This window comes from Streptomyces sp. NPDC102360 (assembly GCF_044766085.1).
Classification (GTDB): domain Bacteria; phylum Actinomycetota; class Actinomycetes; order Streptomycetales; family Streptomycetaceae; genus Streptomyces.
In genome coordinates, this window is sequence record NZ_JBIWLG010000001.1 from 1,978,409 (window position 1) to 2,034,027 (window position 55,619).

Genomic DNA, 55,619 nt, shown 5'->3' on the forward strand with positions numbered 1-55,619 from the left:
GAGAACCTCGCAGCGGACGGCCTGCGCCTGGCCCCCGAGCACCGCGACCTCCTCGACCGACTGGTCACACCGGGCGCCCCTCCCGTGTCCTGACGGCTCATGGGGGAGAGCGCAGATGGCGGTGGGTCGTAGCGGGTTCAGAGTTCCTGGAGCGTCACTTCCCCGTCACCCTCCTGGACCGCCGCCACTCCGCTCGCGCTGTCCCGCACCACCCGGTACGTCGCGGCCACACCCCCGTGCAGATCGGGCACCGTCACCGTCACATCCTCCGCGTCGGGGGTGACGAGCAGGGTGAGACCGGTGAGCCAGTCGCCGTCCGGGCGTGAGGTGTCCGCGCCCATCGGGAGGACCGCGCCCGGGCGCACGTACAGCGGCAGGCTGTCGAAGCCGTGCCGTTCGCGGCGCCAGGCCGGGCCCTCGACCCGCTCTCCGGTGAGGAGGTGGGTCCACGTGCCCTCGGGGACGTAGAGCTCGACGTCGCCGTCCGCGGAGAACACCGGCGCCACCAGGAGGTCGGGGCCGAGCATGTACTGGCGGTCGAGGGCGCGCGCCGTGGGGTCGTCGGGGAAGTCGAGCAGCATCGGGCGCATCAGCGGCACGCCCGTCGTGTGCGCCTCGGCCGCGGCACCGTACAGATACGGCATCAGGCGGTGCTTGAGGCGGGTGAACTCCCTTGCCACGTCCACCGCTTCGTCGCCGAACTCCCACGGCACCCGGTACGAGGACGAGCCGTGCAGGCGGCTGTGGGAGGACAACAGCCCGAAGGCCAGCCAGCGCTTGAAGACCGCCGCGTCGGGGGTGCCCTCGAAGCCGCCGATGTCGTGCGACCAGAAGCCGAAGCCGGACAGGGAGAGGGAAAGGCCGCCGCGCAGCGACTCCGCCATCGCGCCGAACGAGGACCAGCAGTCGCCGCCCCAGTGCACAGGGAACTGCTGACCGCCCGCGGTCGCCGAGCGGGCGAAGAGGACGGACTCGCCGCGGCCCCGCTCCTTCTCCAGCAGGTCGAAGACGACCTGGTTGTACAGGTGCGTGTAGTAATTGTGCATGCGCTCCGGGTCGGAGCCGTCGTGCCAGACGACGTCCGTCGGGATGCGCTCGCCGAAGTCCGTCTTGAAGCAGTCGACACCCTGGTCGAGCAGCACCTTGAGCTTCGTGCGGAACCAGGCGCAGGCCTCCGGGTTCGTGAAGTCCACGAGCGCCATGCCCGCCTGCCACAGGTCCCACTGCCAGATGTCGCCGTTCGCCCGCTTCACCAGGTAGCCGCTCGCCGCGGCCTCCTCGAACAGGGCCGACTTCTGGGCGATGTACGGGTTGATCCACACCGAGATGCGAAGCCCGCGCTCCTTGAGGCGGGCCAGCATGCCCTCCGGGTCGGGGAAGACCGCGGGGTCCCACTCGAAGTCCGACCACTGGTACTCGCGCATCCAGAAGCAGTCGAAGTGGAAGACGCTCAGCGGGATGTCGCGCTCCGCCATCCCGTCGACGAACGACGTCACCGTCCCCTCGTCGTACTGCGTGGTGAACGACGTCGTCAGCCACAGGCCGAAGGACCACGCCGGCGGCAGCGCCGGACGGCCGGTGAGCGCGGTGTAGCGACGCAGCACGTCCTTCGGCGTCGGGCCCGCGACCACGTAGTACTCGATCGACTGGTCCTCGACGCTGAACTGCATCCGGCCGACCGACTCCGAGCCGATCTCGTAGCTCACCCGGCCGGGGTGTGCGACGAACACGCCGTAGGCGCCCGCGGGGGAGACGTGAAGGCTGAACGGGACGTTCTTGTACGCCTGTTCGCTGCTCGTGCCGCCGTCGGCCTGCCACATGTCGACGACCTGGCCGTTCCTGACGAACGGGGTGAAGCGCTCGCCGAGACCGTAGACCTGCTCGCCGACGCCGAGTGACAGCTGCGCGGCCATGTGGTGTTCCCCGTCGCCGGTCCGGAAGGCGGCGGTGCCCTTGCGGTCGGACGAGGTGACCTCACGGCCGTCCGCGTCGCGGAAGGACAGCTGCCAGGGAGCGGCCTCGTCGAGGCACACGGAGAGCGCGCCGCTGGACAGCTCGACGCGCGTGCCGTCACGGCGCACCGTACCCGTGCCGGCGTCCTCGCCGGGCAGCCCGAAGTCGGGCCCCGTGCGCCGCTTTCCCGCGTGGTGGGTGACGCGGACCCCGATGACGCCCTCGGCGGGGGTGAAGCAATCGACGGTCAGCAAGGGGGAGTTGAGGGTGTCGCCGCGCCGCTCGATCCGCTGGGTCGCCGCGAACGCGGTGAAACGGTCGGCGTCGACGCGCAGGTCACGGACCTCGGTGGCGTACGAGGCCTCGACCCCGTCGCGCATCAGCCAGAAGCCGTCGGTGAACTTCATCATCTTCCTCGGGGTGGGCAATGTGCGGGGCAAGGCGCCTCTACACGGCATTTGAGCTCACGCGCACCGAAAGATCAAGAGGTCGAGACCAGGAATCGTCGAAGCGCTTCGATTCGATCACAACGGGGCGTAGCAGGCTATGCACAGGCGATGAAGTCGGACTCAAGGTCTGGTGTCGAAGCGCTTGATGACGTATTAGTCATGGCGGAAAACAAAAACGCGCTCTGCGTGTGCGGCGCGGGCCGGAGCCGTACCGCGTGATGCGAACACCTTGCCGGGACATGGGAGTTCCGTCGGGGCCGGCCACACCTTCAAGGCTTGGGTATCCACCGTGACAGCAGCACTTCCACCGGACGTGACGCGCCGCAGGCGCGGACGCCGCGGCACCACCGCGGCACTCACCGCCTGTTCCGCGCTCGTCGCCTGCGCGGCGCTCACCGGTTGCGGCGCGGGGCGCGACCCCGGTGTGTTCACCGTCCTCAACTCCTCGACCGACGCCTCGTACCACGGCTGGGACGCCGCCACGCTGAAGCGCTGCAGCGCAAAGCTGGGCCTCACCATCGAGCAGCAGAGCGTGCCCGCCGCGCAGGTCATGCAGAAGTCACTGCGCATGGCGTCGTCGAAGTCGCTCCCGGACGTCATCCAGTTCGACGCCTCCGAGATGCCGACGTTCGCGGAGGCCGGCGGCCTCGTCGACCTGCGCTCGCTGGGCCTGTCCACGAAGGACATCCCGAAGGGCATCGTCGATTTCGGCTCGTACAAGGGGACGTACTACGGGGCCGCGCGCACGGTGAACACCCTCGCCCTCTTCTACAACAAGGACATCCTGAAGAAGGCCGGCCTCGAAGTACCCACCACCTGGGGCGAGATGCGGGAGACCGCGAAGAAGCTCACCAAGGGCAGCCAGTACGGCATCGCGCTGAGCGCGGGCGGCGCGGAGGACGGTGTCTTCCAGTTCGCGCCGTTCATGTGGTCCAACGGCGGCGACGAGACGAACCTCGCCGGGCCGAAGGTCGCGGACGCCCTCGACTACTGGAAGGGCCTCATCAAGGACCGCTCGCTGTCCAGGTCGACCGTCAACTGGACGCAGGCCGACGTCAACGACCAGTTCATGGCCGGCAACGCCGCGATGATGATCAACGGTCCGTGGCAGGTGGAGACGCTGAACACCAAGAAGAACCTGCACTGGGGCATCGCCCAGATCCCCGTCCCAAGGAGCGGCGACAAGTCCGTCGGACCGCTCGGCGGCGCCGTCCTCACCGTCCCCAAGACCGAGGACACCGGGCGCCAGAAGACCGCGGCGAAGATCATCCGCTGTATGTCCTCCGAGCGCGAGCAGATCACCTACGCCCGCAACAGCTGGATGGTCCCGGCCAACGAAAAGGCCGCCGCGACCTGGCGCAAGGAAGTGCCCGAACTCGACGCGCTCGCCGACCAGGTGGCCACCGCCCGCTCCCGCACCGCGAAGGTCGGAGCGCGCTGGGCGTCCGTGTCGCTCGCCCTGCAGAGCGCCTTCCAGTCGGCGCTGACCGGGCAGTCCAGCGAGGCCGCGCTGAAGAAGGCGCAGTCCCGCGCCACGAGCGGGAACTGAGGGGGACTCACACCATGTCGACCACCACGGCCACCGCACCCGCCGTCCAGCGCACGGCAGTTGAGAAGAGGACCGATCCGGCGCGCGCCCGTCGCCGCCGCCGGCTGAGCCAGTGGGGGTTCATCGCCCCCGCCGTCGTCTTCATGCTGCTGTTCTTCGGCTACCCGCTCGTCCGCAACGTCGTGATGAGCTTCCAGGACTTCTCGCCGTCGACGTTCTTCGACGGCAAGTCCCCCTTCAACGGCGCCGACAACTGGAGCAAGGTCTTCCAAGACGACCTCTTCGGCAAGGCGCTGTGGCACACCATCGTCTTCACGATCGGTTCGCTGATCGGCCAGTTCGGCATCGGCCTCGCCCTCGCCGTCTTCTTCACCAAGCGGTTCCCGCTGAACGGGTTCCTGCGCTCGCTGATCCTGCTGCCGTGGCTCGTCCCCATGGTCGTCTCGGGCATCGTGTGGCGCCGGATCCTCGACCAGGACACCGGTGTGCTCAACTCCTTCGCGGAGACCATCGGCCTCGGTGGCGCCACCCCGTGGCTGACCAGCCCCGGCATGGCCCTGTTCTCCGTGATCCTGGTGAACATCTGGATCGGCATCCCGTTCAACATGGTGATCCTCTACGGCGGACTCCAGGAGATCCCCAAGGAGCTGTACGAGGCCTCCTCCCTGGACGGCGCGTCCGCCTGGCGCACCTTCCGCTCGATCACGTTGCCGCTGCTCAAGCCCGTCATCACGGTCGTGCTCGTCCTGGGCTTCATGTCGACGGTCAAGATCCTCGACCTGATCCTCGCCCTCACCGACGGCGGCCCCGCCGACGCCACCCAGACGCTCGGCACCCTCACGTACCAGAACTCCTTCGTCCAGCTCGACTTCGGCGCGGGCGCCGTCGTCGGCAACGTCCTCATCCTGATCTCCGCCGTCTTCGCGGTGTTCTACCTGCGGGCCAACCGCTCCGAGGGGAAGTGACCGGCATGGCGAACGCCACCACCACGTCCGGGCGCCGCTGGGGCGCCACCGTCGCAGGGATCGTCATCCTCGGCGTGATGCTGTTCCCGCTGTACTGGATGATCAACACGGCGCTGCAGCCGGAGTCGGGTCTCCTCGAAGTCTCGCCGGTACCCGGCGAGTTGGACCTCTCCGGCTTCACCTCCGCCATCCGGGAGCAGGGCGGCCACCTGCTCACCTCGCTCGCCGTCGCGCTCGGCGCCGTCGTCATCTGCCTCGCGATCGCCGCGCCCGCCGCGTACGGGCTCGCCCAGTTCCGCCTCCGCGGCAGCCGCACCATCGTCTTCGGCACCCTCATCACGCAGATGGTGCCGGGCATCGTCATCGCCAACGCCCTCTACAGCGCGTACGTCGATCTGGGCCTGGTCAACTCCTACTTCGGCCTGATGCTCGCCGATGCCTCGCTCGGCATCCCCTTCGCCATCGTCCTGATGCGCTCCTTCATGGTGGCGATCCCGAAGGAGGTCATCGAGGCGGCGGAGGCCGACGGCGCGGGCAAGCTGCGCACGTTCCTCCAGGTCGTCCTGCCGATGAGCCGCAACTCCTTGATCACGGCGGGGCTCTTCTCCTTCCTGTACGCGTGGAGCGACTTCATGTTCGCGCTCACGCTGAACACGACGGACGACGTCAAGCCCGTCACGCTCGGCATCTACCAGTACATCGGAGCGCACGTCGGGGACTGGGGGTCCGTCATGGCCGCGTCCGTCCTGTCGGCGATCCCGGCCGCCGTGCTGCTCGTCCTCGCCCAGAAGTACATCGCGGCCGGAATCACCGGCGGATCCATCAAGTAAGGCTGCCCATGAACCACTTGCCCGTATTTCCCGACGGCTTCGTCTTCGGCGCGGCCACCGCCTCGTACCAGATCGAGGGCGCCGTGCAGGAGAACGGCCGCGGCCCCTCCATCTGGGACACCTACAGCCACACCCCCGGTTGCACCCACGAGGGCGACACCGGAGACGTGGCCTGCGACCACTACCACCGCTACCCCGAGGACGTGGCACTGCTGCGTGACCTCGGCGTCGACTCGTACCGCTTCTCCGTCGCCTGGCCGCGCATCCAGCCGACGGGCGAGGGGCCGGCGAACCAGAAGGGCCTCGATTTCTACTCGCGGCTCGTTGACGCACTGCTGGAGGCGGGCATCGAGCCGGCTGCCACGCTCTACCACTGGGACCTCCCGCAGGCACTGGAGGACCGCGGCGGCTGGCGGGTCCGCGAGACCGCCGAGCGGTTCGGCGAATACGCGGGGATCGTCGCCGAGCACCTCGCCGATCGCGTCCCGCGCTGGATCACCCTCAACGAGCCCTGGTGCAGCGCCTTCCTCGGCTATTCGGTGGGCCGCCACGCGCCGGGAGCGCAGGAGGGCACCGGCGCGCTTGCCGCCGCCCACCACCTGCTCGTCGGGCACGGCCTGGCGATGAAGGAGCTGCGGGCGGCGGGCGTGCGCGAGGCGGGCATCACTCTCAACCTCGACCGCAATGTTCCAGCTTCGGACACCGCCGCCGACCGCGCGGCCGTCGTGCGCGCCGACACCCAGCACAACCTCGTGTGGACGGAACCGCTTCTCGCGGGCCGCTACCCGACGACCGAGGCCGACACCTGGGGCGAACTGATCGCGGCGGAGGACTTCCGGCGCGACGGCGACCTCGAACTCATCGGGCAGCCCCTCGACTTCCTGGGCGTCAACTACTACCGCCCGATCGTCGTCGCCGACGCCGCGCACCGTGAGCCGGACCCGGAGCGCCGCGTCGCCACCGACAACCGGTACGAGGAGCGCCCCTACCCCGACGTGCGGCGCACGGCGATGGGCTGGCCCGTCGTTCCCGAGTCCTTCACCGACCTGCTGACCGCCCTGAAGGGCCGGTACGGCAACGCGCTCCCGCCGATCCACATCACCGAGAACGGCACCGCCGAACACGACGAACCGGCCGCCGACGGCGCCGTGCACGACACCGACCGCGTCGCCTACCTGCACAGCCACCTCACGGCGCTGCGCGCGGCGATGGACGCGGGCGTCGACGTGCGCGGCTACTACGTCTGGTCGCTGCTCGACAACTTCGAGTGGGCCCTCGGCTACGCGAAGCGGTTCGGCATCGTCCGCGTCGACTACGACACCCAGGAGCGCACGCCGAAGGACAGCTATCACTGGTACCGAAAGCTGATCGCGGCACACCGGGGCTGAGCACCCGTCAGGCGGTGATGTCCTCCAGGCTCCGGTCCCGCGTCGACGTGCCGAACACGGCGACCGCCACCACCGCGACCACGATCACGGCGCACAGCAGCAGGAACACGCCGACGAACGTGAGCGAGGTGTAGGCGGCGCCGAGGACGATCGGGGCCAGGGCCGCGCCCACCCGGCTGAACACGGCGGACGCGCCGACGCCCGTGCCGCGGATCCATGTCGGGTACACCTCCGGCGTGTACGTATAGAGGGGCGCGTAGGCGCCGTTGAGGAAGAACGCGAGCGCCACACTGCACACGATCACCACCGCGTCGCTGTGGGTCGTGGCGGCACCGAGCGCGGCCAGCGCGCCCGCCAGCAGGAAGATGACGATGCTCCACTTGCGGTCGAGGCGCTCGGACAGCACGGCCGCCGGGTAGTAGCCGACGACCTGGGCGACCTCGATCAGGATGGAGTAGCCGAAGCTCTCGCTGATCGAGAAGCCCCTGTCGACGAGGAGGGTCGGCAGGAAGACGAGGAAGCCGTAGTAGACGAAGCTGAAGCAGAACCAGAGCACCCAGACGAGCCCTGTCTGGCGCAGCAGCGGGGGACGCCACAACGCCAGGAACCTTTGCAGTCCGCGCGGTTGGTCCACGGCCGGAGCCGCTGCGGCCGATCCGGCGGGCACGGGCGCAGGCTCGGGCAACGGCGCCCCGGTGGCTTTGCGGACCTTGTCCTCCAGGCGCTCCACCTCGACCATCGCCTCGTCCACCCGTCCGCGTGAGACCAGATAGCGCGGTGACTCGGGCAGACTGCGGCGCCAGAACACGGCGAGGATGATCGGAAGACCGACGACGATCTGTGCGACGCGCCAGCCGCCGTCGAAGGCCTGGATGATGAAGAAGCCGATCAGCGCGGCCAGTACATAGCCGAACGCGAAGAAGCCGGCGAGCGAGCCGACGAAGTGACCGCGCCGGGACGGCGGCGAGAACTCCGCCAGATACGGCATCACGATGTTGGCGTTGATGCCGATGGCGACGCCGCCGACGATTCGGGTGGCGACGAGCACGAAGGCGTCGGGGGAGAACGCGCCGACGATCATCGCGGCGCTGTAGCAGGTCATCGACCAGACGAGGAGATTGCGCCGGCCGGTGCGGTCGCCGATGAAGCCGACGAGCAGCGCGCCGAGCACGGCGCCGATGAGGGACGAACTGCCGAGCAGCCCCTGTTCCAGGCCGGAGAGCGCGAACACTCCGGCCACGATGGGCAGCAGGAACGAGACGATCCCGTTGTCCATGCCGTCGAAGGTGGTGCTCAGTCCGCCCTTGAGGAGGATGCCGCGCTGGACGCGGGTGACCGGCAGCCGGTCGAGCCGGGCCGCCACCTCACGGGCGGCGCCGGTCAGTTGGCGGGATGGGGTGGAGGTCTGTGGGGTCACGGTGACCGCCCTTCGGGACCGTGCCGCACGAGTGCGGCACGGGATCGGGGAGGAGTGGGGGCTGTCTCCTTGCGGTGTTGCGGGTGGCGCCTGTGGTGCCTGTGGCGCCTGTGGTGAACGAGGGGGGGGATCAGGCCGGCTTGAGGACCTGGCGGTAGAAGCGGAGCCAATTGGCGCCCATGATCTTGGCGACCTCGTCCTCGTCGAACCCGGCCTGCTCGGAGAGGCACTGGGCCAGGGCCGGGAAGTCGGCGGTGGATTCCATCCAGGTGATCGCAGGCGCCTTGCCGGGCGTGCCGGACAGGGCGGCGCCGCGCTGCTCGGTGCGCGTCCAGCGGCCCTTGCGCATCCACTGGAGCTCCGGCTCGCCCGTCTTGCGGCTCAGGTCGGTGCCGATGCCGACATGGTCGATGCCGATCAGGTCGACGGTGCGGCGCACCATGTCGCACCACTCCTCGCGGCTGCCCGCCCACGGCCCGCTGATGTTGCGGTACGTGGCGAGGCCGAGCATGCCGCCGCCCGCCGCGAGCGCCTTGAGCAGTTCGTCGCCCTTGTTGCGCGGGTGCTCGTACAGGGAGCGCGGGTTGGCGTGGGTGACGGCGACGGGCCGCTCGGAGACCCGGATGGCGTCGAGCCCGGTGCGCTCGCCGACGTGGGAGAGGTCCACGATCATGCCGAGCCGGTTCATCTCGTGGACGACCTCGCGGCCGAACCGGGACAGACCGCTGTCCTCGGGCTCGTAGCAGGAACCGCCGATGGCGTTCTGGTTGTTGTACGTGAGCTGCATGACCCGCAGGCCCATGTCGTGGAAGAGTTCAAGGAATCGGATGCGGTCCTCGATCGGCGAGGAGTTCTGGGTGCCGAGGAGGACGGCGGTGCGGCCCTCGCGGTGGGCCTGCTCGATGTCGTCGGCGGTGCGGGCGATGCGGATCAGGTCGGCGTTCTCGCGCTCCAGGTCGCGCCAGCGGCCGATCTCGTCCATCGTCTCCGTGGCGTTCTCCCAGAACGCCAACGTAGGTGTGATGCAGGCGAGGTGGCCCGCGCGGAGCTCCTGGAACACCTCACGGTCGTAGAGGCTGCATTCGAGGCCGTCGATGTAGAGCACGCCGTCACCTTCCGTCGCTGAGTATGGGGGCCGCGACCTTGTCCGCCGACTCGTCCGCCGGCTTGTCGGCCCAGTCCTCGCCGACCTCGCCGACGATCCGGCCGCTCTCGTCGAACACCGAACGTCCGGTGTGCTGCCGCGACAGGTCCGAGTCCGGGGTCAGGGCCTCGTTGCCGAGGTGGAACAGGCTCCACCACAGGTCCGCGGAGACGTCGAGGCCGTGGCGCAGCACGTGGTCCAAGGGGGTCGCGGAGGCTGCTTCTTGAAGCGGAGCGCAGTCCAGGACCCGCTCGCCGGGTGCCGCACCGCCGCTGACAGTGAGTGCCACACCGAACTCGGCCGCCTGCACGGGCAGTACGTCGAGCAGCTCGGGCCGAGCGACATCCGCCACAGTGATGCGGGCCTTCACATGGCGGTGGGTCAGCGCCACCGCCAGGTCGAGGAGGTCGGGCGCGGCGACCAGCGCGTGACGGCCGCGGACGTCCACGACCGTGTCGGGGCCCGTCGTGCGGCGGTGGATCCGCAGCGCGGCCGTCGCACGGAGGGCGTCCGCGTCGTCGTACAGCCGACGCAGTGCGTCGAGGCCGAGGGCCTGCGCGACGACGGTGGTGTCGCGGGCGGCGGGGACCGCGCCGCGCGGCACACCGAGTGCGCGCAGCACGCGGCCGGTCACCAGACGGCACTCGCGCAGCGAGACATTGACGGGCGAAGTGTCCTTACTGGTCACGGGAGTTGAGGTCACGATCAGTCACGCTCCTCGGGGCGGCGGGGGTAGATCCAGTCGAAGGCGCGCCCCTCGGCCAGATCCGCGCGGGTCGGTGCGCCGTGGAAGAGGAGGCCGAGCACGCTGCGGCCGAACGCGTCCACGGTCTTGTCCAGGCCGTGGAACGCGGCGTTCATCAACCGCACGATGTGCACCGGGACGAAGTCCTTCGCCAGCATGTTCATGTGCGGTGAGTGGTGGTGGCGGCCCGCGAGACCCTGTGCCCGGGTCACCGTCCACCGCTCCTCGGGATGTTCGGCGAGGAATTCGCCGACGAGGGTGTCATCGGGCACCTCGTCGAGGGCGGCCGCGAGCCGCTGGATGTCACCGGGCAGGTCCAGGGCCCACTCGAAGCCGCCGGGCACCTCCTCGACCGGGCCGCGGCGCGGCTCCTCGGCGTCCCGTGACTTGTACCAGCGGAAGTGCCGTTGGTCCGGGTCGTCGAGGTCCTGGGCGAGGGCCCAGGCATACTCGCGGGTGAGCAGGCCCCGCAGTTCCGTGATGGTCTCCCGCGGACGCCTGCGCAGTGTCTCGTCGGCGGGCTGGTGGCTCAGCAGCGCGTCGGTGTGCTCCGGGCGCAGTTCCAGCAGGACGGCGTCGAACACCTCGACGGCTTCTCGGCACACCTGGTCGTCGGGCAGCCCGGTGACAAGATCCCCGAAGACGGCGTCAGGGGCGGCCGCTTCGAGGCGCTTCGTGAGTACGCGCAGCCCGTCGGCCACCATCGACGAGGCCGTGAAGTCGTGGTAGGTCAGCGGGTCCTGGTCGTGGAAGTCGACCGCGCGCGCCAGGAGTTCGGCGGCCCGGTCGGCCTCCGCCGAGCCCGGCACCACCGGGATGCGGCGGGCCTCGGCCACCGCCGTGCGGCGCAGGGTGAGCCAGCGGTCGAGCAGCACCGGATGGTTGTTCGCGAAGAACACGAGGCCCAGCGCGGAGCCGTTGCCGAGGCCGAGGAAGCGCCGCAGTTCCGGGGCGAGCCGCGCGGCGTGCGGGTCGCGGCAGCGGGCGAGGTGCTCGACCAGGTCCACGGAGAACTCGCGCATCAGATACGCGGCGAGCATCTGCGCGTGGTACGGCAGGCGCAGTGGATGGTCGTCCTCCAGCGCGCTGTAGGAGCGGGTGCCGAAGGTGCCGTTGCCGTCCAGGCCCGTGTTGCGCATCAGATAGCCGACCGGCCACAGCTCCGCGACACGCGGCTGCCGGCCGGCCGCCAGGTGCTCGATGACATGGTCGAACAGGCGCAGGCTGCGATTCGAGCGGCACCACACGAGACTGCCGGGCGTGGCACGGCCCGCGTACAGCTTCGGCATCTCCTCGCGGGTCGCCCGCAGGTCCTCGTCGTCCGTCTCGCCCTCGACGAGCGCGCCCATCATGTCCCAGTCGGTGCCGATGATGCGTCCGGTGCGCCCCTCGAGCTTCGGCTCGAAGGAGAACACCATGAAGTCGAAGACGGCCGTGGGTGTGCGCACGCGGTACACCGCCTCACCCCTGGCGCGCTCGTCGATGTCGAAGCGGACGAGGTCGACCGTCCACCGCTCCCGCGTCATCAGGTGCATGAGCGAGCGGCTGGCGCTGAGCCTGCTCGGGGCGAGGGTGGCGAGCCGTTCGGGGCGCATGAAGGCCGTGGCGGGTTCGGGGTGGTCCTCGGGGGGCCGGAGTTCGCTCCGGGTGGTCATGTGACTCCCTTCGGAGGGGTGTCTGCGAGGTACGCAGGGGATCGCCGCGTGGTGCCCGGCGGGTGGGTCAGGCCGTCCAGGACGTGTGGCCGTCGCCGAGGCCCGCGGTGAGCCGGGCCAGGTCGGCGGCGCCGTTCGCGAGTACGTCCTTCGCGGACAGTGGGTCGAAGCGGGTCGCGGGGCCGACCGCGCAGAGCGTCACGGTCGGGCGGCCGGTGCGGCCGAGGAGCGGGAAGGCGATGGCGGCGAGGCCCTCGTCGGCGTACTCGGGGATCAGCGCGTAGCCCGCCTCCCGGATCTCGACGAGTTCCTCGCCGTCCGGGAGCGGGACTCCGCGTTCGCGCAGGGCCTCCAGGGTGGCGTCGTCGGCGTGCGCGATCAGCACCCGCCCCGTCGCGCCGCCCCGCAGTGACATCCGGCGGCCCAGCGCGAGGGTCACGTGGGCGGCGGTGCCGGGCTCCGCGCGCTTGACCACGCGGGTCGCGTCGTCGTCGAGGACCGCGAGACACACCGACTGGCCGATGCGCTCGGCGAGGTCGGCGAGGACCCGGGAGACACGCTCACCGAACCCGGCGTGCTGCAGTGCCGCGTTCCCCAAGTGGGCCGCCTTCACCGTGAGTTGGTAGGCGCCGTCGGGGAGCTGCTCCATCCAGCCCGCAGCTACGAGTGTGACCAGCTGGCGGTGCACCTCGGAGCGTGTGGCACCGACGGCTCGGGCCAGCTCCGCCACCCGCACGGGGTCGGTGGTCTCACCCACCACGTCGAGGAGACGCAGCAGCTTGAGGGCGGAACTCATGGGCTTGGTCGTGTTGTTCGCTTCATTGGTCGTCATAAAATGTAGGACACCATCCCGTATTTCGTGACGCCAATTATGAAGACCACGGCCGGAGATGAGTCAAGAGGTGGGCAACGGCCAAATGTTGTGGGGTGGTTGATGCGTCGTCGCACGTCAACGCATGTGTGACACGAACGCCTTCATGAACGCGTCGGTCGACTGGCTCACACCGCTGCACGTCGCCGCCGCGGGACCGCCCGGCCCGTCGGGGCACGCGCGGTCGCGGGCCGCCGACCAGAAGGAGACCCAGCTCATTCCCCTGGACTTGGCGAACGCGCCGAGCTGGGCGGCGTCGGAGGGCGTGAAGACCTCTTCGTCGATGTCGTTGACGCCGATCATCGGGGTCACGGCGACGCGGTTCCACACCGAGCTGTCCGAGCCGCCGATGATGTCCTTGAGCTGGGCATGTGTGGACTCGGCGGTGTCGATGGCGTACTTGCCCATCCGGCCGCGGGGGTGGGGCGCGGGGGAGGAGCCGAAGTTCATCGCCATGGCGTTGACGGAGTCGATGTCGACGCCGTGCTTCTTGGCGTTGCGCAACAGGGAAAGGCCGTCCGCGGTGATGCCACGGGGTAGCGCCGGGAGCGTGAACGACACGTCCAGGCCAGGGTGTTGGCGCTGCAGCGCCGCGACGACCCGGTTGCGCCGGTCCACGCTCGCGCGGTCGGTCAGGGCGTCGCCCTCGATGTCGAAGTCGACCTTGGTGAGCTTGTAGTGGTCGATGACCTGCTCGTACGCGGAGGTGAGCCGTGACGCCGACGTGCAGGTGCGGGCGAGTTCGTTGCCGCTCTGCCCGCCGAAGGAGACACGTACGTCGCCGCCCGCGGAGCGCAGTGCGCCGATCTTGGCGGCGACCGGGTCACCGTCGAGCGCCGACCTGCCCCACTGCGGGGTGCAGTCACCCTTGGGTTTGACGAAGGCGAGGGTGTAGGTCTTCACGCCCGTGCTGCGGGCGGCCCGGGGCAGGTCGAAGGCGGGGGAGAGGGAGGTGTCGACGTACGGGGCGAACGAGACGCGCTTCGGCGGGGTGGTGGAGTGCGTCGGCCTGGGCTTCGGTGTGTGCTTCTTCGGCGGGGAGTGGGAGGGCTTCGGTGACGGGGAAGGGCTCTTGCCCGGGTTGGCGGTGCCCTGGTGGCGCGCGGAGGGCGACGCGGGATCGTCGCCGCCCGTGGCCAGCAGGGTGCCGCCCACCGTGGCCGCGACCAGCACCGCGCCGCCGGCCACGAAGGCGCCGGTGCGGCGGCCGGACCGGGCGTCCCGCGTGCGCTCCCTGCCGCCGGACGCGCGCGCGGCCAGCCACGCGGCGGGCGAGGTGCGCGGCTTGCGCCGCTTTCCGGCGGGGCCTCGGGACGGGGACGCCATGCGGGTCCTTCATAATCGGGTGCGGGGCACGGCGGCACATCGTAGGCGCTGTGTTCGACTTGTGCCCGCTCGGTGCCTGCCGCGCACAACTCGCCCCGTCGCACTGTGAGTTAATCAACTCGGCATGCGTGATGTGTCGGGTCACTTGGTGCGAATCGGAACGTGTCCGCGCGGCGCCGACATGTCGGGCGTCACGATGTGCCAGGCGGTGGGGTGCCGGTCCCGCATCAGACGGCGATACCCGTACAGACCCGTGGAGATCGGGAGGATGGCTGCACCGGTCAGCGTGTCGCCGATTCCGCCGTACTCCGCGAGCGAGGGATGTGTCACACCGATGACGACCACGCCGATGGCCGCCGCGTACGGGAGGTGGTGGACTTCCCCGTCATGGTCGCGGGCCGCATCGACCAGGCCCAGGAAGCGGACACCATCATCGCCATGGGCCAGGCCGATGCCTGCGCCATGACCCGCGTGCTGATCTGCGACCCCCGAATGCCCGGCAAGGCCGAGCGTGGCGACACCGAAGCGATCCGCGCCTGCATCGGCTGGAGCCAGGCCTGCATCGGGTACTTCCAGTCCGGCCACCCCTTCCCCTGCTTCCAACACCCAGAGGCAGGACGCGAGTTGCGCTTCGGGGCCCTGCCGCTGATCACCCGGCGCAAACGTGTCGTCGTCGGCGGTGGCCCGGCGGGCCTGAAGGCGGCGGCGGTCGCGGCGGGACGCGGACACGACGTGACCCTGTACGAGGCCGGACGGCGCCCCGGCGGCCAGGTCCTGCTGCCCCAGGAGCTGCCCGGCCGAGTGGAGTTCGGGGGATCTGCCACCAACCTGGAGGACGACGCGCGGCGCGCCGGGGCCCGCGTCGTCACCGGCACTCGCGTCGAACGCGCCTTCCTGGCCGAGACGGCACCGGAGGCGGTTATCCCCGCGCCGGGCGCGGCGCCCCGGCGCCCGGAACTCGAATTGCTCGACGACCCGGTCGTCCTCGACGCCTGGCAGGTCATCCAGGGCGCAGGCACGCCGGGCGGCCGGATCCTCATGGCGGACTGGCGCGGCGACTGGGTCGGCCTGCACCCGAACCATCGAACCCCCGGTCAATCGAACCGTCACCCGAACCCCCGAACAGCAAGGCCGACCGCCGCAGTCGCCGCGCCACCAGCACCAGCGCGTCAGGGTCTCCCCGGTCGGCGGGTGTCGCGGCCATCAGTGCCATCCGGTCGCGCCAACTGCGCCCCGGGAGCGGCACGGCCACCGCGTTCATGCCCCACACCGACTCGCCCCGGCTCACCGCGTATCCCAACTCCCGTACGGTGGCGAGCTCTTCGAGGAGAGCGGCGCGCGACGTGATCGTGTGCGGGGTGGCCTCGGGCAGGAGCTCGTCGGGATACAGCGACAGGACCTGGTCGTCGGTCAGGCGGGCGAGGAGGACCTTGCCGCCGGACGTGGCGTGCGCCGGGTGTGTGCGGCCGATCTCCAGCATCACCCGGACCGGGTGCCGGGACTCACGGCCGTCCGTGATGAGGATCTCGTCGCCCAGCAGCGCGACGCTGGTGATGGTCTCGCCGGTCCGGGCCGCCGCGTCGTCGAGGACGGGCCGCAGCGCGTCGCGTGCCTCGGGCCCGTAGCCCGCCGGCCGGCCCAGGCGGACGAGTTCGGGCCCCGCGCAGTAGCCGCGCCCCGAGGACTCGCGGGTCACGAACCCGCGGCCCTCCAGGGTGCTGAGCACCCGGTGCGCGGTCGAACGGGCCACCCCGAGGGCACGCGCCGCATCCGTCACGGACAGCGAGTCGTGCTCCAGGAAGAGGCGCAACAGCCGCAGACCGGTGTCCAGGGACTCGATGACGTAGCGCTGCGAGCGCTCGGTGTCGGCCATGGTCAGATCGCCGTGTATCCACCGTCGACGACGAGTTCGGTGCCGGTGACGAACCGGGACTCGTCGCCGGCCAGGAACACCACGGCGTTGGCGATGTCCGCGGGGGTGCCGCGGTGCCCCATCGGGGTGTTGTCGAGCATGCGCTGCGCGTAGGCCGCCGCCTCGGGCGAGGGATCAGCGGAGAGAGACTTGCTCAACTCCGTCTCGATGGAACCCGGGTGGACGGAGTTCACGCGAATTCCCGACTTCGCGTACGTCGCCGCGTCGGCCTTCGTCATCAGCCGCACCGCTCCCTTGGCCGCGTGGTAGAGGGGAATGCGCGCTCCGCCGACGAGGCCGTAGATGGACGACATGTTGACGATGGAGCCGCCACCGCTTTCCAGCATGTGTCGCACCGCGTGCTTCGTCGTGAGCCACACTCCCTTGACGTCCACGGAGAAGAGGAAGTCGAATTCCTTCTCCTCGACCTCGTGCGCCGGCTTGATCGGACCGGGCACGCCCGCGTTGTTGACCAGGACGTCGATCCGTCCGTAGGCCTCGGCGATCGAGTCGAACGCGGCGCGCACCGACGCCTCGTCCACCACGTCGACCTGCCGGTACGCGGCCTCGCCCTGGTAGGAATCGGCCGGGGCCAGATCCGCGACGACGACGGTGGCGCCCTGCGCCGCGAGCGCGTCGCCGATGGCGGCACCGATACCGCGCGCGCCTCCCGTGATCACGGCGACCTTGCCCTGTACGCGTCCTTCGCTCATCGTGAGCTCTCCCATTCCTCGAGTCGATTTCCGCGAGTCGATTTCCTTGAGTCGATCGACTCCGCCGAATTGTCCTTCTCTGCGGGACAGCTTTGGATCCGGTGTTCTCGGCTCGACTTTCAAGTGCTTTTCAACCGTACACCCGGGTTCATGAAAGCCGATTGAATCGGCCTTCTGTTGTCCCTCTGTGCGGGACGCTAGCGGAAGGGGAATTCCTCGGTAACCCGGTTTTCCATTGGACGGAATCCCTGTGGAGCAGACCTCCGGCCCCTCCGAGACTCGGACCGCCCCCTTCCCGACAAGCGACAAACGACAAGCGCCCAGCGACCATCCCTCGGAGGACCCATGCCCACGGCCGTGATCACCGGTGCCGCCTCAGGACTCGGCAGGGCCCTCGCGGCCCGCGCCGCCGCCGAGGGATGGAGCGTCGCGCTGCTGGACCGCGACACCGACGCCGTGTCCGCCGCCGCGCGAGAACTCGGCGCCCTCGCCGTCACCGCCGACGTGACCCGCCCCGACGAACTCGCCGACGCCTTCGCCACCGTGGCCGAGCGGCTCGGCCCCGTCCACGGCCTCGTCAACAGCGCCGGGCTCACCCGTCCAGGACCCTCGCGCACACTGCCCGCCGACGACTGGCGCACCGTCGTCGACGTCGACCTCGACGGCACCTTCTTCGCCTGCCAGGCCGCGTACGAGCACTTCGCCGACGCCCCGTCGATCGTCAACGTCGCCTCCATCGCCGCCGCCCGCGGACTTCCCGGTCGCACCGCCTACAGCGCCGCCAAGGCCGGAGTCGTCGGGCTCACCCGCTCCCTCGCCGCCGAGTGGGCGGGCGCGGGCGTCCGCGTCAACGCCGTCGGACCCGCATGGGTCGACACCCCGCTGATCCGCGACATGGTCGACCGAGGAACCCTCGACCTCGATGCGATGATCCGGCAGGTCCCGCTCGGCCGCCTGTGCACGGTCGACGACGTGGCGCAGGCCGTCCTGTTCCTGCTCGACGGCGAACGCTCCGGCTTCATCACCGGCCAGACGCTCTACGTGGACGGCGGGTACACCACTGCCGGATGATCAACCCTGCCCGCCCGCACACCACTTACCGGAGAGCGACGCCATGCCTGTCTACGCAGTCACGTACACCTACACAGACGACACCGCCGGCCGTGACACCCACCGCCCCGCCCACAAGGACTTCCTGAACGCCCTCGCCGACCAGGGCGTCAACCTGTGCTCGGGCCCCTTCGCCGCGGCTGAGGTGCCCGGCGCGCTGCTCCTGATACGCGCCGGGGACAAGGCGTCCGCGCTCGCCGCCACCGAGCGGGATCCCTTCCGTGTCCAGGGGCTCGTCTCGGGCGTCGAGGCCCGCGAGTGGACCCCCGTGCTCGGCCCGCTGGCCGCGCGGCTCGGCTGACCTTCGTCGGCATCCGGGTCTTGGCAGATGCCGCCCGGATGCCGAGGATGGCCCGCATGGCAAGATCGGAATCCGGCGAGTCGGTGCTGACCCGCGCGATGCGCATCCTGCGCCTGTTCACCGCCGCCGCCCCCGTGCTCACCGTCTCGGAGATCTCCCGGCGCGCGGACCTGCCGGTGGCGACCGCGCACCGGCTCGTCGGCGAACTCGTCGACCTGGGCGCCCTCGACCGCACCGACGGGAAAGGCGTCCGCATGGGCGTCCAGATGTGGGAGCTGGCCTCGCGCTCCTCGCGCACGTTCGACCTGCGCCAGGCCGCCATGCCGTTCATGGAGGACCTGCTCTCCGCCGTCCGGCACCACACGCAGATCGGTGTCCTCGAAGGCACCGACGTCCTCGTCCTGGAACGCCTCTCCGCGCGCGGCGCCGTCGCCAACATCGCCCGCATCGCGGGCCGCCTCCCCGCGCACGCCATCTCCACCGGCCTCGTCCTCCTCGCCTACAGCCCGCCCGAGATGTGGGAGAAGGTCCTGGCAGGCCCCCTGGAGCGGCACACGCCCGGCACCGTCACCGACCCGGCCGCACTGCGCCGACTCCTCGCCCAGATCCGGCAGGACGGGCACGTCGTCGCCCCCGAGATGATCACCGTCGGTTCCACCGGGATCGCCGCCCCCGTCCGCGACGACCGCGGCGACGTCACCGCGGCGCTCTCCGTCGTGGTCCCCAGCAGCGAACCCCACCCGCGCGCCTGCGTGCCCGCACTCCTCGCCGCCGCCCGAGGCATCTCCCGCACCCTCGGCGCCCCCGCCCCGGGCGAGCGGCCGGTCCGTACCCGCGGCGCGGTCCGTGCGCGCCCGGGGGCGGCCCCGATTCCCATTGAATGAAAGGGTCGTTGTTCGCAACTCCCGTATGTCCGCAGGGTGTTCACGGCGCCTCATGCGCCAGGGCCGCACCTCGGAGAGGGAACACCATGGGCAACACCACCTTCACGTACGACGTCTTGGTCATCGGCTCCGGAGCCGCCGGTATCTGCGCCGCGCTCAGGGCCGAACGGGAGGGACTCGACGTACTCGTCATCGACAAGGACCGCTATCTGGGCGGCACTTCGGCCATCTCCGGCGGCTGGGGCTGGCTGCCCGGCAACCGGCAGGGCGTCGCCGAGGGAGACACCCGCGAGGAGGCCGAGACGTACATCAAGGCGCTCGCCGGACCGTCCCACGTCCCGGAGGCCGTCGCCACCTTCCTCGACGAAGTGCCGCGAGCCATGGACTTCTTCGAGAACGAGGCCGGGATCGAGTTCCACTACCCGGAGATGGCCCCGGACTACCAGATGGACACTCCCGGCGCCCGTAAGTCGGGCCGCGCCGTCACCGTCGCCGCCACCAACGGCCGTGTCCTGGGCCGCAACCGCCTCCGGGTGCAGCCCTATCTGTACCCGTACACCGTCTTCGGCTACATGCCCGAGATCGGCCCGGACATCGCCACCTTCATCAAGGCCAACCGCTCGCTGAAGGCCTTCGCGTACGTCACCCGCAAACTGACCCGCACCTGGGCCGAACGCCTCGTCTTCCGCCGTGCGTTGGTGCGCACCAACGGCAACGCCCTGATGACCCGCCTCATCGCCGCAGCCACCGACGCCGGCATCCCGATGTGGACCCGCACCAAGGCGTCCCGCATCCTCAAGGACGACAACGGCGTCGTCACCGGCGCCGAGATCGAGGGCGCCCGCACCGGCACGGTCCAGGCCCGGCTCGGCGTCGTCATCGCGGCGGGCGGCTTCTCCGGCGACACCGAACTGCGCCGCCGACACTTCGGACACGACCCGCGCGGCGACAACCACACCACCCCCACGGTCGGCCACCAGGGCGACGGCTACCGCCTGGCGCACGCCGCCGGCGGTGTCATGAACGCCGACCCGCACCAGCCCGCGTCCTGGGGCCCGGTCACGGTCTGGAAGAACCTGCGCGGCCAGGACCGCATCTTCCCGCACCTGCGCGCCTTCGGGCTGCCCGGTCTCATCGCCGTCAACCGGCGCGGCGAACGCTTCGCCAACGAGTCGTACTCGTACCACGACTTCGGCGTCGAGATGATCAAGGAGAACGCGGGGGAGCGCGACACCTACGGCTGGATCATCGGCGACCGCAAGGCCATGCACACCTACGGCATCGGCTACGCCAAGCCCTGGCCGCTGCCCACCTGGTACTTCAGGAAGGTCGGCTATCTGACACAGGGCCGCACGGTCGCCCGCCTCGCCGCCCGCATCGGTGTCCCGGCCGACGCCCTCCGCCGAACCCTCGACGTCTTCAACGAAGGTGCGGCGCGCGGCGAGGACCCCGCCTTCCGGCGCGGCTCCAACTGGTTCCACCACTTCAAGGGCGACATGGAGCACAAGCCCAACCCGAACCTCGCCCCCATCGACAAGGGCCCCTTCTACGCCGTGAAGATCCAGATGGGCGATCTCGGCACCTACGCGGGCCTGTCGGTCAACACCCGCAGCGAGGTCCTCACGGAGCACGGCGAGGCCGTCCCCGGTCTGTACGCGGTGGGCACGTCCGCCGTCTCCGTGTTCGGCGGCGGCTACCCCGGATACGGCGCCAACATCGGCCCGGCGATGGTCTTCGGCCACCAGGTCGGCCGCGACATCGCACAGCACGCGCGTGAGCGGGAGGCCCGGCGGGCGTGACGCCCTACAGCCCCGCCTCCCGCTCCCCGGAGTCGCCCGCCCGGTACACGCTCGGCGGCACCCCGAAGCGCTCCCGGAAGGCCCGGCTGAAGTGGAAAGGGCTCGCGAACCCCGAGGCCCGTGCGACCGGCCCGATGTCCAGGTCGGTCGCGTCCAGGAGTTGCTGCGCGTGGCCGAGACGCGCGGCGCGCACCGCTTGCATCGGCGTACGGCCGGTCTGCTCGGCGTAGAGATGCGCGAACCGCGAGGGGGACAGGGCGACTTGGCGGGCGAGGGAGTGGACCGTGTGCGGGCCGCCGGGGTCCGCGGCGATGATCGCGTCGGCCTGTCCCACGCGCGGATCGTACGGTGCCGCGGCGGCCTGGCCCGCGGCGGCGGTGGACCCGGTGGCCAGGAGGAGCACCTCCTCGATGGCGCCGAGCGCCAGTTCCCTGCCGGGCCCGGCGGAGGCGATCGCGATGCCCGCCGGGTCCTGGCTCGGCGGCGCCTCCCCGCCGGCCCAGCGGGCGTCGGCGTGCAGTCGTAGGAAGGCCGAGCCGACCCGGGCGCGCACCGCTGCGGGCACGCCCGTCACGCAGTACACCCCACCCTCCCGGCTGTGGTCGCGCAGCCAGGCAGGCCAGGCCGCGCGCGGCTGGAAGTGCACCCACCAGCCGCCCCAGGAACGCGCGGAGGGGTCGGTGCGGTAGGCATGCCGGCGGCGGGCGGGGAGCACGGCGAGGTCACCGGGCCGCTGCGCGATCCACGGGCCGCTTCCCCGCACCTGGCCACGGCCCTCGGCGGTCCACAAGAGCAGCCAGTTGGCGGCGCCCGCGGCGCGCGCCACCCGGTAGTCGGCGGGCTGCGAGAACCGCGAGGCGACGAGTGACTGAGCCGGCGGAGAAGGAGTGTCCGCAGCAGTTTCAGGCATGTGCGCGCCGGTGCCCGTCATTCGGTATCCACCGCCCCCAGCCGTAGTTTCGGATCAGTCCGCTTCCGCGCGGACACGAGCCTGCAGCAGTCCAGCACACGGTCCGCGCGTGCTCAAAAGATGCCCGACGGCCGAGAGGAACACCCAGTGCAGACACACGAGTTCGCCGCCCCCGACTCGGTGGCCTTCCAGGAACAATTCCGCACCCGTGGCTACGCGATCGCCCCCGCCCTCTTCGCCCCCGCCGAAACCCGCGAACTCACCGACGAGTTCATGCGATTGCAGGCGGCAGGCCCCGTGCCCGGCCACTTCGAACCCAAGCCGCAGCCGGCCGGCGCCGCCCTCGACCCCCTCCTCTCCCACCCCCGCGTGATGCAGCCGCACCGCTTCAACGACCTGGCGCGGCGCCGCCTGCTCGACCCCCGCCTCGCGGGCATCCTCGCGGGCCTCTTCGGCGAGGAACCACTGGCCGCGCAGAGCATGTTCTACTTCAAGCCGCCCGGCGCCCGCGGCCAGGCCCTGCACCAGGACAACTTCTATCTGCGGGTCGAACCCGGCACCTGTATCGCCGCCTGGGTCGCCCTCGACCACATCGACCGGGACAACGGCGGCCTCGAAGTGGTCCCCGGCACCCATCTGATGGACCTGTTCTGCCCGGAGGAGGCGGACGCGAGCGTGTCCTTCGCGCGCGAGTACGTGCCGCCACCCCCCGGCCTCGTGCCCGAGCCCGTCGACATGGAGCCCGGCGACGTCCTCTTCTTCAACGGCACGCTGGTCCACGGCTCCGGACCCAACCGTACGGCGGACCGCTTCCGCCGCTCGTTCATCTGCCACTACGTCGGCCGGTCCACCGAGCGCATCGCCGGCTATTACGGCCTGCGGACGATGGACGGACAGGCGGTGGAGACGGAGGAGAGCACCGGCGGCGGCCCGTGCGGAACCGAGTTCGCCCCGGCCCCGCACTGACGACCTCACACCGTTTCGGGCCCCGACCTCCCATTGATCTTGTCGATGGCCTGCCGGGCCTGCTCGCCCGGCGCGCGGCCGTTCGCAGCGGACACCGGCAGCGCCGCGGCGCCGGGCTGGGGCGGCTTCGCGTGGGAGGCGGGCGGACGGGAGCGCAGCCGGTGGCTCACCGCCTCGTCCAGCGTCACGGCCCGCTGCGCCCGCTCGGCGAGCCTGCTCGCCTCCTGCCCGATCGCGGCGACGTCCTCCCACGTCAACCGCAACACCACGGCGAGTTCCGCCTCACCGTCCGGCAGTGCGTGCAGCGTTGGTCGGCCGGATTCCGACATCTCTACGGTCCTCCTCCACGCCTCACAGCGCGTAGCGAGCAGTGCGTCACACAGAGATACGCACGCCTCTGCGGGCGCGTTCAGCATCCGAGGACGCGGCTCGACCGCGTCGCGCAAGGGCTCGTCCCGTTCGCGCAGATCCGCCGCAGCGATGGCCGCGCGGTGGGCTGCACGGCGTACTGGGACCCCCGGTACTGGCCGGGACGCAAGGAAGTGCGCGCCATCGAGATCGGCTTCACGTGGCTCGGCGTGTCCGCACAAGGAGCTGGAATCAACGCCGAGGCCAAGCTGCTCCTGATGGGCCACGCCTTCGAACAGCTCGGCGTGGCGCGGGTCGATCTCAAGACGGACGCCCGCAACCAGCGCTCACGCCATGCCATCCAGGCGCTCGGGGCCGGCTTCGAGGGCGTACTGCGGAACTGGTCGATGTCCTGGGCACCCGGTGAGGAAGGCCAGTTGCGTGACTCGGCGATGTACTCCGTCGTCGACGCGGAGTGGAAGCGGGTCAAGGACCGGCTGGCCGCGCGGGTCGCCGGCTACCTGCCCCCGCGCTGAACACGCGAGAGCGGGGCGGCAGATGGCTCTGCCGCCCCGCTCTCCTGCTGCCGTCAGTCCTCAGGACTGGGGACGGCTGCCGTGGTTGGCGCCGTTCTTGCGGCGGGCCTTCTTCTTACGGCGTCGCTTCGAGGACATCGATACCTCCCAGGGTGTGGTGTTTCTTGTCGTTCTCCCTGGATCTGTCCAGGCAGCGTGCGGGCTCATACCCGTGATCATGCACGCTTAATGTGTGTTCTGGGTCACAGTGGTTGGGGGGTCGGGTGGCCGGAACGGATGCGCCTCGATGTGCTCTCGGACGAGCCGGGCGAAGGCGTCGGCCGCCGCGCTGCGGTAGCCGTCCGCGCGGCTGAGGAGGGCGGCCGTACGCGTGGGCAGGGGAGGGTCGACCGGCAGCGGGGTCAGGCGCGGATGGCCGTGGGTGACCGGGTCCGGGAGGACGGTGGCCAGGCCGGTGCGCTGCACGATGTCGATCAGGGTCTGCAGGGAGTTGGCCTCGACCGCGATCCGGGGCCGCACCTGGTGCTCGGCGAAGTACGCGTCGATCCGGCCGCGCGTGGCGAAGTCCTTGCTGAGCAGCGCCAGATGCAGCCGGTCCAGGTCCGGGGCCGTCCATGGCCCGTCCGCCGCACGGAAGGACCCGGGCCCGTCGCCCGCGACCAGGCTCAGGTTCTCCGTGAACAGCGGATCCACCGCGATCCCCGGCAACTGGCCGCCCTGGAACGCGATCCCCAGATCGCACGCGTCCGCGAGCAACTCCGCCTCCAGCAGGTCCTGCGTCAGCTCCCGCACCGCGACCGTGACGCCCGGGTGCCTCTCCCGCAGCGCGGCGATGAGCGGACCGACCAGATACGCGGTGAACGTCGGCGTCACCCCCAGGCGCAGATGCCCGCGCGACAGATCCCGTACGTCGTGGATCGCACGCTCCCCGGCGGCCAGGTCCCGCAGCGCGCGCCGCGCGTGATTCAGGTACGCGCGCCCCGCGTCGGTCGGCCGCACCGTGCGCCCGCTGCGATCGAGGAGCTGCACGCCCAGATTCCGCTCCAGCTGTCTGACCTGTTGGGACAGGGTCGGCTGGGAGATCCGAAGCACCTCGGCGGCGCGCGTGAACCCCGCGTGCTCGACCACAGCCATGAAGTAGCGCACCTGACGCAGCTCGACGGACATGCTCCCAGCGTAGAAGCAGGTATAGAGAACGCCAATACAACTGATGGTCATCAAGTCTTTGACGCTATAGACCCTGCTGAGGCACGGTGAATCCATCGGCCCGCTCATCCAGGAGTTTCCCGGGAGCGGCCGGTTCGGAACGGCACGACAAGGAGCTCTCCATGGACGTCAAGGACTTCGCCCAGCGCACCATCGACATCGCCCGCACCAACGTCGCCGACGGCGGTCGCCCCTTCGCCACCGTCATCGTCCAGGGCGGCGAGATCATCGCGGAGAGCCCCAACCAGGTCGCGCAGACCAACGACCCCACCGCCCACGCCGAGATCCTCGCCATCCGCGAGGCCTGCACCAAGCTGGGCACCGAGCACCTCACCGACGCCACGATCTACGTCCTCGCCCACCCGTGCCCGATGTGCCTGGCCGCTCTCTACTACTGCAGCCCCGCCGAGGTCGTCTTCGTCACGACCCGCGAGGAGTACGCCCCGCACTACGCCGACGACCGCAAGTACTTCGAACTCGACACGTTCTACGGCGAGTTCGCCAAGAACTGGGATGAGCGCAGGCTGCCGATGACCTACGAGCCGCACGCCGACGCCGTCGACGTCTACCGCGAGTGGCAGCGGCGCAACGGCGGCGAGCGGCGCGTCCCCGGTGCCCCCACCGGCGCCTGACCCCGTCACGCGGCGCGCGGCCCGCCCCTTCGGAACACCACGGACAACCACACAACATGACTCAGGACTGCGCCGCCGCCGCGGGCACCACCGCGCCGGCCCAGCCCGCCCCGCCCCGCCGCTGGTGGGGCCTGGCCGTGCTCGGTCTCGCCCAGCTGATGATCCTGCTCGACGCGACGATCGTGAACGTCGCGCTGCCCTCGATGCAGCGCGACCTCGGCATGAGCGACGCGGCCCGCCCCTGGGCCATCACCTCGTACACCCTCGCCTTCGGCGGACTGCTCCTGCTGGCGGGCCGGATCGCCGACCTCGTCGGCCGCAAGCGGGTCTTCCTGACCGGCCTGGCCGGCTTCGCCGTCGCCTCGGCGGCCGGTGGCACGGCTCCGGAGTCCGGAACACTGTTCGCGGCGCGCGCCCTGCAGGGGGTGTTCGCCGCGCTGCTGGCCGCGAGCGCCCTCGCCCTGATCACGACGACCTTCCCGGACCTGCGCGAACGCCGCCGCGCCATCGCGATCTTCGGCGCGCTCGGCGGCGCGGGCGGCGCCCTCGGAGTCACCCTCGGCGGCGTCCTGACCCAGACCGCGGGCTGGCGCTGGTGCCTCTACGTCAATGTCCTGTTCGCCGGGGCCGCACTCGCCGCCAGCGTGCTCATGCCGCCCGACACGGCGCCCCGCACCCGCGGCCGCCTCGACATTCCCGGGGCGGTGCTCGCCTGCGGCGGACTGACCCTGCTCGTCTACGGGTTCAGCGCGGCCGAGAACAGCGGCTGGACGGGCCGCCCGGTGGTGGCGGCGCTGTCGGTGGGCCTGGTGCTGCTCCTCCTCTTCGCAGGCTGGCTGCGCAAGGCCCGCACGCCGCTGCTGCCGCCGCGCCTGCTGCGCGACCCGGCCCGGGTGGCGGCGCTCGTGGCGGGCGCCTGCCTGATGGCGGCGCAACTGTCCCTCTCGCTCTTCCTCACCTTCCACCTGCAGACCGTCCTCGGCTGGTCGGCCGCCCGCACCGGCCTCGGCTTCCTGCCGCTGAGCCTGATCACCACGCTGACCGCGACACAGCTCGGCACCCGCCTGCTGCCCCTGCTCGGCGCCCGCGTGATGATGGCGAGCGGGCTGTGCGTCGCCGCGACGGGCCTGTGGTGGCTCAGCCGCCTGACGGTGCACGCCGACTACACGACCGGCATCCTGCCCGGACTCGCCCTGTTCGGCATCGGCATGGGCGCGACCTTCCTGGCCCTGATGACCACCGCCACGTCCCACCTGCCGCCCGAGGACTCCGGCATCGCCTCGGCCGCCCTCAACTCGGCACAACAAGTCGGCGGCTCGATCGGCTCCGCCGTCTTCAACACGGTGGCCGCGGGCGCGGCCACCGCCTTCGTGGGCCCGCACCGCACCGCGCTGCTGCACGGCTTCACCACGGCGGTGCGCTGGCCGCTGGCCGGCCTCCTCCTGGCCGCGCTCGGCACGGCGGTGCTCGCCCGGCCACGGCGCTCCGGGACATAGCGCGAGAAGCGGGAAACGCCGTACCGCTCACTCAGGCCGTTGACGTGCGACCCGGCCGGTCCGCGGGCACAGTGGGGAAAACTCTCCTGGAACGGGGCGAACGATGTTCCGCAGCGAGTCCCTCGAGGACGGTCAGCAACTGCTGGCCAAACTCGGTGCGCTGACCGCCCGCGCGCGGGAGCTCGCGCAGCTGCAGCGCTCACGGGTCGAACTGGCGGTGGCACTGCAGCGCGGCATGCTGCCCCGCGACCTGCCCCGCCCCGACGGCGTCCGCTTGGCCGTGGGCTACATGCCGGCCAATCACGGGCTCAACGTCGGCGGCGACTGGTACGACGCCTTCACCATGGCCGACGGCTGCATCGGTCTGTCCATCGGCGACGTCCAGGGCCACAACATCCAGGCGGCCGCGTACATGGGGCAGGTCCGTGTCGTGCTGCGCGCGCTGGCCTCCGTCACCGGCGATCCCGGGGAGCTGCTCGGCCGCACCAACGACCTCCTGGTCTCCCTGGACACGGACCTCTTCGCCACCTGCACCTTCCTGCGGCTCGACCCGGCCAGCGGCACCCTGGAGTGCGCGCGGGCCGGACACATCCCGCACATCTGGGCCACTGCCGACGGCCGGTCCGGCATCGACGAGGAGGAGGGCGGGCCCCCGCTCGGTGTCCTGGAGGGCGCCTCCTTCCCCGTCGCCTGCCATCGCCTCACGACAGGTGGTGTCTTCGTCCTGCCCACCGACGGCGTGGTCGAGGGCCCCTCCCTCGACCTCGACGACGGTCTCGGCCAGGTGCGACGGCTCGCCGAGGTCACCGCCGCGGCCGGTCTCGGCGTCGACACACTCGCCGCGGGCGTGATGAAGCTGGCCGATTCGGTGGGCCACGAGGACGACGCTGCCGTCCTTGTCGTCGGCCACGACGTCGGCACCGCGGGGCGGCGCCCGCCGACCGCCTGAGGGGTCCCGCGCACGCACACGGGCGGACGGTTTCGCCTGGCCGAGGAGACCCGCTCGGTGTCTGATGGCTGCTGTGGTGGTTTCTCGGCGGTTACGGCCGGTCATGGAGATGGCCCTCAAGGCACTCGCCGTGGCCGCCTGCTATTACGTGGCAGGGCGCCTCGGCCTGCTCGGCCAGGTAGGCGTCGAGGGCGTAGTGGTCACCCCCATCTGGCCGCCGACCGGCGTGGCCGTCGCCTGCCTGCTGGTGTTCGGCCTCAGCGTCTGGCCCGGGATCGCCCTCGGCTCCTTCCTCGTGATCACCTCCCTCACCACCCCCGACCTCATCTCGATCGTCACCGTCGCGGGCACCACCGCGGGACCGCTCTGCGCCTGCCTGCTGCTCCGAGCGGTCGGATTCCGGCTCGACGTGTCACGGCTGCGCGACGGAACCAGTCTCGTCTTCCTCGGCGGCCTCGGCGCCATGCTGATCAGCGCGACGGCCGGTGTCGCGCCCCAGGTGTGGACGGGGTCGCTGGACGTCGGGGACTTCCTGCCCGTGTGGCTGGCCTGGTGGGTCGGCGACGCCATGGGCGTCCTGCTCGTGACGCCGCTGCTGCTCGTGCTGTTCCGGGGCACGTTCCTGCCCCGCCGACGGGTGACGGAGCGGATACCCGTCCGGCGCTGGGTGGAGGCGCTGTGCCTGGGGATCGCGACCCTGCTGCTCGTGCCGTTCGCCGTACTGAGCACGCCGGGCATGCTCTTCCTCGTCTTCCCGCTGCTGATCTGGGCGGCGCTCCGCTTCGAGCTGGCCGGCAGCATGCTCTGCGCGCTGTTCGCGTCCGTGCTCAGCACCTACGCGGCGAACGGGCTGCAGGGCTCCTTCCTCGAGCTGTCCAACATCGAGGTCATGACCAAGCTCCAGGCCTTCAACGGAGCCGCCGCGCTGACGGCGCTCCTGCTGTCCGCGCTTGTCACGGAACAGCGCGCCACGCGTCACTCGGTACAGCACGCCTGCAACGAACTCGCCGAACTGCTGGAACACCTCGCCGCGGGCGAGGACCCGACGGAGTCCTCCGGCAGACGCACGCCAGAGACCCCCGACGGGTGACCCGGCCTCAGGGACGCAGGGCGGTGAGCAGCTCGAAGGGCGGATTGGCCTCGTAGTCGTCCCAGAACCCGGCGGGGAACGCCGCACGGCCCTCGTCCGACACGGAGAGCGGTGACCAGGAGACGTCGGTGAACCCGGCCCGGGTCAGGGCCTCGGCGTAGACCTCGCGACGCGGAAGGCCGGCGACGAACGAGACGGGTTCGGGGTCGAGAAACGCGGTGACACGCACCCGCGGACCCACCTCGACACGGCTGCCCTCAAGCTCGCAGTGGAAGCCGTACGGGCGCGGGCTCGGGCCGTCGAAGTCGTAGTCGGGGCTCTGGTTGAGGGCGTAGAAGGTGCCGCCGGGGCGGATCGCGTCATGGATGGCGCGGCACATGGCCGCCATGGTGTCGACCGTCTCGGCGTAGTTGAGCAGGTTGACGGCGGTGGCGATGTCGTAGCGGCGCACGCCGAGCGCGTCGGAGGTGGCCACGTCCCCGACGGCGTAGCGCACGCCGAGCGGGTCGGTGCTCTCGATGCGGCGCGCGACGTCGACCATCTCGCCCGAGACGTCGACGCCGTACACATCGGTGGCACCGCGCCGCTTGAACAGGCGGCTGTAGAAGCCGGTACCGCACGCGAGGTCGACGACGGACCTGCCGGTCACATCGCCGACCAGCTCCAGAAAGCTGGGCACCTCCACATAGCGGGCGAGATGGAGGGCCTTGAAGCCCTCGAACGCCTCGCCGATCCGGTCGTACTGCTGCTCCGCGCTCGTGCTCACGCTGCCTCCCCGTACGGGCTCGGTCATGTCTGCGAGCAGTCTTCTCGCGGACCACCGCCGGGGCCGACTGGCAGGAGCCACAAAGATCGCGCCGCGGGCTCGGGCGCGTGCACAAGACCCGCGCGCCGGATCCCGGGTGTCAGACGGACCGCTCCGACGCCCGGCGGCAGTCCGCGCACAGGCCCCACCAAGTGACCTCGGCCTCGTCCACCGTGAAGCCGCTGTCCTGGACCGGGTCGAGGCAGGGCGCCGCGCCGACGGCGCAGTCCACGTCCTCGATCCGGCCGCAGGAGCGGCAGACCAGGTGATGGTGGTTGTCGCCCACGCGCAGTTCGAACCGGGCGGGGGAGCCCGCCGGCTCGATGCAGCGCACGAGGTAGACGCGGGTGAGGTCCTCCAGGACGTTGTAGAGCCCCTGGCGCGAGAGACCCGCGGAGGAACCCTCGGGCCTGGACAGACCGATCCGCTCCTCCAGGTCGGCCGCGGACGCGTGTGACCGGCCCTGGAGAGCGGCCAGCACCGCACGCCGCTGCGCCGTGCTGCGCAGGCCATTGCGCCTGAGCAGCTCGCCCGCGTCCTGGCCTGTCATTACGCGGCCTCGGCGGCCAGGCAGGTGCGACAGACGACGCGCCGCCCGGCGAGGCGGCTGGTCGAGCGACTCATGCCGTTGGCCCGCTGTACGTGAGTGGCGAGCACGCGCGAGTGGTCGTGGCAGGTGGCCAGGCCACAGCGGGTGCAGATGCCGATGCCGGTCGAGTCGGGACGGTTTTCCTGGATGCAGTCGTAGCAAGCCATGTGGGGGCCTCCGTGGCGATTTGTTACCGGAGGTGGCAGGCGTCACTGGCTGCGCTGATTTGTACCTCGGTCTCTTTGATAGTAGGTCCCAGTTTGGATCGAGTCCAATCTAGGTCCGCTTCACGTACAGGCGGTTGCCCCGCGGTCCGGTCCACTCCAGGCGCACGACACCGGCCACCGCGGCGTCGCCGGAACGGGACGGGTCGGCCCAGTAGCCGAAGGCGGGATTGCGGAAGAACGTCGCCCACAGGCCGCCTCGGTGGTCCTCGAAGAAGTTGTTGTGCCCGGCGCCGACACCCGCGGTCCAGCGCTTGGAGTACGGGCCCTCGAGGCGGTCGGCCACCGCGACGACCGCGTCGTACTGGTACTGCGTGCGGCCGGTGCCCGGCGGATCGTAGGCGTGCCGCGCGCTGCCGTCGGTCCCCGTCGAGGTGCGGTCCCACGCCGCGTGCACCAGGAAGTACTTGCCGCCGTACTTGAAGACGTACGCGCCCTCCAGGTACGGCTCGGGCGCGTACGGGCTCTGCTGGAACGCCGGCAGGTTCGTCGTCGGGACGATGTCCTCCATGTCGTCGCGGAACTTCGCGTAGACGTGGTTGTGCAGCACCAGCCACGCGTCGTCGCCCTCGGTGTACAGGCCGCCGTCGATGTGGTGGTACGCGCCCGGCTTGATGAAGGCGGGCCCGCCGGGCACCACGTCGCCGAACGGCTTGTCGAGATTGCCCTCGACGAGTCGGTAGGGGCCCTCGACCCCGCCGTCGCTCACCAGCATGAAGGAGCCGACCAGTTGGGAGTGGTCGCCCATGCACGCGACGATGTACCACTTGCCGCGGAAGCGGTGCAGCTCCGGTGCCCAGGCGTTGGCCCGCTTGCCGAACTGCTCGTCGTGCCAGTACTCCTGCCACGGCGCGACGACCGTGCGTCGCGGCCGGTTCTCGTTCACGAACTCAGGCGACCAGACCTTGCCGCGCTCGGCGCCGGGCCGGAAACCGGTGGTGTCGGCGAGGCGCCACGGGCCGTGGAGCGACGGGGCGGTCCACACGAAGATGCCGTCGTTCCATGGCCCGGCCGCCGAGAGGCCGGGCACGCGGGTGGTTCCGGTGGCCACGTAGAGCGGACGGCCGTCGACGACGAAGCAGTTGACGTAGGTGTCGCGCATCCACACCCGGCCCAACTCCTCGTCGCGTGGCCGCAGTTCGAGCGGCAGGACGAAGGAGTTGTCCTCGCGCGGCCAGAGGTCCTTTCGGGTGTCCGCGAGCCCGTACGGTTCGAGGGCCGGCCAGTTGGGCGGATACCGCCGCTCCGCCGCGGGCCGTGCGGGCTGTGCGAGCGCGGAGCCCGTGGGCAGTGCCACCGCCCCCATGGTCCCGGCGATGCCGGCCAGCACGCCGCGGCGGCCGATGTGTGCTGCGTTGGTCTCTTCCCGGGTCATCAGACGTGGCTCCTCGGCTGGTCGGTCTCGGTGTGCGCAGCATGTTTCAGCGTGGCCACGATTTAAGTCAAGAGCACCTACATAAATGGGTACGGGAGTGGTGCAGGAGTCGCGGCCCGGCGACGGCAAGGCCGCTGGTCAGCGGCGAATGTTGCAGTCGTGTGGCGTTCCCCGAACTCCGCGCGGCCCGCTCGCTTCGAGCGTGATCCCGCGTCGTTGCAGGTCAAGTCTGGTGTGGGGGAGTGGTGTTGCGTGCGAATCCCGGCACGAGTATTTCGTTCCGACTCATTGACGAAAATCGCCGGCCCTCACATGCTGTGCGGCATGCACGAACACGACGGCCCGCTGACGCGGCTCCGGCGCGGCCACGAACAGTCCGTTCTCGAGCTGCTGCGCAAGCAGGGCCCGCTGAGCCGCGCCGAGTTGGGCATCCGCAGCGGACTCTCCCGCACCACGCTCCACGACATCGTCGCCGCCCTGGTGGGCAGCGGCGCCGTCGTCGCGAGCACTCCGCAGGTCGAGACCCGAAAGCGCGGCCGCCCGGTGGAGAAGCTCAGCCTCAACCCGGCCGCGGGCGAGGCGGTCGGCATCGACTTCGCGCGCCGCGCCGTGCACGTCGCGGCCGTCAACTTCGCCCATGAGGTGGTCGGTTCGGCGAGTGAGTCACACGCCCCCGACCTCTCCTGGCCCGAACGCGTCGAACTCGCGGAACGGCTCCTCGACGCCCTGGCCACCGGCCCGCCCGATGCCGATGCGGACGAGGCCGGTGGCCAGGGCCGGTCCCGTGGCGTGCACCTCGACCCGCTCACCGCCATCGGGGTGGGTGTGGTCGGACCGATCGCCGACCCCGGCAGCGAACACGCCCACGCCCAGGGCATCGACGGCCTGCCCGACCTGCTGCGCAAACGGTTCGGTGTGCCGGTCCTGCTGGACAACAACACCCGGCTCGCCGCCCTCGCCGAAGCGGTCTGGGGCGCGGCGGCCGACAGCAGCGACGTGCTCTACCTGCGCCTTTCGCACGGCGTCGGCGGCGGCCTGGTCGTGGGCGGCGCGCTGCACCGCGGCCGGTACGGCCTGTCCGGCGAGTTGGGACACATCACCGTGGACCCGATGGGCCGCACCTGCGAATGCGGCGGCACCGGCTGCCTTGAGACCCGCGCCGCACTCGACGCCGTGCTGTGCCGCTACCGAGAATCCGGCGGCCGGGCCGAGGACCTCGGCGGATTCCTGGCGGCCGTCGACGCCGCCGAACCGACGGCCCTGGCGGTGCTGGAACGCGTCGGCGGCGATGTCGGCGCAGTGCTGGCCGCGGTCTGTCACGTCGTCGGCGCGGGCGTCATCGTCGTCGGCGGCGAACTCGCCGAGGCGGGACGCGCCCTCCTCGACCCGGTCGAACGCACCCTGCGCAAGCACCTGATGCCGATGGCCCACCACCATGTCGACCTGCGCCGCGCCACGCTCGGCGAAGCCGGCAGCGCGCTCGGCGGCATCGCCCTCGTCCTCCACGAATCCCCCCTGCTCACCCAGTATCCGCAGCCCGTCTCCGAGGAGCACGCGTGAAGCCATCAGCGAGGAATCCATGGCTGTGATCACCCCCGCTCAGAAGACCACCACCGAGACCCGGCGGCAGCAACCGCGCCGCGGCCGCGGCCGACCCCTGATCCTGAACGTCGTGGCCGTGGCGGCCGGGATAGCCGTATGGGCCGTCGTGGCCGCCCTGGGCTGGGTCGAGAACCTGCCCACCCCGGCGGCCGTGGCCGAGAAGGCCGGCACCATGATCTCCGACGGCACCCTGGCCGACGACACACTCGCCAGCCTGCGTCGCGTCCTGTCCGGCTACGCCCTCGGTGTGCTCGCGGCGGTGCCGGTCGGCTTCCTCATGGGCTGGTACCCGACGGTGCGTGCCCTGGTCGAGCCGTACATCCAGTTCTTCCGCACCATCCCGCCGCTCGCGCTGATCCCGCTGGCCGTGGTGCTGCTCGGCATCGGCGAGGTGCCGAAGATCGCCGTGATCTTCCTGGCCTCGTTCATGGCCTGCGTCGTCTCCTCATTCCAAGGCGTCGTCGACGTCGACAAGACACTGATCAACGCGGCCCGGGTGCTCGGAGCCTCGGACCGGACCATCTTCGCCAAGGTGGTCGTCCCCGCCTCCACCCCGTTCATCCTCGTCGGCATGCGCATCGGTCTCGGCGCGTCCTGGGCGACTGTGGTCGCCGCCGAACTCATCGGCGCACAGGAGGGGTTGGGCTATCGGATGCAGAAGGCGTCCACCTGGTTCGAAATGGACACGATCTTCGTGTCCCTGATCTCCATCGGTGTGCTCGGGCTCGTCATGGACCGGCTGCTGTTGCTGGCCGAACGTCGGCTCACCGGCTGGCAGGAGCGTCGATGAACGACAAGGAAGCACAAGGCGGGACGACGATGGACAGCAAGATCAGCTTTCGGGACGTGGTGAAGACCTTCCCGCTCAAGGGGACCACCTTCACCGCGCTGAACGGGATCAGTCTGGACATCGCCGACCAGGAGTTCGTCACGGTCGTCGGCCCCTCGGGCTGCGGCAAGTCCACCCTGATGAGCATGGCCGCCGGACTCCAGGAACCCGACTCGGGCGCCGTCTTGGTCGACGGCACACCCGTGTCGGGGCCGGGACCCGACCGGGGCGTGATCTTCCAGCAGTACGCGCTGTTCCCGTGGCTGACGGTCCGACAGAACGTGGAGTTCGGGCTCAAGTTGGCCTCCGTACCCACCGCGGAGCGCCGTCGCCGCGCCGAAGCGGCCATCGCGCTCGTGGGGCTCGACGAGTTCGCCGACGCCCTGCCCAAGACGCTGTCCGGCGGCATGAAGCAACGCTGCGCCATCGCCCGCGCCTACGCCGTCGACCCCCAAGTCCTGTTGATGGACGAGCCGTTCGGTGCGCTCGACGCTCTGACCCGGGTGCAGTTGCAGGACCAGCTCCTCGCGACCTGGAGCCAGGAGAAGCGCACCGTCCTGTTCATCACCCACGACGTGGACGAGGCGGTCTACCTCGCCAGCCGTGTCGTGGTGATGGCCGCGAGGCCCGGCCGCATCCACCGCGTCGTCGAGGTCGACCTGCCCTACCCCCGCACCGAACAGATCCGCCTGTCACCCGAGTTCCGGCGCATCCGCAACGAGGTGTGGACCTCGGTCTACCACCAGGACGCGCCACCCAACGCCGCCTGACACACCATCACCCTTCCCGCTCGCACACCCCGCGCACCACCCTCGAGAGGACATTCAGCATGCCCAGAAGCAGGTTCAGGCGCACCACTCTCACGGCGCTGCCCGCCGCCCTGTTGCTCTCGCTCTCCGTCACCGCCTGCTCCGGCAGCGGTTCGGGGGACGACAACACGGTCCGTTTCGGCTACATCGCCGACTACAACGGCGCCAGCCTGCTCGCCATCGCCGAGAAGCAGGACCTGTGGAAGAAGGCGGACCTCACCGCGAAGGTGAGGGCCTTCAACAACGGCCCGGTGCAGATCCAGGCCCTCAGCGCCGACAGCCTCGACTACGGCTACATCGGCCCCGGCGCCATGTGGCTGCCCGCTTCCGGCAAGTCCAAGGTCATCGCCGTGGACACCCTCACGTATGCCGACCGTGTCATCGGGCAGCCCGGCATGAAGTCCATGAAGGACCTCAAGGGCAAGCGGGTCGGCGTGCCCGAGGGCACCTCCGGCGACATGATCCTCAACATCGCCCTGGCGAAGGCGGGGATGACGACGAAGGACATCACCAAGGTCAACATGGACCCGTCCACCATCGTCTCGGCCTTCTCCTCCGGAAAGATCGATGGAGCCGGCTTCTTCTACCCGGCCATCGACACCATCAAGAAGAAGGTCCCGGGCCTGCACGAGATAGCGAGCACCAAGGACACCAAGGACTCCTTCCCCACCGCGTTCGTCGCCGGCAACAAGGTGCCCGAGGCGAAGAACAAGAAGGTCATCAAGGTGCTCCAGCAGGCCAACGACTGGCGCAAGGAACACCCCGAGGAGACCATCGCCCTCACCGCCAAGATGCTCCAGGTCACCGAGGCCCAGGCCAAGGCAGACGCCTCACACGTCGAGACACTCTCCACGAAGGATCTGGTCGCCAAGACCAAGAGCGGCGAGGTGGACACGTGGCTGAAGAAGCTCGGTGACTTCTTCGTCCGCAACAAGCAACTGGACGACAACACCGACCCGGGGAAGTATTACGTGGCCGATCTGTACTCGCAGGCGTACGCCAAGTAGGGGAGCACCGACGCATGACACCCGTTCCAGCACTCCAGGTCACCTCGCTGACGACCACCGCCATCAAGGGACTCGGGGTCGTGCCGCGCGACGAGGTGGAGCTGACGAGAACGGGGGTCGCGGGCGACCGGGCCTTCCTCATGGTGGACGCGGATGGCAACCTGCTGTCCATGACCCGCACGGGAGCCTGGGCCGAATACACCGCCCACTACGCGCCGGAGTCCGGAACGCTGACCGTGACCGGGCCGGACGGCACCGCGGTCACCGGCGAAGTGCGCCTCGGTGACGTACTGGAGGTCGACTTCTTCCGGCACCACGCGGTGCCCGGACGCGTGGTCGAGGGACCGTGGGCCGAACTCCTCTCGGACCGCGTGGGACAACCGGTCCGCCTGGTACGCCCCGACGCCGACAACGGCGGAGTGGACCTGCGGCCCGTCACCCTGCTCGGCGACGCCTCCGTGGACGAACTGGCGCGCAGGTCCGACCTCGACGCTGTCGACGCCCGACGCTTTCGCATGACCCTCGGCTTCTCCGGCGGCGCATCGCACGCCGAGGACACCTGGGAGGGGCGGACGGTGCGCGTCGGCGGGGCGGTGCTGCGCGTCGAGGGCCCGGTGAAGCGGTGCGGCGCGGTGAACCGCGACCCGGTCGACGGCTCCGGGGGAGTGCGGGCCCTGTCCCTGATCAAGGGCTACCGGGGCCTGGGCCAGAGCACGCTGGGCCGCGGCGTCCTGTTCGGTGTGTACGCGGACGTGGTGACGTCGGGCCGGATCGCGGTCGGCGACACACTGGAACTCGACGCGACGCCGGCGGCGTTGAGCCACTGAGCAGCTGCGCCACTGCCGCTGATCTGTAACGCGCGGGCCGCCGCGGCCGGTAACGGCCCATCGCCGTCGTGCGATGGGCCGACCGGATCGCGGGTCCGTCAGACGCCGAAGGGGGCCGGGTAGTGGATGGTGCCCGTCGGGGCGGGAGCGGTGGCGTCGAGGGCGAGGACCATCATGGCCTCATCGGGCACCTCGAAGGTGGGGCGGATGCCGTGCCCTGAGGCCGGGGTGAACCCGAACCGCGGGTAGTAGTCGGGGTGTCCCAGGCAGGTGACGATGTTCTCGCCCTGGGCGCGGGCGGCATCGAGGGCGGCGCGGATCGCGGCGGATCCCGCTCCCGTCTTCTGGTGGGCGGGAAGCACCGCGCACGGGCCCAGTACGAGGGCGGGGCTGTCGTCGATGTGGCAGCGGGTCAGCAGCGCGAAGCCCGCGATCGTGCCGTCCGCGGCCTCCGCGACCAGGGAGAGTCCGGGAATCCAGGACGGGTCGGTGCGCAGGGCCTCGACGAGGTCGGCCTCCAGCGGGGTCGGGAACGCGCCGAGGTTGACCTCGCGGATCGCGGTGATGTCGGCGGCGGTTTCGGGGCGGGTGGTCCAGGCGACGGGGGCGTTCATGAGGAGGGGCTGGTCCGTTTCGCAGAGAGGAGAGGGAGTGGAGGTGTACGTGGTGATGTGGTTCGCCGTCGTTGCTGGCGCTCGCGGAAGCGGTAGGTCGCGCGCAGATGGCGGGTGATGGAATTCTGCCGGTCGGTACGGTCGGCCCGCATGCGGGCATCGTTTCGGGCGGCCGCCCCAGTCATGCTCGCGCAGCAGCTTGCGATGGCTGTCCAGGCGGCGCTCGCTCAACTGGCTGGTGTGGATCGCCTGTTGGGCCGCGCAGTCGGGCTCGCGGTCGTGACCGCAGTCCCGGAACCCGCACTCCTGGGCGAGCTGCTCGATGTCGGCGAAGACCTGCTCCAGACCGTCGGCGGTGTGCTGCAGGCCGACCCCAGGCAGCCCCGGTGCGTCGATGACTACGCCTCCGCCGGGCAGCGAGACCAGCTCCCGGTGCACGGTGGTGTGCCGACCCTTTCCGTCCTGGGCCCGGACAGTGCTCGTGGCCAGGACCTCGGCGCCGAGCAGCGCGTTGGCCGGCGTGGACTTGCCCGCACCCGAGGGGCCGACACCGGTGGCAGCGCTGGTGACCACCGTGTCGACGCCCGGCGCCAGATCAGTGACCTCGGCCTGCGCGGCGTCGGTGGTGCGCAGACCGGCCCAGTCGCCGGTGCAGGGGGAGAGGACGGGGTCCGGCGAGGACACAGCCGAGGAGCCCGCGCTCACAGCGAGGTGGAGGGCAACGGATTCAGACCGGGACCCGGGACGTAACGAATTCAGACCGGGACCCGGGACGTGAGGATGGCCCGGGAGCTGCCGACAGCAGCGATCTCTACCGTGATCATTAACCTCACCTGCCTTGAATGGTTACAAGCCGAAAAGTCCTCCGGGACGATATCACCCGACTGGACCGCCAGGCACCGGACGACGGCTCACCTTCGGGGCGGCGGCGCCGTCGACGCGCGGAGCACCGGCGCCGCCGGAACCCGTGACGTCACCGTGCGCCGCTGCCCGCCGACCAGTTCGTGGAGGCGGGTCACGGCGAGCGTGCCGACCTCCTGCAACGGCACGTCCAGGGCGGTCACCGGGGGAGTCGTCGCGCCGAGCGTGCTCAGGTCGTCGGCCGCCGCCAGGCTGATGTCCTCGGGCACCCGCCGCCCGGTACTGCCGAGCCCGTGCAGCAGCCCCAGCGCGAGATAGCTGTTGTACGCGAGGACGGCCGTGGCGGCGCCGGGCAGGGAGCGCGAGGCCTCGATGCCCGCGTCGAACGTGGGCGGCAGCGGGCCCAACACCTGCACACGGGCGCCGGCCTCGGAGGCCTGCGCGGTGAGCGCCGAACGCCGCTGCTCGTCCGCCCAGGAGCCCGCGGGACCGGAAACGTAGGCGATCTCGCGGTGGCCGAGGTCCAGCAGATGGCCGAGGAGTTCGGCCAGGCCCGCCGCCGTGTCGGCCACGACGGCGGGCAGCCGACCCACCTGGCGGTCGACGAGCACCAGCGGCCGGCGCCGGAAGCGCTTGCGCAGCGCCGCGTCCGTGCCCACCGGGGTCACCATGATCAGGCCGTCGGCCTGCTCGGACAGCCGGTCGGCGAGCGCGGCCTCGCGCTCCGCGTCGTACTCCGACACGGCGATCAGCAGATGGCTCTCGGTGTCCTCCGCTGCCTGCTGCGCCCCGATGACCAGGGGAGCGAAGAAGGGGTTGGAGAGCGTCGGCACGATCAGGCCGATGAGCCCTGTACGCCCTGTGGTCAGGGCGCGGGCCGCGGCGTTGAGCTGGAAGCCGAGTCGGTCCGCGGCCTCGCGCACCCGCAGCCGAGTGCCCTCCGCGACCATGTCGGGGCGGTGCAACGCCCGCGAGGCGGTGGCCTTCGACACCCCCGCCGCGTGTGCCACGTCCATGAGCGTCGCCACTGCTGCCCCCTGCTGCCCGTGCCGTGTCTGCGGTCCGGCCCGAGTCATCAACCGTTCCAAGGAACTGCCCGGGCCGCTGTTCACTTTCCCTTTATGCCGTGTCATGATACCTGCAACCGGTCTCTGCAACCGGTTGCAGAGACCGGTTGCCGAGACCGTACCCAGCCGGGTGCCCGCACGCCCCGCGTATTCCTCGCGCCGACGTCGCCGCAGACTGCCCTGCCCACCCCTCATCCCGCCGAGGTCCCCATGTCCACCACCGCTCCGCCCTCCGGGGAGCAGGCCGACGCCGCCGCTCCCGAGCCCGCGTCGCTCACCGAGCGGCTCTTCCGCGTCCGCGGCCGCGGCAGCAGCCCCCGTACGGAACTCGTCGCCGGCGCCTCGATGTTCATGGCCGCGGCCTACGCCGTCGTCGTGGTTCCCGGCCAACTGGCGGGCGCGGGCGTGCCGCACGGTGCCGCCACCACCGCCGTCATCATCGCCATCGCGCTGGCGACCCTGGCCATGGGCCTCATCGCCAACCTGCCGTTCGTCGTCGCGCCAGGCCTGGGCGGGGTGGCGCTGATCGCCTTCACCATCGTCGGCCAGGACCACGTCCCCTGGGACACCGCACTCGGCATGGTGTTCTGGTCCGGCGTCGCCTTCCTGGTGCTGACCCTGCTCGGCATCCGTGACCTCGTCACGCGCCTGATGCCGATGAACCTCAAGTACGCCATCAGCGGTGGCCTCGGCCTCTACATCGCCCTCATCGGCTTCCGCGACGCCGACCTCGTCGTCGGCAACGCCGACAAGGCCGCCCTCGCCGTCGGCGACCTGTCGAAGCCCGCCGGACTGCTCGCCCTGGGCGGCCTGCTGCTGCTCACCGCGCTGGCCTCGCGCAAGGTGCCCGGCGCGTTCCTCATCACCATCGCCGCCGTCACGATCGTCGGCATCCCTCTCGGTGTCACGGACGTCCCCGACAGCCTCTTCGCCGCACCCGCCTCGCCCGGACCGCTGCTCTTCCACATCGACATCCTCGGCGCGCTCAAACCGGAGTACTTCCCGTACATCTTCGCCTTCTTCGTCTCCGAGTTCTTCTCCATGACCGGCACCCTCCTCGCCGTCTCGGGACGGGCCGGGCTGCTCGACAAGGACGGCAACATCCCCGGCTCCCGCCGCCCCTTCCTCGTCGACTCGGTCTCCGTGATGGGCGGTTCGGCCGTCGGTGCCCCCTCGATGACGGCCTACCTGGAGTCCTCGGCCGCCGCCGACGCGGGCGGCAAGACCGGCCTCGCCTCCGTGTGGGCGGCGTGCGGCTTCGGACTGCTGCTGCTCGTCACGCCGTTCGCGACGCTGATCCCCTCCGCGGCCACCGCGCCCGTGCTGATCTACATCGGCCTCAACATGCTCGGCGCCCTCAAGAACGTCGACTTCAAGGACCCGACCAACGCGATTCCGGCGGCCCTCACCGTCGCGACGACGCTGTTCTTCGGCAACTTCGGCACCGGCATCGCGGTCGGGCTCGCGGCCCACGTCCTGGTCAAGACCGTCAGCGGCCGGGTACGCGAGGTGCCCTGGCCGCTGTGGATCGTCATGGTCCCGCTGGGCTACTACTTCTACACACTCGTCCCCTGACGGCCTCTCGCCCCGAGTGACACCCCCCTTCTGAAGGAGCACGACCCCATGAGTGAGCAGCATGACCTCCGGATCAGCGGCGGGCGCGTGGTGTCCACCTTCACCGGCGAGGAGTTCGCCGCGGACGTCCTCGTGCGCGGTGACACCATCAGTGGGGTGCTGCCCCCGGGCACCCCGGCCGACGCCCGTGAGGAGATCGACGCGAGCGGCATGCTGGTCGTCCCCGGCTTCGTCGACGCGCACATGCACATCGAGAGCGCGTTCCTGACACCGCAGGAGTTCGCCGCGGTGACACTCGCGCGTGGCACGACGACCGTCCTCGCCGACCCGCACGAGATCGTCAACGTCGCCGGGCGCGACGCCATGCGCTGGATGATCGACGCCGGCCGCGAGACCGCCCAGACCCAGCTCTGGGGCGTCCCTTCGTGCGTGCCCGCCCTGGAGGGCCTGGAACACGCAGGGGCCGCGCTGTCCGCCGACGACATCGCGGAGATGCTGCGCTGGCCCGGAGTCATCGCGCTCGGCGAGGTCATGGACTACCGGGCCGTGGTCGCGGGCGACCGCCGCATGCACGAGATCACCGCCGCCGCCCGAGCGCAGGACGTCGTCCTCGACGGCCACTGTCCGAACCTGACCGGCGCCGAACTCAGCGCCTACCTGGCCACCGGCGTGGACTCCGACCACACCAAGAACCGCACCGAGGTGGTCCTGGAGAAGGCCCGCCTCGGCATGACGATGATGCTTCAGGAGAAGTGCCTCAACGAAGAGGTGGCCGAGGCCCTCCTCGCCCTGCCGCAGCTCCCGCCGCTGTGCCTGGTGACCGACGACCTCGCCGCCGACCACATCGTCGACAAGGGCCACCTCGACCACATCGCACGCGTGGCCGTGGCCGCCGGATTCCCCGCACACGTCGTCCTCAAGGCCCTGACGTGGACGCCGGCCCAGCGCCTGCGCCTCCACGACCGCGGCGTCGTCTCGCCGGGCAAGCGCGCCGACCTGGTGCTGCTGCGCGGCGAACTCGCCTCGTTCGACCCGGCGTTGGTGCTGTCCGGCGGCCGGGTGGTGGGCCGAGGCGGCGCGCCCGCCCGCTCGGATGCGGGCGCCGATGCCCCGGCCGTCGCGCCGCTCGGCAGCCGCATCGACGTCGAACCGCAGGACGCCGACGCGTTCCGCTGGACCGTCGACCTGCCCGACGGGGAGCACACCTTCCGCGCCATGCGGGTCAACGAGCGTGACACCTACACCGAGGCGGCGGAGGTCCAACTCCCGGTCCTCGGTGGTGAGGTGCGGTGGGAGGGCCGCACCACCCTCGTGCGCGTCCGTAACCGCTACGGGCGCGAGGGCGCGGTCTTCGCGCCCCTCCTCGGCCGCGAACTGACCGCCGGCGCTGTGGCCTCGACGTACGCCCACGACAGCCACAACCTCCTGACCATCGGCACCTCCCGCGCCGCCATGGCCGCCGCCGCTGCGACCGTCGTCGCGGACGGGGGAGGCGTCGCCGTGGTCGGCGGAGCCGAGGGCGAGTCGATCGCGGCACGCATGCCGCTGCCCGTGGGCGGCGTGCTGTCGGCTCGCCCGGCAGGGGACGTCGCCGACCAGGCGGCCGCGGTGCGGGGAGCGTTGGAGAGCTGGGGCTGGCGCCACCTCAACCCGTTCATGAGCGTGTCGACGCTGACCCTCGCCGTCTCGCCCGCTCTCAAGATCACGGACCGCTCCCTGGTCGACGTCGTGCGCCGCGAGGCCGTGGGAGCGACGACGGGCAACTGACCAGAACGGCGCACCTTTTGTCCGTTTCTCATCGTCAATTGACCGTGCGTTCAGAGGGGGTGGGGTGCGCGAGCTGCACGTATGGCCTAAAGTGACGACTCGGCTACGCTGAGAGGCGACACGGAAAAGGGGGCGGCAGTAGTGCGCGATGAGCAGCTTTCCAGGTGGGAGCAGGCGGCCTGCCGGACAACGGACCCGGACGAGTTGTTCGTCGAGGGGGCAGCGCAGAGCAGCGCCAAGCGCATCTGCGGCGGATGCGTGATCAAGACCGAATGCCTGGCCCACGCGCTGGATCAGCGCATCCAGCACGGAGTCTGGGGCGGGATGACCGAGCGTGAGCGCCGCGCGCTGCTGCGCCGGCGGCCGACCGTCACCTCGTGGCGGCGGCTGCTCGAGGCCGCTCGCGCCGAGCACGAGCGGCCTGTCCGAGCGGTGCATGCGGGGGTGTCGTGAGGAGTCGTCGGGGCCTGACCCGGACGACAGACCCTGGACCCTGGCCCGGACGACAGGCCCAGGGGCCTGGCCAGGACGACGGACCCTAGCTAGCCCCACGCCCCGAGCGTGAACTCGGCGATGACGACCGAGAGCAGGAACGACGCGGTGATGGCCACGAGCCCGACCGGGACGATCTTCCACCCGATGCGGCGTAGCAGCGGCAGATCCTTGCCGAGGGAGAGCCCCGCCAGCGTCAGCATGATCGTCGCGATGGACAGGAAGTCCACCGACGACACCAGGCGGTTCAGTGTGTCCGAGGCGAAGAACCACGGACTGGACACGTACGCGCCGACGGTGGTGATCCACACGATCGCCGAGACCTTCCGGCTGACCTTGGCCAGCACGAGCCCGACCAGCACCAGGGCCAGCAGCACGGCGTAACCGCCGATGATGTCCAGGCTGACGTGCCCGGCCGCGACGGAGGCGGTGCCGAGGCCGAGAACCGTCAGCACACCGAGCGACAGCCACAGCGGGAGCTTGATCTCTCCCGCCGCCGAGGCCACCTGCTCGCGGAACGCGCGGTTCTCCGCAGCGCTCTGCTCCGTCTCGACCGGCTCGGCCTGTGCGCCCACCGCCGCCTCCGTACGCCCACCACGCGTCAGGAAGCGGTAGAAGCGGTCGGCCAGCGGCAGCGCGAGATAGATGCCCACGTAGACACCGAGGATCGTCGTGATCAGGTTGGAGACCGCGGCCATGCCCAGGATGGCCTGCTCGTCGCCGGGGTAGGCGGCCACGATGCTGGCGGAGGACGCGGCCATCATCGACCCGGAACCGACACCGGCGCCCATCGCCAGGGCCAGCGGGTCGAAGATGCCCCAGTTCGACACCAGCGAGGTCAGGAGCGTGATGAAGACCGCTCCGAACATCGTGCCGAACACGTACATGGCGAGCACGCCGCGGTACTGATCGGAGTCGGGACCGTACTTCTCCGAGACCATCGCGAACGACGGCTCGCGGTCCAGCGAGAACGTGGCGCCCACCGTCGCCTTGCCCATCCGCAGCAGCACGGCGAGCGGCAGCGCGATGGCGACCGTGCCGAGCAGATGCCCGATCTCCTGGAGCAGCAGCGCGGGACCGGCGTCGGCGAGCGTCGGCAGACTGGGACCGATGTTGAACGCCAGCCGGGCGACCAGGATCATCACGGCGACGCCGACGAGCGCGGCCGCCACCTTCTGCAGGTCGATGCCCAGCGGCCGGAACTTCTGGATCGACACCAGCAGGCCCAGCAACAGGCCCCACACCATGGGGAAGATGATGATGGAGCCGATGCCCAGGTCGATGTCGAGTTCACCGATGAACTGCACGACCAGTGCGATCACCAGGGCGAGCCCGGCGATCGGCAGCGTCTGACGTGTCCGCGTGCCGCGGTCGTTCGGCTTGACGAGGGTGGACATGTCGTCACCCGGCCCTTCTGATGTCACGGTGGAAGGCGGCCTCGACGAACCGGGCGCGTTGCTCCGGATCGCCCGCCGCGTCGACGACGGTCCAGGCGAGCGCGCGGGCCGCTTCGAGCATCAGCTCGTACGCCGCGTCGGTGTCGGCGACGGCGGCGAATCCGTGGGAGTGGATGGGCACTTCGGCCCCGGGGATGCTCAGCCAGGGGTGCAGACTCGGGATGACCTGGCTGACGTTGCCCATGTCGGTCGACCCGCCGCCGAGCCGGCCGCCGGACGTGGTGTCACGCCCGAACGACTCCATCGCGGCCGTCCAGTACCCGGCCAACGCGTCGTCCTGCACGAGCGGTTCGTACAGCGGCTCGGTCGCCTCGATCACCACCTCGGTGCCGCTCGCCAGGGCGGCCCCTTCGAAGCACCGCCGCACGCGGGCGAGGAGCGCCTCGTACTCGGGCAGGGTGAACGCCCGGCACTCGAAGTCGACGACGGCCCGCTCGGGGATGATGTTGGTGGCCACGCCGGCCTCGGAGACGAACAGCGCCACGCGATGGTCACCGGGGATCTGCTGGCGCAGCAGCCCGATGGCGACCTGGGCGATGGTGGCTCCGTCGGCGGCGTTCACACCTTGGTGGGGCGCGGCAGCGGCGTGCGCGGCCCGGCCGGAGAACACGGCACGGTAGCGGCCGACCGCCTGCGCGGTGGTCCCCGCCGGGTTGTACGAGACACCGTCCTGCACCGGATGCACCATCAGTGCCAGGCCCACACCGTCGAACGCGCCCGCCTCCAGCATGAGTGTCTTGCCGCCGCCGTGCTCCTCCGCCGGGGTGCCGATGGCCTTGAGTGTGATGCCCAACTCGTCGGCGTACGGGGCCAGGGCCAGCGCCGCGGCCACCGACGCACCGGCGATGAGATTGTGCCCGCAGGCGTGGCCGACGCCGGGCAGCGCGTCGTACTCGACACACAGCGCCACCGTCAGATCGCCGCTGCCCGCGGTCGCCGTGAACGCGGTGGGCAGGCCTCCGGTGCCGTGCTCGACCGTGAACCCGCCCTCGGCGAGCAGCGCCGTGATCGCCGCCGCGGACTCGGTCTCCTCGAAGGAGAGCTCGGGACGGGCGTGCAGGGAGCGGGCCAGGGACAGCACCTGGCTCTCCCATTTGGTGACACCGGCGGAGGTGTCCTTCTTGAGTCGGTCGCCCTTGGCGACGGTGTGTGTCTGGCTCATGAAGGACTCCTCAGTAGCTCAGCGACGGGAACGGGGAACCGGCGGCACGCGTGGGCGTCCACACGGCCTTGGTCTGGGTGTACTCGTCCAGTACGCCGGGGCCGGAGGACCGGCCGTGCCCGGAGTCACCGAAGCCACCGAAGGGCACGGCCACGTGGATCGTCTTGTACGAGTTGATCCAGAAGGTACCTGCCTTCACGGAGCGAGCCACATGGTGGGCCCGCGCGACGTCCTGCGTCCACACCGCGCCGGCCAGCCCGAAGGTGGTGGCGTTGGCACGCTCGATGGCCTCGGCCTCGGTGAAGAAGGAGTCGACCCCGACGACCGGACCGAACACCTCGGTGGTCTCCAGCACATTGGCGGGACTGACCCCGTCCAGCACCGTGGGAAGAACCCAACGCCCGTCCGCGAGCGCAGAGTTGGTGACCTGGGTGGGCAGGCTCGCCGCCGTGGCGCGGCGGGCGCCGCCCGCGATGCCCGCCTCGACGAGCGAGGTGACCGTGGCGAACTGCGACTCGGTGATGATCGGGCCGACCTCGGTCCCCGGGTCGAGCGGATCGCCGACCCGCAGCCGGGCCGCCCGCTCCGCGACACGCGCCACGAAATCGGCGTGCACCGACCGCTCCACCAGCAGCCGCGAACCGGCCACACACGACTGCCCGGCCCCCGAGAAGATCGCGGACACGGCGCCGTCCGCCGCCCGGTCGAGATCCGCGTCGGCGAACACGATGTTGGCGCTCTTGCCGCCGAGTTCGAGGACCGTCGGGATGCCGGCGGCCGCCGCAGTGACGGCCACCCGCCGCCCCGTGCCCACCGAGCCGATGAAGGACACCTTGCCGACGCGCGCGTCGCTGGTGAGGGTGGCGCCGACCGTGGAGCCCAGGCCGGTGGCGACGTTGAACACGCCGTCCGGCAGACCGGCCCGGTGGGCCAGCTGCGCCAGGCGCATGGTCGAGGCGGGCGTGAACTCGCTGGGCTTGACGACGACCGCGTTGCCGGCGGCGAGCGGCGCCGCCGAGTTCCAACCTCCGGTGAACAGCGGCGCGTTCCACGGCGTGATCGCCACGACGACACCCCACGGGACCCGCTCGGTGTACGTGTGCCAGTTGCCCGGAACCGGGATGGTGTGTCCCAGCAGCTTGTCCGCCCAGCCCGCGTAGTAGCCGAACATCTCGGCGACCTTGGCGGCCTCCCCTCGGGTGTCACGGATCGGCTTGCCCGTGGTCGCGGACTCCAGCGCCGCGAGTTCCTCGACGTGCTCGGCGACGGTGCGGGAGACCTCGCGCAGGATCGCCGCCCGCTCGAAGGGGTCGGTGGCGGCCCACACCTCGGCCCCGCGGACCGCGCTCGCGAGGACGGCGTCGGCGCCCTCCGTACCGGCGTCGGCGTAGTCGGCCACCCACTCGGAGGTGGCGGCGGACGTGAGGCGGACGGCGTCGCCGCGGCCGGGGACGACACGGCCGTCGACGAACGAGCCGAGGCCCTGCGGGAAGTGGGCGTCCAGGGCCGCGCGGGCAGTGGCGGCACCGGAGGTGGCCGAGCCGATGGAGAAAGTCGTGGTGTTCATGGTGCGTCGGTCCTTAACGCGTGAGGGTCGGTGCGACGGTGCGGGCTATCTCGGAGAAGTCGGCGGCCGGGCCCAGTTCGGCCAGGGCCTCCTGCCACCGCTCGCTCGCGGCGGCCAGCAGCCGAGGTGTCTCACCGCGGTGCTTCGCGGTCTCGACGGCCAGGGCGGCATCGCGCGCCATCAGGCCGAGCGAGAACCCGGAGTCGTACGTGCCGCTGAGCACCCAGTCCGGATACATGGCGGCGGACGCCTTGCTGGCACCGGACGCGCCACTGATGCCGGCGGCGGAGGCCGCCGGGTCGACGCCGTAGGACTTCGCGACGGACAGGGCCTCGCCGACCGCCACCAGGTTGACCGCGGCCAGCATGTTGTTGAGCAGCTTCACCACGTTGCCCGAGCCGGGGCCGCCGAGGTGTCGGAACTGGCCGCCAGTGAGGGCGTCCAGGACGGGCCGCGCGGCATCGAGGGCGTCCGGCTCGGCGCCCACGAACGCGGTCAGCCCACCGGTCACGGCGCCGGTGCGCCCACCCGAGACGGGCGCGTCGACGAAGGACACACCCCGCTCCGCCGCGAGCACCGCACACGCGGCCGAGGTGTCCGGCTGCGACGTCGTGGTGTCCACGACGGCCACCGTGCCCGGGCGGGCCAGCAGCACGGGCAGGCTCGCCTCGACGACCTGGGCCGACGGCAGGGACAGCACCACGTACGGCGTGCCGGCGAGCTCCTCGAGCGTGTCGACGGTGTCCACACCGGCTTCCTGGGCGGTGGCCCGCGCCGCGGCGGAGGGGTCGTACCCACGAACCCGCCAGCCGGCGGCGACCAGGGCGGTGGCCATGGCACCGCCCATCGACCCGAGGCCGACGACGGCGATGTGCTTACTCATCTGTGCTCCTTGCGGGAGGGAGGCGGCGGAGAGGCGCGGAGCCCCGCCGCCCGGAGATGTCAGTCGAGATAGATGTCCAGGTCCCGCCACAACTGCTGGGTGCGGCGGATCGCGGCACGGCTGCGCTCGGGCCGCGCCTCCTGCATCCCGGCGAGCAGCCCGTAGACGACCGACGTGGCGGCGGTGACGGACTGGAAGAACGAGATGCCTTCGGACGGCACGATCAGCAGGTGGTCGGCGATCGAGGTGGCAAGCCGCCCACGGCGCATGTCGGTGATGGCGACGACGGTGGCCCCGGCCTCGTGGGCGGCCTCCGCGGCGGCGATGACCTGCTTCGTGGAGCGCCACATGTTGACCACCAGCAGCACATCACCGGGGCCGACGCTGTTCACGGCCGAGGCCAGGTGCACACCGGCCCGGTTCTCCAGCGTGATCGGGTAGCCCATGGTGGAGCCGAGGTGTGCCATCACCGTGGCGGGACCCGAGAAGGAGCCGACGCCGATGACAAGGATCGACCGGGCCTGCGCCAGCGCCGCGATGGCGGCCTCGGCCTCCGCAGCGGAATTGCTCTCGAGGGTCTGGCGCAGATTGTCGAGGTCGTGCGTCAGCGCGTCGTGCAGCGGGCTGCGGTGCTCGCCGTGCTCGGTGAGCGTGTCCTCGGTCGAGATCTGCACCAGGTAGCGTGCCCGCAGCTCCCGCTGAAGGTCGGGCCAGCCCTGGTAGCCCAGGGTCTGGGCGGCCCGGACGACCGTGGAGCTGTTCACGTCCGCCCGCTCGGCGATCTGCGCGATCTCCGCGTACGAGGCGAGCTGCGGGTTGCGCACGATGACATCGACGACGCGGGTCTGCGCCTTGGACAGGCGTACGTCGGGCAGGGCGTCGCCCAGCCAGTCGGCCTGGCCGGGGTTCTTGGGGGTGCGAGGTGAAGGCACGGGCGTTGCTTTCTGAGAGAGAGGCAATCTGCAAGTGCGATTGCACAAACGTACCTCGCAATTTCAATTGCGGGAACCCCTGTTCGCTCCGTCGTCAGCTGCGCCGCAGGTGAGTGCCGCCGCAGGTGATAGAGATGGTCCTGCCGTGATCTTCACCGGAAGGAACCACCGTTGAGCTCCGATGACGCCCCCGTGCTGCGGGCCGTTGAGGGACGCGCCGCGTACCTCACCCTGAACCGGCCGCGCGCCCTGAACTCCCTCACCCACACCATGCTGCGGTCGATCGCCGAGGCGCTCGACACCTGGGCGGGGGACCCCGCCGTCGGGACCGTCGTGCTCCAGGGGGCGGGGGAGCGGGGTCTGTGCGCCGGGGCCGACATCCGGCTCTTCCACGACGACGCTCGCAGCGGTGACCACCGTGCGGCGCAGGCCTTCCTGCGGGACGAGTACCGGCTCAACTCCCATATCGCGCACTACCCGAAGCCCTACGTCGCCGTCATGGACGGCATCGTCATGGGCGGCGGCGTAGGGCTTTCGGCGCACGCCGGCATCCGCATCGTCACCGAACGCTCGAAGGTCGCGATGCCCGAGGTCGGCATCGGCCTGGTCCCCGACGTCGGCGGCACGTACCTGTTCACACGCGCGCCCGGACACCTCGGCACCCACCTCGCGCTCACCGGCATGCCGGTCGGCGCGGCCGACGCGCTGCTGTGCGGCCTCGCCGACCACTACGTACCGTCCGAGGCACTGCCCCGGCTCCTGCGCGAGCTGGCGGAGGCGGAAGACGCCGTCGCACGCCACACGCAGCAGGCACCGCCCGGAGTCCTCGCCGAGCAGCGCACATGGATCGACGAGTGCTACGCCGCGGACACCGTCGAGGAGATCGTCGAGCGGCTCTTCGCCACCGGTGATGTCGCCGCCAAGGAGGCGGCGGACCTGATCCTCTCCCGGTCGCCGATGGCCGTGAAGGCGACACATGAGTCCCTGCGCCGCGCGGCCCGCCTCGACACGCTGGAGCAGGCCCTCGACCAGGAGTACCGGGTGATCTGTGCGGCCCTCGACACCCACGACCTGCCCGAGGGCATCCGCGCCCAGATCATCGACAAGGACCGCGACCCGAAGTGGTCCCCGGCGACACTGGCCGGAGTCGGGGACGCAGACGTGGAGCGCTACTTCGCGCCGCTGGGGGAGCGGGAGCTGGGCCTCGGCTGACGGCCCGGAGGGTCAGGCCTGGTCAGGCCCCCTGCGCCAGTCGGCGGTGCAACTCCCTCACCGCTGGCACCAGTTCGTCCACCGGCCCCTCGACCTTGACCGACGGGGCGATGTCCTGCACGGGCAGGGAATTCACGGGGCCCTGGGGCCGCCCCCATTCGGCCAGCCACCCGGACAACTGCGCCGAGGACGCCACGTACACGATCCGGTCGAGCCCGACCCAGGCGTGCGCCGCCGAGCACATGGGGCAGTGCTCGCCGGAGGTGTACACGGTGGAGTGGGCCCGCTCCTCGGGGGTCAGGTGCCCGGCTGCCCAGCGGGCGAGCTCGAACTCGGGATGCCGGGTCGAGTCACCGTCGGCGATCCGGTTGCGGTCCTCGGCCCGGACCTTCCCGGCGCCGTCCACCAGCACGGAGCCGAACGGCTCGTCACCGGCGTCCAACGCCTCGGCGGCCAGCTCCACACACCGACGCAGGTGGTCCAGTTCACGCTCTTCCACGGCGGCCTCTTTCGCTACGGGGACGGGCCTGTGTCGCAGCCATCCTGTCAGCGCACCACGTGATCTACGGAACGCGGGCGACGCCGACATGGAACCCGCTCAGCTCCTCGGCGGGCGCGGGCCCCGACTTGTACCACTTGGTCGCCGTCACCAGCCCGGGCTCCACCAGTTCCAGACCCTCGAAGAACGGCTCGACCTCGGCCCGGGTGCGCATCCAGAGCGGAATCTCGCCCTTGCGGTAGGTCGTGGTCACCGACTTCACCAGATGCGGATGCTCGTCGGCGGTGCCGTGCGACAGCACCAGGTAGCTGCCGGACGGCAGCGCGTCGATGAGCGTCCGGGTGAGGCCGTAGGGGTCCTCGTCGTCGCCGATGAAGTGCATCAGCGCGATCATCGACAGGGCGACGGGACGGGAGAAGTCCAGGAACGTACGCGCGTGATCGAGGATCCGGCCGGGCCGGCGGACATCCGCCTGGATGTAGTCGGTGGCCCCCGCCGAGTGGCTCACCAGCAGGGCCTCCGCGTGCCGCAGCACGATCGGATCGTTGTCCGCGTAGGCGACCCGCGCCGACGGCACGATGCCCTGCACGATCTGGTGGAGGTTCGGCTCGGTCGGGATGCCCGTGCCGATGTCGAGGTACTGGTCGATACCGTCGCCTGCCAGCCATGCGGCGGCGCGGTGCATGAACGCGCGGTTGCGCAGGGCGTTCTGCCGCGCCTCAGGCGGCAGCTTCTGCGCCACCTCCTGGTCCACGGGGTAGTGGTCCTTGCCGCCCAGCAGCCAGTCGTAGACACGGGCCGGGTGCGGCCGGCTCGTGTCGATACGGTTCTCGGAGGACGGTGCCGACATGCGTGACTCCCGCGGGTAGGGGTTCGGGGATTATGTCATCGGCCGTGGCCCGGCACCCGGCCGCACCCCAACTGGTGTATACGGGCCACAGGTTGGGGCACAAACGTGCCGTCACATGGTGCCGTCCGGTGTCACCGTCGGAACATCCCCCGTAATCGGGGGCACCTCTGCGTCCGAAGCACGCACCAGACGCGGCCCGTCCGGTCCATACACCGCGCGCGGTTCCGGGAAGGCGAACAGCAGGGCCAGATAGACGACGGCGGCGAGGGCGAGGCCGACCGGGAGGGAGATGTCCGTGCCGCCCGCGAGCTTCCCGAGCGGGCCGACGAACTGCCCCGGCAGATTCGTGAACAGCAGCGCCAGGCACGCCGAGACCAGCCACGCCGTCAGTCCGCGCCAGTTCCAGCCGTGCGTGAACCAGTAACGCCCGCCCCGCTGGCGCCGGTTGAAGACCTGGAGGGCCTCCGCGTCGTACCAGCCGCGCCGGGTCACGTAGCCGAGAGCCATGACGATCATCCACGGCGCGGTGCACGTGATGATGAGCGTGGCGAACGTCGAGATCGACTGGGCGAGGTTCAGGGCGAACCGGCCGACGAAGATGAACGCGATCGACAGCGAACCGATGAAGACCGTCGCCTGCACCCGGCTGAAGCGGGGGAACACCGAGGAGAAGTCGAGGCCCGTGCCGTACAGCGCGGTCGTGCCCGTCGCCATCCCGCCGATCAGCGCGATCAGGCACAGGGGGAGGAAGTACCAGCCGGGGGAGACGGCAAGGAGTCCGCCCACGTAGTTCGGGGCCGCCGGGTCCAGGTATTTCCCCGCCTTCGCTGCGATCACCGAGGCGGTGGCGAGGCCGAACAGGAACGGCAGCAGCGTCGCGATCTGCGAGAGGAACGCGGCTGCCATGACCCGCCCGCGCGGCGTGGCCGCCGGAATGTAGCGCGACCAGTCACCGAGGAACGCGCCGAAGGACACCGGGTTGGACAGCACGATCAGCGCCGAGCCGATGAACGAAGGCCAGAACATCGGCGTCGACGTGGACGCGAACGAACCCGTGTAGCCGGGGTCGAAGTCCCGGGCGAAGGCGAACACACCGAGCACGAACAGCGCCGACGCGGCAAGCACCGCGATCTTGTTCACGAACAGCATGAACCGGAACCCGTACACGCACACCGTCAGGACGAGCCCCGCGAACACCGCGTACGCGACCCCGTACGAGACGTCCGACTCGGGCAGACCCGCCAGCCGGTGCGCCGCACCGATCAGCGCGTCGCCGGACGACCACACGGAGATCGAGAAGAACGCGATCGCCGTGAGCAGCGACAGGAACGAGCCGACGACGCGGCCGTGCACGCCGAGGTGGGCCGACGAGGACACCGCGTTGTTCGTGCCGTTGGCCGGGCCGAACACGGACATCGGCGCCAGCAGCAGCGCGCCCGCCACAAGACCAAGGACCGTCGCGGCGAGCCCCTGCCAGAAGGACAGGCCGAACAGAATCGGGAACGCGCCGAGCACACACGTGGCGAAGGTGTTCGCGCCGCCGAAGGCGAGACGGAACAGGTCGAGGGGACCGGCCGTGCGGTCCGCGTCGGGAATCCGCTCGACACCGTGGGTCTCAACCTCGGTGAGGCCGGGGGCTGTTGGGGCCTCGGGTGTCGCGTCGACCATGCGTACCGCCTCTTGGATCTTGCCGGACTTCATCGGGGAGACGGTATCCGTGGCTGCTCGGCGGCCTGGGGGCCGGGTCCCGATTCGCCGGCCCCCAGGACCAGGACCTGAATCGCAAGGACGGCCCCGCCGCGCGCCCAGTCGTGGAAGTCGGAGACCTTGGTCTCCAGATTCACCGGGTCGGCCCTTGGGTGGCGGTTCGCGCGGATCGCCTCCTCGATCACGGGCGCCGCCACATCGACGAGGCCGACCCCCTCGCCGGCGAGCAGGATCTTCTGCGGCATCGCGAAGTTCGCGATCTGCGCGACGAGCGTGCCGAGCGCGCGGGCCGCCTCGTCGACCACTCGGGCCGGGAGCGGCTCGCCCTCGACGGCGCGCGTGAGGATCCCCTCGTACGTGGCGTCCTCACCCGTGGCGGCCTGGACTTGGCGGCGGATGCCCGGGATCGTGAGGAGGGAGACGGCGCTGCCGCGCCGGCCGTCGGGGGACAGCGGACCGGACGGATCGACGATCCAGAAGCGGCCCACCCCGAGCCCGTCCTCGGCGGTCTCCACCCGCCGGCCCCCGCTGACCAGGCCGTACCCGAGCCCCGCACCGATCGTGAGCACGGCGAACCGGTCCAGGCCCCGGCCCGCCCCGAACCAGCGCTCGGCCTCGACGAGGGCGCTCACATCGTTGTCGACGACCGCGGGCAGCCCGGTGCGCTCGCGCACGAGCCGCCCGAGCGGCACGTCCCGCCAGCCGAGGAACGCCGACTCGTCGACGACCGAACGGTCCTGCGCGCGGCCACCGATCCCGATCCCGATCCCGCACAGCGAAGGAAACTCACGGGCGAACGCATCGGTCAACTCACCGATGGCCGCGACGACTTGATCCGGTTCACGACCCGCGAGGGGCGCGTCGCGGCAGGCCACGATGTCGCTCCTGAGCGTGGTGACGACGCCGTAGACCGTGTCCTCGGTGATCTTGAATCCGGCGAAGGCGCGGGACTCGGCCACGATGTCCAGGGGCCGGGAAGGACGGCCCTGACGGGACTCCGGGCGGCCAGGCCCTTCCGGTGCCTCGACCAGCAGACCCGACTCGATCAGCGGCTTGGTCAGCCGGGTGAGACTGCCCGCCGACAAGTCGAGGCGCCGCGCCAGCTCACTGCGCGACAACGGCCCACACGTGAGCACCTCCAACGCCACGGCGCGCTCGCCCGAACTGAGCGGCACCCAGGTGTCCGCCTTCGCGGTCATTGCCAACCCCTCTCCCCATTCCTTCTGTTGCAAAAGGAACGACGTCACTCTAAGTCGCAGCAACCCCTTTCAGGTAGTAGCTGCACGCATCTTGACGGTCCGAAAGTTCTGCCGCGAAAGTAACCAAGCCGAGGACGAGGCCGAACCCCAGACGAGGGAGCCGCGATGACCGTCGCCTCCAGCAGCCCGCCGAGACACCTTCCGCTCGCCGACGCCGCCCCGCCGGAAAAGAAACGCAAACGCCCCCTCGGGGACGGCGCGATCGCCGCACTCTTCATCGCCCCAGCCATGCTCGGCTTCCGCTACGGCGACAAGACCTTCCAGTCCACCATCGAGTGGTACTTCGGCCTCGTGAAGAAGGGATACAGGGCGCCCGCAACAAGGTGGGCGCCAAGAAATGGGTGGCGTACCTCGCATCCGACGCCTGCCAGAGGACGGTCGGCCGGTACGGCATCGTCTTCCCGGCGACACCGTCGGGGACCGACACGGCCGCTGCGGGCTACAAGAAGAAGGGCATCGGCACGTCGGCCTTCACCACCCCGTCGACGACCGGGGGGCACTACC

General features: G+C 70.7%; 53 protein-coding genes and 3 pseudogenes (2 of these 56 running past the window's edge). 26 read left to right on the forward strand and 30 right to left on the reverse strand.

Annotation, left to right across the window (positions count from 1 at the left end; translation table 11 throughout):
* Positions 1-93, forward strand: the end of a protein-coding gene (locus tag ACIRHA_RS09125; RefSeq protein ID WP_403841789.1) for an aldo/keto reductase. The gene continues 762 nt to the left of window position 1, outside the view; 93 of the gene's 855 nt are visible here — the last part of the coding sequence; its start codon lies beyond the left edge, outside the window; it ends in the stop codon at positions 91-93.
* A 44-nt stretch (positions 94-137) separates the two neighbouring features.
* Here the strand turns inward: ACIRHA_RS09125 and yicI are convergent, their stop codons facing one another.
* Positions 138-2,360: an alpha-xylosidase gene (gene yicI, locus ACIRHA_RS09130; RefSeq protein ID WP_403841792.1), complete on the reverse strand. Its 2,223-nt coding sequence runs from the start codon at positions 2,358-2,360 to the stop codon at positions 138-140.
* Between the two features lie 355 nt (positions 2,361-2,715).
* Here yicI and ACIRHA_RS09135 point away from each other — a divergent pair, with 355 nt between their 5' ends.
* Genes ACIRHA_RS09135 through ACIRHA_RS09150 form a run of 4 tightly spaced genes read left to right on the forward strand, consistent with a single transcriptional unit; the run spans position 2,716 to position 7,134 of the window.
* Positions 2,716-3,951 carry an ABC transporter substrate-binding protein gene (locus ACIRHA_RS09135; protein ID WP_403842205.1) on the forward strand — a complete coding sequence of 412 codons (1,236 nt, stop codon included), beginning with the start codon at positions 2,716-2,718 and terminating at the stop codon, positions 3,949-3,951.
* A gap of 14 nt (positions 3,952-3,965) precedes the next feature.
* Entirely contained in the window at positions 3,966-4,916 is a 951-nt protein-coding gene (locus ACIRHA_RS09140; protein WP_403841795.1) for a carbohydrate ABC transporter permease, read from the forward strand.
* Positions 4,917-4,921: 5 nt separating this feature from the next.
* Positions 4,922-5,746, forward strand: a complete 825-nt coding sequence (locus ACIRHA_RS09145; protein ID WP_403841798.1) for a carbohydrate ABC transporter permease — start codon at positions 4,922-4,924, stop codon at positions 5,744-5,746.
* A gap of 8 nt (positions 5,747-5,754) precedes the next feature.
* Positions 5,755-7,134, forward strand: a complete 1,380-nt coding sequence (locus tag ACIRHA_RS09150; protein WP_403841801.1) for a GH1 family beta-glucosidase — start codon at positions 5,755-5,757, stop codon at positions 7,132-7,134.
* A 7-nt stretch (positions 7,135-7,141) separates the two neighbouring features.
* Here the strand turns inward: ACIRHA_RS09150 and ACIRHA_RS09155 are convergent, their stop codons facing one another.
* From ACIRHA_RS09155 to ACIRHA_RS09185, 7 genes are all read right to left on the reverse strand, one after another.
* Positions 7,142-8,551, reverse strand: coding sequence for an MFS transporter (locus ACIRHA_RS09155; protein WP_403841804.1), 1,410 nt, complete (start codon positions 8,549-8,551; stop codon positions 7,142-7,144).
* Positions 8,552-8,681: 130 nt separating this feature from the next.
* Positions 8,682-9,656, reverse strand: a complete 975-nt coding sequence (locus tag ACIRHA_RS09160) for a dipeptidase (RefSeq protein WP_403841807.1) — start codon at positions 9,654-9,656, stop codon at positions 8,682-8,684.
* Positions 9,657-9,660: 4 nt separating this feature from the next.
* Positions 9,661-10,398 carry a hypothetical protein gene (locus tag ACIRHA_RS09165; RefSeq protein ID WP_403841810.1) on the reverse strand — a complete coding sequence of 246 codons (738 nt, stop codon included), beginning with the start codon at positions 10,396-10,398 and terminating at the stop codon, positions 9,661-9,663.
* 2 nt (positions 10,399-10,400) lie between these two features.
* Positions 10,401-12,095 (reverse strand): hypothetical protein, encoded by a 1,695-nt coding sequence (locus ACIRHA_RS09170; RefSeq protein ID WP_403841812.1) that lies wholly within the window; start codon positions 12,093-12,095, stop codon positions 10,401-10,403.
* A 67-nt stretch (positions 12,096-12,162) separates the two neighbouring features.
* Positions 12,163-12,927: an IclR family transcriptional regulator gene (locus ACIRHA_RS09175; RefSeq protein ID WP_403841815.1), complete on the reverse strand. Its 765-nt coding sequence runs from the start codon at positions 12,925-12,927 to the stop codon at positions 12,163-12,165.
* A gap of 117 nt (positions 12,928-13,044) precedes the next feature.
* The gene (locus ACIRHA_RS09180; RefSeq protein WP_403841818.1) at positions 13,045-14,292 is read right to left on the reverse strand and encodes a chitinase; all 1,248 of its coding nucleotides are present in this window, start codon (positions 14,290-14,292) and stop codon (positions 13,045-13,047) included.
* Positions 14,293-14,433: 141 nt separating this feature from the next.
* Complete coding sequence (locus tag ACIRHA_RS09185; protein ID WP_403841820.1) at positions 14,434-14,622, reverse strand: hypothetical protein; 189 nt, start codon at positions 14,620-14,622, stop codon at positions 14,434-14,436.
* Positions 14,623-14,784: 162 nt separating this feature from the next.
* On the opposite strand from ACIRHA_RS09185, the pseudogene ACIRHA_RS09190 reads away from it, so the two are divergent.
* A pseudogene (locus tag ACIRHA_RS09190) lies at positions 14,785-15,186 on the forward strand (NAD(P)-binding protein); the annotation flags it as partial.
* Positions 15,187-15,328: 142 nt separating this feature from the next.
* On the opposite strand, the gene ACIRHA_RS09195 reads toward ACIRHA_RS09190, so the two are convergent.
* Together ACIRHA_RS09195 and ACIRHA_RS09200 are read right to left on the reverse strand one after the other, a co-directional pair.
* Positions 15,329-16,165: an IclR family transcriptional regulator gene (locus tag ACIRHA_RS09195; RefSeq protein ID WP_403841823.1), complete on the reverse strand. Its 837-nt coding sequence runs from the start codon at positions 16,163-16,165 to the stop codon at positions 15,329-15,331.
* 2 nt (positions 16,166-16,167) lie between these two features.
* Entirely contained in the window at positions 16,168-16,917 is a 750-nt protein-coding gene (locus ACIRHA_RS09200; protein ID WP_403841826.1) for an SDR family NAD(P)-dependent oxidoreductase, read from the reverse strand.
* Between the two features lie 345 nt (positions 16,918-17,262).
* On the opposite strand from ACIRHA_RS09200, the gene ACIRHA_RS09205 reads away from it, so the two are divergent.
* The 4 genes from ACIRHA_RS09205 (at position 17,263) to ACIRHA_RS09220 (ending at position 21,011) form a co-directional block, all read left to right on the forward strand.
* Positions 17,263-17,988, forward strand: coding sequence for an SDR family NAD(P)-dependent oxidoreductase (locus tag ACIRHA_RS09205; RefSeq protein ID WP_403841829.1), 726 nt, complete (start codon positions 17,263-17,265; stop codon positions 17,986-17,988).
* Between the two features lie 43 nt (positions 17,989-18,031).
* Positions 18,032-18,328, forward strand: coding sequence for a YciI family protein (locus ACIRHA_RS09210; RefSeq protein WP_403841832.1), 297 nt, complete (start codon positions 18,032-18,034; stop codon positions 18,326-18,328).
* A 56-nt stretch (positions 18,329-18,384) separates the two neighbouring features.
* Positions 18,385-19,212, forward strand: coding sequence for an IclR family transcriptional regulator (locus ACIRHA_RS09215; protein ID WP_403841835.1), 828 nt, complete (start codon positions 18,385-18,387; stop codon positions 19,210-19,212).
* A gap of 86 nt (positions 19,213-19,298) precedes the next feature.
* Positions 19,299-21,011, forward strand: coding sequence for an FAD-dependent oxidoreductase (locus ACIRHA_RS09220; protein ID WP_403841838.1), 1,713 nt, complete (start codon positions 19,299-19,301; stop codon positions 21,009-21,011).
* A 4-nt stretch (positions 21,012-21,015) separates the two neighbouring features.
* On the opposite strand, the gene ACIRHA_RS09225 is transcribed toward ACIRHA_RS09220, so the two are convergent.
* A complete protein-coding gene (locus tag ACIRHA_RS09225) occupies positions 21,016-21,921 on the reverse strand; it encodes a helix-turn-helix domain-containing protein (RefSeq protein ID WP_403841841.1) in 906 nt (301 codons plus the stop codon).
* 147 nt (positions 21,922-22,068) lie between these two features.
* On the opposite strand from ACIRHA_RS09225, the gene ACIRHA_RS09230 reads away from it, so the two are divergent.
* A complete protein-coding gene (locus ACIRHA_RS09230; RefSeq protein ID WP_403841844.1) occupies positions 22,069-22,887 on the forward strand; it encodes a phytanoyl-CoA dioxygenase family protein in 819 nt (272 codons plus the stop codon).
* Between the two features lie 5 nt (positions 22,888-22,892).
* On the opposite strand, the gene ACIRHA_RS09235 is transcribed toward ACIRHA_RS09230, so the two are convergent.
* Positions 22,893-23,216, reverse strand: coding sequence for a hypothetical protein (locus ACIRHA_RS09235; RefSeq protein WP_403841847.1), 324 nt, complete (start codon positions 23,214-23,216; stop codon positions 22,893-22,895).
* Here ACIRHA_RS09235 and ACIRHA_RS09240 point away from each other — a divergent pair.
* Positions 23,187-23,771, forward strand: coding sequence for a GNAT family N-acetyltransferase (locus ACIRHA_RS09240; protein WP_403841850.1), 585 nt, complete (start codon positions 23,187-23,189; stop codon positions 23,769-23,771). The two genes, ACIRHA_RS09235 and ACIRHA_RS09240, sit on opposite strands and share 30 nt — an antisense overlap.
* 60 nt (positions 23,772-23,831) lie before the next feature.
* Here ACIRHA_RS09240 and ACIRHA_RS09245 read toward each other — a convergent pair whose 3' ends face one another.
* Entirely contained in the window at positions 23,832-23,909 is a 78-nt protein-coding gene (locus tag ACIRHA_RS09245; protein ID WP_370443954.1) for a 50S ribosomal protein bL37, read from the reverse strand.
* A gap of 87 nt (positions 23,910-23,996) precedes the next feature.
* On the reverse strand, positions 23,997-24,938 hold the full coding sequence (gene cynR / locus ACIRHA_RS09250) for a transcriptional regulator CynR (protein ID WP_403841854.1): 942 nt from the start codon (positions 24,936-24,938) through the stop codon (positions 23,997-23,999).
* Positions 24,939-25,099: 161 nt separating this feature from the next.
* Between cynR and ACIRHA_RS09255 the strand changes: the two genes are divergently transcribed.
* The 4 genes from ACIRHA_RS09255 (at position 25,100) to ACIRHA_RS09270 (ending at position 29,144) form a co-directional block, all read left to right on the forward strand.
* Positions 25,100-25,609, forward strand: a complete 510-nt coding sequence (locus ACIRHA_RS09255) for a nucleoside deaminase (RefSeq protein ID WP_403841857.1) — start codon at positions 25,100-25,102, stop codon at positions 25,607-25,609.
* 56 nt (positions 25,610-25,665) lie between these two features.
* Positions 25,666-27,105 (forward strand): MFS transporter, encoded by a 1,440-nt coding sequence (locus tag ACIRHA_RS09260; protein ID WP_403841860.1) that lies wholly within the window; start codon positions 25,666-25,668, stop codon positions 27,103-27,105.
* A 103-nt stretch (positions 27,106-27,208) separates the two neighbouring features.
* Positions 27,209-28,054 (forward strand): PP2C family protein-serine/threonine phosphatase, encoded by an 846-nt coding sequence (locus ACIRHA_RS09265; protein WP_403841863.1) that lies wholly within the window; start codon positions 27,209-27,211, stop codon positions 28,052-28,054.
* A 109-nt stretch (positions 28,055-28,163) separates the two neighbouring features.
* The gene (locus ACIRHA_RS09270; protein ID WP_403841867.1) at positions 28,164-29,144 is read left to right on the forward strand and encodes an MASE1 domain-containing protein; all 981 of its coding nucleotides are present in this window, start codon (positions 28,164-28,166) and stop codon (positions 29,142-29,144) included.
* A 7-nt stretch (positions 29,145-29,151) separates the two neighbouring features.
* On the opposite strand, the gene ACIRHA_RS09275 is transcribed toward ACIRHA_RS09270, so the two are convergent.
* The 4 genes from ACIRHA_RS09275 to ACIRHA_RS09290 all read right to left on the reverse strand — a co-directional run bounded on the left by ACIRHA_RS09275 (position 29,152) and on the right by ACIRHA_RS09290 (position 32,137).
* A complete protein-coding gene (locus tag ACIRHA_RS09275; RefSeq protein WP_403841870.1) occupies positions 29,152-29,910 on the reverse strand; it encodes a class I SAM-dependent methyltransferase in 759 nt (252 codons plus the stop codon).
* A gap of 139 nt (positions 29,911-30,049) precedes the next feature.
* Positions 30,050-30,499: a Fur family transcriptional regulator gene (locus tag ACIRHA_RS09280; RefSeq protein ID WP_403841873.1), complete on the reverse strand. Its 450-nt coding sequence runs from the start codon at positions 30,497-30,499 to the stop codon at positions 30,050-30,052.
* Entirely contained in the window at positions 30,499-30,705 is a 207-nt protein-coding gene (locus ACIRHA_RS09285) for a DUF2180 family protein (RefSeq protein WP_403841876.1), read from the reverse strand. Before ACIRHA_RS09285 ends, ACIRHA_RS09280 begins: the two co-directional genes overlap by 1 nt.
* Positions 30,706-30,814: 109 nt before the next feature.
* Complete coding sequence (locus tag ACIRHA_RS09290) at positions 30,815-32,137, reverse strand: family 43 glycosylhydrolase (RefSeq protein ID WP_403841879.1); 1,323 nt, start codon at positions 32,135-32,137, stop codon at positions 30,815-30,817.
* 312 nt (positions 32,138-32,449) lie between these two features.
* On the opposite strand from ACIRHA_RS09290, the gene ACIRHA_RS09295 reads away from it, so the two are divergent.
* From ACIRHA_RS09295 to ACIRHA_RS09315, 5 genes are read left to right on the forward strand one after another with little or no spacing between them, the layout of a single operon-like run.
* Positions 32,450-33,697 (forward strand): ROK family protein, encoded by a 1,248-nt coding sequence (locus ACIRHA_RS09295; protein ID WP_403842208.1) that lies wholly within the window; start codon positions 32,450-32,452, stop codon positions 33,695-33,697.
* Positions 33,698-33,716: 19 nt separating this feature from the next.
* Entirely contained in the window at positions 33,717-34,529 is an 813-nt protein-coding gene (locus ACIRHA_RS09300; RefSeq protein ID WP_403841882.1) for an ABC transporter permease, read from the forward strand.
* A 29-nt stretch (positions 34,530-34,558) separates the two neighbouring features.
* Entirely contained in the window at positions 34,559-35,338 is a 780-nt protein-coding gene (locus ACIRHA_RS09305; protein WP_403842211.1) for an ABC transporter ATP-binding protein, read from the forward strand.
* 59 nt (positions 35,339-35,397) lie between these two features.
* Positions 35,398-36,384 carry an aliphatic sulfonate ABC transporter substrate-binding protein gene (locus tag ACIRHA_RS09310; protein WP_403841885.1) on the forward strand — a complete coding sequence of 329 codons (987 nt, stop codon included), beginning with the start codon at positions 35,398-35,400 and terminating at the stop codon, positions 36,382-36,384.
* Between the two features lie 14 nt (positions 36,385-36,398).
* Positions 36,399-37,211 carry an MOSC domain-containing protein gene (locus ACIRHA_RS09315; RefSeq protein WP_403841888.1) on the forward strand — a complete coding sequence of 271 codons (813 nt, stop codon included), beginning with the start codon at positions 36,399-36,401 and terminating at the stop codon, positions 37,209-37,211.
* Between the two features lie 98 nt (positions 37,212-37,309).
* On the opposite strand, the gene ACIRHA_RS09320 is transcribed toward ACIRHA_RS09315, so the two are convergent.
* The 3 genes and pseudogenes from ACIRHA_RS09320 to ACIRHA_RS09330 all read right to left on the reverse strand — a co-directional run bounded on the left by ACIRHA_RS09320 (position 37,310) and on the right by ACIRHA_RS09330 (position 39,714).
* Positions 37,310-37,825 carry a GNAT family N-acetyltransferase gene (locus ACIRHA_RS09320; protein WP_403842213.1) on the reverse strand — a complete coding sequence of 172 codons (516 nt, stop codon included), beginning with the start codon at positions 37,823-37,825 and terminating at the stop codon, positions 37,310-37,312.
* Between the two features lie 375 nt (positions 37,826-38,200).
* Positions 38,201-38,530, reverse strand: a pseudogene (rsgA, locus tag ACIRHA_RS09325) (GTPase RsgA); the annotation flags it as partial.
* A gap of 206 nt (positions 38,531-38,736) precedes the next feature.
* On the reverse strand, positions 38,737-39,714 hold the full coding sequence (locus ACIRHA_RS09330) for a LacI family DNA-binding transcriptional regulator (RefSeq protein ID WP_403841891.1): 978 nt from the start codon (positions 39,712-39,714) through the stop codon (positions 38,737-38,739).
* A gap of 249 nt (positions 39,715-39,963) precedes the next feature.
* On the opposite strand from ACIRHA_RS09330, the gene ACIRHA_RS09335 reads away from it, so the two are divergent.
* The 3 genes from ACIRHA_RS09335 to ACIRHA_RS09345 all read left to right on the forward strand — a co-directional run bounded on the left by ACIRHA_RS09335 (position 39,964) and on the right by ACIRHA_RS09345 (position 43,548).
* Complete coding sequence (locus ACIRHA_RS09335; protein ID WP_403841894.1) at positions 39,964-41,328, forward strand: NCS2 family permease; 1,365 nt, start codon at positions 39,964-39,966, stop codon at positions 41,326-41,328.
* 48 nt (positions 41,329-41,376) lie between these two features.
* Complete coding sequence (locus tag ACIRHA_RS09340; protein ID WP_403841897.1) at positions 41,377-43,095, forward strand: adenine deaminase C-terminal domain-containing protein; 1,719 nt, start codon at positions 41,377-41,379, stop codon at positions 43,093-43,095.
* A gap of 141 nt (positions 43,096-43,236) precedes the next feature.
* Positions 43,237-43,548: a WhiB family transcriptional regulator gene (locus ACIRHA_RS09345; RefSeq protein ID WP_403841900.1), complete on the forward strand. Its 312-nt coding sequence runs from the start codon at positions 43,237-43,239 to the stop codon at positions 43,546-43,548.
* 89 nt (positions 43,549-43,637) lie between these two features.
* On the opposite strand, the gene ACIRHA_RS09350 is transcribed toward ACIRHA_RS09345, so the two are convergent.
* From ACIRHA_RS09350 to ACIRHA_RS09370, 5 genes are read right to left on the reverse strand one after another with little or no spacing between them, the layout of a single operon-like run.
* On the reverse strand, positions 43,638-44,984 hold the full coding sequence (locus tag ACIRHA_RS09350; RefSeq protein WP_403841904.1) for a DUF3100 domain-containing protein: 1,347 nt from the start codon (positions 44,982-44,984) through the stop codon (positions 43,638-43,640).
* Between the two features lie 4 nt (positions 44,985-44,988).
* A complete protein-coding gene (locus ACIRHA_RS09355; protein ID WP_403841907.1) occupies positions 44,989-46,206 on the reverse strand; it encodes a M20 family metallopeptidase in 1,218 nt (405 codons plus the stop codon).
* A 10-nt stretch (positions 46,207-46,216) separates the two neighbouring features.
* A complete protein-coding gene (locus tag ACIRHA_RS09360) occupies positions 46,217-47,773 on the reverse strand; it encodes an aldehyde dehydrogenase family protein (protein WP_403841910.1) in 1,557 nt (518 codons plus the stop codon).
* Between the two features lie 13 nt (positions 47,774-47,786).
* Entirely contained in the window at positions 47,787-48,656 is an 870-nt protein-coding gene (locus tag ACIRHA_RS09365; protein ID WP_403841913.1) for an NAD(P)-dependent oxidoreductase, read from the reverse strand.
* Between the two features lie 59 nt (positions 48,657-48,715).
* Positions 48,716-49,588 carry a MurR/RpiR family transcriptional regulator gene (locus tag ACIRHA_RS09370; protein WP_403841916.1) on the reverse strand — a complete coding sequence of 291 codons (873 nt, stop codon included), beginning with the start codon at positions 49,586-49,588 and terminating at the stop codon, positions 48,716-48,718.
* A gap of 171 nt (positions 49,589-49,759) precedes the next feature.
* On the opposite strand from ACIRHA_RS09370, the gene ACIRHA_RS09375 reads away from it, so the two are divergent.
* A complete protein-coding gene (locus ACIRHA_RS09375; protein ID WP_403841919.1) occupies positions 49,760-50,800 on the forward strand; it encodes an enoyl-CoA hydratase/isomerase family protein in 1,041 nt (346 codons plus the stop codon).
* 22 nt (positions 50,801-50,822) lie between these two features.
* Here ACIRHA_RS09375 and ACIRHA_RS09380 read toward each other — a convergent pair whose 3' ends face one another.
* The 4 genes from ACIRHA_RS09380 to ACIRHA_RS09395 form a co-directional block, all read right to left on the reverse strand.
* Positions 50,823-51,299, reverse strand: a complete 477-nt coding sequence (locus ACIRHA_RS09380) for a nucleoside deaminase (protein WP_403841921.1) — start codon at positions 51,297-51,299, stop codon at positions 50,823-50,825.
* Positions 51,300-51,363: 64 nt separating this feature from the next.
* Positions 51,364-52,149 carry an SAM-dependent methyltransferase gene (locus ACIRHA_RS09385; protein WP_403841924.1) on the reverse strand — a complete coding sequence of 262 codons (786 nt, stop codon included), beginning with the start codon at positions 52,147-52,149 and terminating at the stop codon, positions 51,364-51,366.
* A gap of 111 nt (positions 52,150-52,260) precedes the next feature.
* Entirely contained in the window at positions 52,261-53,817 is a 1,557-nt protein-coding gene (locus ACIRHA_RS09390; protein ID WP_403842216.1) for a purine-cytosine permease family protein, read from the reverse strand.
* A gap of 29 nt (positions 53,818-53,846) precedes the next feature.
* Positions 53,847-55,055 (reverse strand): ROK family protein, encoded by a 1,209-nt coding sequence (locus ACIRHA_RS09395; RefSeq protein WP_403841927.1) that lies wholly within the window; start codon positions 55,053-55,055, stop codon positions 53,847-53,849.
* A 297-nt stretch (positions 55,056-55,352) separates the two neighbouring features.
* On the opposite strand from ACIRHA_RS09395, the pseudogene ACIRHA_RS09400 reads away from it, so the two are divergent.
* Positions 55,353-55,619: pseudogene (locus tag ACIRHA_RS09400) on the forward strand (hypothetical protein) (its annotated part continues 146 nt past the right edge of the window); the annotation flags it as partial.

Excerpts from the sequence above, each read along its gene's own strand:
- ACIRHA_RS09220 (WP_403841838.1), top strand. The coding sequence starts at position 19,299 with ATGGGCAACACCACCTTCACGTACGACGTCTTGGTCATCGGCTCCGGA.
- ACIRHA_RS09170 (WP_403841812.1), bottom strand. The coding sequence starts at position 12,095 with ATGACCACCCGGAGCGAACTCCGGCCCCCCGAGGACCACCCCGAACCC.
- ACIRHA_RS09140 (WP_403841795.1), top strand. The coding sequence starts at position 3,966 with ATGTCGACCACCACGGCCACCGCACCCGCCGTCCAGCGCACGGCAGTT.
- ACIRHA_RS09210 (WP_403841832.1), top strand. The coding sequence starts at position 18,032 with ATGCCTGTCTACGCAGTCACGTACACCTACACAGACGACACCGCCGGC.
- ACIRHA_RS09150 (WP_403841801.1), top strand. The coding sequence starts at position 5,755 with ATGAACCACTTGCCCGTATTTCCCGACGGCTTCGTCTTCGGCGCGGCC.
- ACIRHA_RS09145 (WP_403841798.1), top strand. The coding sequence starts at position 4,922 with ATGGCGAACGCCACCACCACGTCCGGGCGCCGCTGGGGCGCCACCGTC.
- ACIRHA_RS09310 (WP_403841885.1), top strand. The coding sequence starts at position 35,398 with ATGCCCAGAAGCAGGTTCAGGCGCACCACTCTCACGGCGCTGCCCGCC.
- ACIRHA_RS09295 (WP_403842208.1), top strand. The coding sequence starts at position 32,450 with ATGCTGTGCGGCATGCACGAACACGACGGCCCGCTGACGCGGCTCCGG.
- ACIRHA_RS09355 (WP_403841907.1), bottom strand. The coding sequence starts at position 46,206 with ATGAGCCAGACACACACCGTCGCCAAGGGCGACCGACTCAAGAAGGAC.
- cynR (WP_403841854.1), bottom strand. The coding sequence starts at position 24,938 with ATGTCCGTCGAGCTGCGTCAGGTGCGCTACTTCATGGCTGTGGTCGAG.
- yicI (WP_403841792.1), bottom strand. The coding sequence starts at position 2,360 with ATGAAGTTCACCGACGGCTTCTGGCTGATGCGCGACGGGGTCGAGGCC.
- ACIRHA_RS09290 (WP_403841879.1), bottom strand. The coding sequence starts at position 32,137 with ATGACCCGGGAAGAGACCAACGCAGCACACATCGGCCGCCGCGGCGTG.
- ACIRHA_RS09285 (WP_403841876.1), bottom strand. The coding sequence starts at position 30,705 with ATGGCTTGCTACGACTGCATCCAGGAAAACCGTCCCGACTCGACCGGC.
- ACIRHA_RS09265 (WP_403841863.1), top strand. The coding sequence starts at position 27,209 with ATGTTCCGCAGCGAGTCCCTCGAGGACGGTCAGCAACTGCTGGCCAAA.
- ACIRHA_RS09200 (WP_403841826.1), bottom strand. The coding sequence starts at position 16,917 with ATGAGCGAAGGACGCGTACAGGGCAAGGTCGCCGTGATCACGGGAGGC.
- ACIRHA_RS09205 (WP_403841829.1), top strand. The coding sequence starts at position 17,263 with ATGCCCACGGCCGTGATCACCGGTGCCGCCTCAGGACTCGGCAGGGCC.
- ACIRHA_RS09385 (WP_403841924.1), bottom strand. The coding sequence starts at position 52,149 with ATGTCGGCACCGTCCTCCGAGAACCGTATCGACACGAGCCGGCCGCAC.
- ACIRHA_RS09360 (WP_403841910.1), bottom strand. The coding sequence starts at position 47,773 with ATGAACACCACGACTTTCTCCATCGGCTCGGCCACCTCCGGTGCCGCC.
- ACIRHA_RS09350 (WP_403841904.1), bottom strand. The coding sequence starts at position 44,984 with ATGTCCACCCTCGTCAAGCCGAACGACCGCGGCACGCGGACACGTCAG.
- ACIRHA_RS09255 (WP_403841857.1), top strand. The coding sequence starts at position 25,100 with ATGGACGTCAAGGACTTCGCCCAGCGCACCATCGACATCGCCCGCACC.
- ACIRHA_RS09335 (WP_403841894.1), top strand. The coding sequence starts at position 39,964 with ATGTCCACCACCGCTCCGCCCTCCGGGGAGCAGGCCGACGCCGCCGCT.
- ACIRHA_RS09180 (WP_403841818.1), bottom strand. The coding sequence starts at position 14,292 with ATGGCGTCCCCGTCCCGAGGCCCCGCCGGAAAGCGGCGCAAGCCGCGC.
- ACIRHA_RS09175 (WP_403841815.1), bottom strand. The coding sequence starts at position 12,927 with ATGACGACCAATGAAGCGAACAACACGACCAAGCCCATGAGTTCCGCC.
- ACIRHA_RS09320 (WP_403842213.1), bottom strand. The coding sequence starts at position 37,825 with ATGAACGCCCCCGTCGCCTGGACCACCCGCCCCGAAACCGCCGCCGAC.
- ACIRHA_RS09315 (WP_403841888.1), top strand. The coding sequence starts at position 36,399 with ATGACACCCGTTCCAGCACTCCAGGTCACCTCGCTGACGACCACCGCC.
- ACIRHA_RS09260 (WP_403841860.1), top strand. The coding sequence starts at position 25,666 with ATGACTCAGGACTGCGCCGCCGCCGCGGGCACCACCGCGCCGGCCCAG.
- ACIRHA_RS09395 (WP_403841927.1), bottom strand. The coding sequence starts at position 55,055 with ATGACCGCGAAGGCGGACACCTGGGTGCCGCTCAGTTCGGGCGAGCGC.
- ACIRHA_RS09225 (WP_403841841.1), bottom strand. The coding sequence starts at position 21,921 with ATGCCTGAAACTGCTGCGGACACTCCTTCTCCGCCGGCTCAGTCACTC.
- ACIRHA_RS09300 (WP_403841882.1), top strand. The coding sequence starts at position 33,717 with ATGGCTGTGATCACCCCCGCTCAGAAGACCACCACCGAGACCCGGCGG.
- ACIRHA_RS09215 (WP_403841835.1), top strand. The coding sequence starts at position 18,385 with ATGGCAAGATCGGAATCCGGCGAGTCGGTGCTGACCCGCGCGATGCGC.
- ACIRHA_RS09235 (WP_403841847.1), bottom strand. The coding sequence starts at position 23,216 with ATGTCGGAATCCGGCCGACCAACGCTGCACGCACTGCCGGACGGTGAG.
- ACIRHA_RS09245 (WP_370443954.1), bottom strand. The coding sequence starts at position 23,909 with ATGTCCTCGAAGCGACGCCGTAAGAAGAAGGCCCGCCGCAAGAACGGC.
- ACIRHA_RS09365 (WP_403841913.1), bottom strand. The coding sequence starts at position 48,656 with ATGAGTAAGCACATCGCCGTCGTCGGCCTCGGGTCGATGGGCGGTGCC.
- ACIRHA_RS09280 (WP_403841873.1), bottom strand. The coding sequence starts at position 30,499 with ATGACAGGCCAGGACGCGGGCGAGCTGCTCAGGCGCAATGGCCTGCGC.
- ACIRHA_RS09340 (WP_403841897.1), top strand. The coding sequence starts at position 41,377 with ATGAGTGAGCAGCATGACCTCCGGATCAGCGGCGGGCGCGTGGTGTCC.
- ACIRHA_RS09305 (WP_403842211.1), top strand. The coding sequence starts at position 34,559 with ATGGACAGCAAGATCAGCTTTCGGGACGTGGTGAAGACCTTCCCGCTC.
- ACIRHA_RS09390 (WP_403842216.1), bottom strand. The coding sequence starts at position 53,817 with ATGGTCGACGCGACACCCGAGGCCCCAACAGCCCCCGGCCTCACCGAG.
- ACIRHA_RS09195 (WP_403841823.1), bottom strand. The coding sequence starts at position 16,165 with ATGGCCGACACCGAGCGCTCGCAGCGCTACGTCATCGAGTCCCTGGAC.
- ACIRHA_RS09270 (WP_403841867.1), top strand. The coding sequence starts at position 28,164 with ATGGCCCTCAAGGCACTCGCCGTGGCCGCCTGCTATTACGTGGCAGGG.